Below are 57113 nucleotides of genomic sequence, written 5' to 3' on the forward strand. Positions count from 1 at the left end.
AGGTGCCCCCACCGCGTCGATTCCCTCCTCCGCCTTGCGATCGCACGCACCAGACCCCGCCGACCACCGCCCTTCCGGGCGGCCGACGCTACTTTTGACGACACTCCCTAGGGCCTGCCCCAGCCGAGGGTCCGGCCGCCGTCCCACATGACGGGCTGCCGGGCCCTCTCGGCGTGTGCGCTGGCTACTCTGGCCCTGACTTGCCGTTACTCGTCACCCGCATCCCTGGAGCGCCCCCGTGAGAACCGCCGTCGTGATCGGAACCGGACTGATCGGCACCTCCGCGGCGCTCGCCCTGACCGCCCGCGGGATCACCGTCCACCTCGCCGACCACGATCCGGCCCAGGCCCGTACGGCCGCCGCCCTCGGCGCCGGGACCGACGAGGCCCCCGAGGGCCAGGTCGACCTCGCGATCGTCGCCGTACCGCCGGCCCACGTGGCGGCGTCGCTGGCCGAGGCGATCGGCCGCGGCGTGGCCCGGGCGTACGTGGACGTGGCCAGCGTCAAGGGCGGCCCGCGCCGGGAGCTCGCGGCCCTCGGCGTGGACGTCACGGCGTACATCGGGACCCACCCGATGGCCGGCAAGGAGCGGTCGGGCCCGCTCGCCGCGACCGCAGACCTCTTCGAGGGCCGGCCCTGGGTGCTGACCCCGACCCGGGACACCGACCACGAGGTGCTCAACCTGGCGCTCGAACTGGTGGCCCTGTGCAAGGCCGTACCGGTGGTCATGGACGCCGACGCGCACGACCGGGCGGTGGCACTGGTCTCGCACACCCCGCAGCTGGTGTCCAGCATGGTCGCGGCGCGCCTGGAGGAGGCCGACGAGACGGCGGTGCGGCTGTGCGGCCAGGGGATCCGGGACGTGACGCGGATCGCCGCCTCCGATCCGCGGATGTGGGTGGAGATCCTCTCGGCGAACCCGGGCCCGGTGGCCGACGTCCTCGCCGGGATCGCCTCCGACCTGGAGGCCACGGTCGACGCGCTGCGCGGGCTCCAGTCGGCGGACGTCGAGAAGCGGCGCGGCGGCGCGGCCGGCATCGAGGACGTCCTGAAGCGGGGCAACGCGGGCCGGGTCCGGGTACCGGGCAAGCACGGCGCGGCGCCCATGGCGTACGAGACGGTCGCCGTGCTGATCAGCGACCAGCCGGGCGAGCTCGCGCGGATCTTCGCCGACGCCGGGCGGGCCGGGGTCAACATCGAGGACGTGCGGATCGAGCACGCCACGGGCCAGCAGGCCGGTCTGGTCCAGCTCATGGTCGACCCGAGGGCGGCCGCAGCCCTCACCGCGGAGCTGCGCGAACGCGGCTGGGCGCTGCGCCAGCAGTAGCCGGTCGGCCCTCCTCCCCGGTACTGGACGGCGCCCGTGCCGGGGGCCGGTAACCTTGGAGAGGGGCGCTTTGGCGCGCCCGGACACGTACGCGCAACCAGGAAGGTGCCCGCACCGTGGAAACCGCAGCTCCGTCCGCCGTGATCGTCGCCATCGACGGTCCCTCCGGCACGGGCAAGTCCAGCACCTCCAAGGCCGTGGCCGCCAAGCTCGGGCTGCGCTACCTGGACACGGGTGCCCAGTACCGGGCCATCACCTGGTGGATGGTCACCAACGGGATCGACACCGACGACCCCCACGCCGTCGCCGTGGCCGCCGGCAAGCCCGGCATCGTCTCCGGTACGGACCCGGCCGCGCCCACCATCACGGTCGACGGCCTGGACGCCTCCGGCCCGATCCGCACCCAGGAGGTCACCTCCAAGGTCAGCGCCGTCAGCGCCGTCCCCGAGGTGCGCACCCTGATCACCGAGCTCCAGCGCTCCATCGCCGCGTCGGCCGAGGGCGGGATCGTCGTCGAGGGGCGGGACATCGGCACCACCGTCCTGCCCGACGCCGACCTCAAGATCTTCCTGACCGCGTCCCCCGAGGCCCGCGCCGCGCGCCGCAGCGGTGAGCTGCGCGGCAAGGAGGCCACGGACCTCGCGGCCACCAGGGAAGCCCTGATCAAGCGCGACGCCGCCGACTCGGGCCGCAAGACCTCCCCGCTGGCCAAGGCCGACGACGCCGTCGAGGTCGACACCACCGAGCTCACGCTCGACCAGGTGATCGAGTGCGTCGTGACCCTGGTCGAAGAGCGGCGCAGCAAGTGAGCGGAACGCCCTCCCTCAAGGGTGCGGCGCTCGGCCGGCGGATCGGCATCGGCCTCATGTACGGGCTGTGGAAGCCGCGCGTGCTGGGCGCCTGGCGCGTGCCCGCCTCGGGGCCTGTCATCCTTGCCGTGAATCACGCGCACAACATCGACGGGCCGATGGTCATGGGCACCGCCCCGCGGCCGCTGCACTTCCTCATCAAGAAGGAGGCGTACGTCGGCCCGCTCGGCCCGTTCCTGGACGGGATCGGCCAGGTCAAGGTCGACCGTACGGGCGCGGACCGGGGCGCGATCGGCAAGGCGCTCGCGGTGCTCGACAACGGCGGGGCCCTGGGGATCTTCCCCGAGGGCACCCGCGGCGAGGGCGACTTCGCCTCGCTGCGCGCCGGGCTCGCGTACTTCGCGGTACGCAGCGGCGCGCCCGTCGTGCCGGTCGCCGTGCTCGGCAGCACCGAGAGCCAGGGGCGGCTGGTCCGCGGACTGCCGCCGTTCAAGAGCCGGGTCGACGTCGTCTTCGGCTCCGCCTTCGACGCGGGCGACGGCACCGGCCGCCGTACCCGTACGGCCCTGGACGAGGCCACCGTACGCATCCAGAGCAGGCTCACCGCCCACCTGGCCGACGCCAAGCGCCTGACCGGGCGCTGAGCGAGACTTGACCTAGTAGTGGAACCGCGCTGCGCGGACACCACCGACCACCACGAACGACGAGGAACGGACTTCATGAACGACCAGCACGACCACGGAGCGCTTGGCGATGCCGAGTACGCGGAGTTCATGGAGCTCGCCGCGGAGGAAGGCTTCGACGTAGACGACGTCGAGGGTGCGATCGCGGAGGCGGGCCACGGGCCGCTGCCCGTGCTCGCCGTCGTCGGCCGCCCGAACGTCGGCAAGTCGACCCTGGTGAACCGCATCATCGGCCGCCGCGAGGCGGTCGTCGAGGACAAGCCCGGCGTCACCCGCGACCGCGTCACGTACGAGGCCGAATGGGCCGGCCGCCGGTTCAAGGTCGTCGACACCGGCGGCTGGGAGCAGGACGTCCTCGGCCTCGACGCCGCCGTCGCCGCCCAGGCCGAGTACGCCATCGAGACCGCCGACGCGGTCGTCTTCGTCGTGGACGCCAAGGTCGGCGCCACCGACACCGACGAGGCCGTCGTCAAGCTGCTGCGCCGGGCCGGCAAGCCCGTCGTCCTGTGCGCGAACAAGGTCGACGGCCAGAGCGGCGAGTCCGACGCGGCCTCCCTGTGGTCCCTGGGCCTCGGCCAGCCGCACCCCGTCTCCTCGCTGCACGGCCGCGGTACGGGCGACATGCTCGACGCCGTCCTGGAGGCGCTGCCCGAGGCGCCCGAGCAGACCTTCGGCAGCGCCCCGGTGGGCGGGCCCCGGCGCATCGCGCTCATCGGGCGCCCGAACGTCGGCAAGTCCTCGCTGCTCAACAAGGTCGCGAAGGAGGACCGGGTCGTCGTCAACGAACTGGCCGGCACCACCCGCGACCCGGTCGACGAGCTGATCGAGCTCGGCGGCGTCACCTGGAAGTTCGTGGACACCGCGGGCATCCGCAAGAAGGTGCACCTCCAGCAGGGCTCGGACTACTACGCCTCCCTGCGCACGGCCGCCGCCGTCGAGAAGGCGGAGGTCGCGGTCATCCTGATCGACACGACCGAGACGATCAGCGTCCAGGACCAGCGCATCATCACCATGGCCGTCGACGCCGGGCGCGCGATCGTGATCGCGTACAACAAGTGGGACGAGCTCGACGAGGAGCGCCGCTACTACCTCGAGCGCGAGATCGAGACCGAGATGCAGCAGGTCGCCTGGGCGCCCCGCGTCAACGTCTCGGCGCTCACCGGCCGCCACATGGAGAAGCTGGTCCCCGCGATCGAGACGGCCCTCGCGGGCTGGGAGACGCGCATCCCGACCGGCCGGCTGAACGCCTTCCTCGGCGAGGTCGTCGCGGCCCACCCGCACCCGATCCGCGGCGGCAAGCAGCCCCGCATCCTGTTCGGCACCCAGGCGGGGAGCAAGCCGCCGCGGTTCGTCCTCTTCGCCTCCGGCTTCCTGGAGCACGGCTACCGGCGCTTCATCGAGCGCCGCCTGCGCGAGGAGTTCGGCTTCGAGGGGACCCCGATCCACATCTCCGTGCGGGTGCGCGAGAAGCGCGGCGCGCAGTACAAGAAGAAGTAGGGGCCGGGAGGAAGTACGCGGCGAGCGTCGGTCCGGGGTCAGTAGCCCCGGCGCGGAGCGGGCGGCAGGGCCGCCGGGATGTGGTGCATCCCGGTGTGGTGCTGCCGCCCGCCGGCGTATGCGGAGCCGACGGCGCCGTGCTCGCCGCCGCCGGTCGCGGACCCGGCGTACGCGTACGAGGGCTGCGGCGCGGGGGCGTAGGAGGCCGGCCACGGGTCCGTCTGCCATGCGGAACCGTTCCAGCCGCTCCCGTACGAGCCGCCTCCGTACCCGGAGCCGCTGCTGCCGCCGCCGTACGCCGAGCCGCCGCCCGCGTACGAGCCGCCGTACGAGAACGAAGCGAACCCGAGGTCCTCCTCGCCCGTACGGTCGCCCGGCAGGGCCCGGAAGGCGCGCAGGTACTCCGAGTACAGCGTGTCGTAGATCGGGGTGTGCGAGACGGCGGCCGGAGAGCTCTCCCGGTCCCTTGCGGGGCGCATCGGGGAGACGGTGCTCGCGTGGGCAGGGGCGCGGGAGGGGTCGTATGAATGCACGTATCAGCCAACGAACCCGGGGCCCTGCGGATGCGGGCCAGAAGCAGAAAAACGCAGATCGCCGGGGGTGCGCGGGATGGACCGCGTACCCCCGGCGCATACCGCGCCGCCCCCTGGCCGGGGGCGGCGCGGCGTTCCGGGATCCCTGCCGGTGCCGGGTTCAGACGCCGGAGGTGCCCGCCAGCGGCATCGAGGCCGCCACGAGCTTGCCGCCGGCGGCGGCCTTGTCCAGCGCGTCGCGGAGCAGGTCCTCGCGGGGCTGCTGGCCGATGGAGCCGACCGGGGCGGCGTAGATGAGCACGCGCTGGGTCTTGTTGACGGCGGCCCGCCAGCCGTCGGTGACCGACAGGGCCTGGTGCGCCTGCCACCAGGCGACCTGGCCGCCGCCCGTGGTGCCGGGCTGGAGCACGGCGTGCAGCTGGCCCGCGGCGAGCAGCACCGACCAGCCGGCGAGCGGCGAGGGCAGTTCGGCGGTGTCGGTGACCGGGATGAACCCCTGCTCGATGAGGAGCGGCAGGAAGTCGTCGCCGGGGCCGGCGGTGCCGGGGCGGGCGATCGGCGCGGTCGGCTCGACCACGAGCGCGGGGTGCAGCTCGCCGCCGATCAGGACCAGGCCGCTGGTGATGCCGAGGACGGCCTGGCCGCCGGGCACGTTCTGCGGGGACTCGCCGCCGGCGGGGCTGTCGCCGGTGATGCTGCGGACCGCGCCCTGGAGCTGCTCCTCGGAGACGGTCACCACCTGCGAGGGGATGCAGCCGGCGTGGGCGAAGGCGAGGACGGCCGTCTCCTCGCCGACGAACAGCACCGTGCTGGTGCGGTCGGTCTCGGGGTCCCCGGGGGTGCGACAGGAGGTGCAGTCGTAGCTGCGCGGTGCGTCGTCGCCGGTGAGCAGCCTCTCGGCTTCTTCGTCACCGATCTCGGCACGTACCTCATCACTGACGTCGAGCATGCGGGGCACGGGCTGGCTCCTCGGACTAGGCGAGCGGGGGCGGCCGGGCGGTTCCCGGCTCGCCGGGCTCAACGGCCGAGCGGCGGCCGGGGTCACGCCGTTGGAGGGAACGGAATCGAACCTGGCCCCCGGAGGGGTGAACGGTCGGACCGGTACTTTGTTTTCGTGCCAACTCTTTTCTGCATGTGCGCAGTTGGTGGTCGGAACTGGCCGTTTCCGGGGGAGGTGGCGGATCCGCCGACCGGGTGGGCTGCGGGACGTGCCGCGTGGCAAGGCCGGGCGGGTGCGGCGGCGCTGCGTAGCGTGACGCGATGCCCGACCTCCGGATCCGGCGGGCTGCCTCGGCGGCCGCTGCCGCCGCCGCTGCCGCGCTGGCCCTCGTCCTCGTTCTCGTACTCCCTTCGGGGGCCGGCGCGGCCCCGCCGCCCCCCGCGCCCGGACCCGCGGGGGCGGCCCACCCCGGCTCGCCGGGGATCATCGGGACCGGCCCGGGGGACTGCGGCCCCGGCGGGCAGTGGCCCTGGGACTGCGTGGCCGACTGCGAGAGCAGCGGGCGCTGGGCGGTCAACACCGGCAACGGCTTCTACGGGGGCCTGCAGTTCTGGCAGCCGACGTGGGAGGAGTACGGGGGGCTGGTCTTCGCGGCGCGGGCCGATCTGGCGAGCCGGGAGCAGCAGATCCGGGTGGCGGGGGACGTGGTGGGGTTCCAGGGGTGGAACGCGTGGCCGGTGTGCTCGAAGCGGTACGGGCTGGCGGGGCGCATGCACGTGGTCCGGACCGGGGACACGCTGGAGAAGATCGCCCGGCGGTACCGGGTGAAGGGCGGCTGGCAGGCGCTGTACGAGGCGAACCGGGCGGTGATCGGCCCGAAGCCGCAGGCGCTGGTGGTCGGCACGCTGCTGGCCCTGCCGCCATCGCCACCGGCTCCGGTTCCGGTCACGGCGCCGGTGGCGACCCCGACCCCGGCCCCGGCCCCGGCCCCGGCCCCGGCCCCGGCCCCGGCCCCGACCCCGACCCCGGTCCCGACGGCACCGGCGGCCCCGGTGGCCGTGCCCGCTTCCTGACGGGGTCTCGGCCCGCGGGGGCGATTCGGACGCGGGCCGGGGTACCGGCAGACTGCTCGGCATGCTGGAGACCTCCGCACGACTGCTCCGCCTGCTGTCCCTGTTGCAGGCCCACCGCGAATGGACCGGCGCCGATCTCGCGGAGCGCCTCGGCGTGACCCCGAGGACGGTGCGGCGCGATGTCGACCGGCTCCGGGAGCTCGGCTACCCGGTGAACGCCAGCCCCGGCACCGGCGGCGGCTACCAGCTGGGCGCCGGTGCCGAGCTGCCGCCGCTGCTGCTCGACGACGACGAGGCCGTCGCCGTCGCGGTGGGCCTGCGGACGGCCGCCGGGAACGGCGTCGAGGGGATCGGGGAGGCCTCCGTACGGGCGCTCGCCAAGCTGGAGCAGGTGCTGCCGGGGCGGCTGCGGCGGCGGGTGTCGGCGCTCAACGAGTTCACCGTGCCGATGCTGCGCGGGCCGGGTCCGGCCACCGTCGACCCCTCCGTGCTGACCGGGCTCGCCGCCGCGTGCCGGGACAGCGAGCGGCTGCGCTTCGGCTACCGGGACCACGCGGGCGCCGTCAGCCGCCGCGCGGTGGAGCCGCACCGGCTGGTGTGCACCGAGCGGCGCTGGTACCTGGTCGCCTGGGATCTGGACCGGGAGGACTGGCGGACCTTCCGCGCCGACCGGATCGAGCTCAGACCCCCGCACGGACCGCGGTTCACCCCGCGTCCGGCGCCCGCCGAGGACCTCGCCGCGTACGTGTCGCGCGGCGTGGCGCAGGCCGCGTACGCGGCCAAGGCGGTGCTGAGGCTGAAGGTTCCGGCGGAGGCGGCGGCCGGGATCGTCGGGCCGAGCGACGGGGCCCTGGAGCCGCTCGACGCCGAGAGCTGCCTGCTGCGCACGGGGGCCGTGAACCTCGACGTGCTCGTCATTCACGTCATGCTGCTCGGCTGTGAGTTCGAGGTGCTGGAGCCGCCGGAGCTGACGGACCGGATCAGAGCGGCCCGGGACCTTCTCGGGCGGGCCGTGGAGAAGATGTAAGGAAACCGAGGGGGTTCACCCCGCGGCGCAGGGTGGCCGCGGCAATCCCCGGGGAAATTCCGGGGGCCTCGGACGGAATGCGAAACAGGATGTACGGACGGCTTGTCGCGGGCCGGAAAAAGAATGGCGCGGGGACGCTTTCACGGTGCTTCGGATGGAGCCGGTCCCGTCAAAGAACTGTCGACATTCCGTGACCCAAGCGTGACCCGGTTCGGACGAACCTCTGGGCGCTGCGCTGACGTTCCGGTCAGGTGCGCTGCGGAAACCACCGAAATGGCCGAGGCGGGCCGGGTGGTGACCCGGCCCGCCTCGGCCATTTCGGTGGTGCGGGGTGAGGATGTGCGTACCGCCCCGTCAGCCGCCGGTGGCCGGTCGGGCGGCGGCCCGACCGGCGGGCCGCTCGGTGTGGGCCGGGCGGCGGCTGCCGGCCGGTGTGACCGGGGTCCGCTCGGACCGGATCAGGTGCGGCCGGCCGGAGACGTGCGCGGCGGGCCGGGGCACCGGGGCGTGCCCGGGGCCCGCGACGGCCGCCTGTGCGGCCGCCGGGACGGGCACGGCGGCCGGCTCCTGCGGACCGAGGGCACCGGCACCTGCTGTGGCGGCGTCACCGGCGAGCCGGAGCTGCCACTTGCCGCCCGCGGAGAGCAGCGGGGTGAGCGCGGTGGCGACCGGGACGGGCACGGTTCCGGTCTCTAGGCGGCGGCGCAGCCGCTCCCGCAGAGCGAAGACGCGGGCCTCGGCGCCGGCGATCAGCGGCTCGAACCAGGGCAGCGCCAGCATGATCAGCAGACCCGCGGACCAGCCGAGCAGTACGTCGCTGACCCAGTGCGTACCGAGGTACACGGTGGTGGCGCCGACGCTCAGCGAGACGGTGGCGGACACCACGGACAGCACCCGCCGGGTGACCGTGGTGGAAGCCAGGTAGGCCAGGATTCCCCAGGTCACGACGGCGTTGGCGGTGTGGCCGGAAGGAAATATATCGCCGCCGGCGAAGAGCTCGGCGGAGCCGATCTGCGTGGCGTAGTGCGGGCCGAGCCGGCCGAGGCCGAGCTTGACGGCGCCGACGGTGATGTTGAGCAGGAGCAGCGCCACGCCGAGGGTGATCAGCGGGCGGAGGGTGTGCTGGCGCCAGGAGCGCCAGCCGAGCCATGCGGCGACCATGACCGCGGTGGGTCCGCGCTGGCCCAGGACGACGAGGTAGTCGAGGAAGGCGTGCAGCTGCGGCCACTGCTCGTAGGGCCGGAAGAACATGACCTGCCAGTCCAGGCGGACGAGCCAGGACGTGGTCAGGACGGCCACCACGATCGCGAGGTAGAACGCGAGGGTCGATCCGAGGAGCACGATGCGGTGCCGGCTCATCTGCGGTGTTTGCAGATGAGCCGGTCGCTCTGGTTCCCGGTCCAGCCGGGCGAACACCCGCTCCAGACGGGTCAGGATTTGGTCGGTACGCACTCAATCGACGTTACCGCGCGCCGATGGGCGGCCCGGTCGAATCACGGGCTTTGTGATGACCATGTGATGTGGAGTTGGTCTCACGCGACGCTTAATTCCTGGCATTCAAGCATTAGTTGGAGGCGTCTTGATCCATTGCCCTGGCCATTCTTTCGCATGGTTAGCCGCGCTTTATCACCGCAGCTCAATTACTTTGCTGAAAGATGGATCGGAATGATCCATTCCGTTACGTGGTCCCGCCGCGGGCGCCCGTCGGGGAGACCGGCGGCTCCCTAAGGCGGCCCCGACCCGTTCAGCCAGAAGGCCCCGTACACCGCCGACGCCAGTGCCACCGCGCCCAGCACCGCGACCGCCCGCCCGGTCCGCCACCGGGCCAGGGCCACCGCCGCCGGCAGCAGCAGCGGGAACGCCGGGAGCAGCAGCCGCGGCTTGGAGCCGAAGTACCCCGACGCGCACAGCGCCAGCGCGACGACGATCCCGCAGTAGACGAGGAGCGCGGCCGGCTGGCGCTGCCGTACGCAGAGCCAGTACAGCCACAGCACCAGCGCGACCCCCGCGATCAGTCCGACCCCCGCGGGCGCGGCGGAGGAGGCCAGCTTCGCCCCGATGAACCGGGCGAACGCCCAGCCGCCGTCGAAGCCGTTGCCCCAGCCGCCCTGCACGTCCAGGTAGCCGAGCAGCCCGCCGCCGGTACGCGCCCCGACCCACAGCACGTACGCGGCCGCGCCCAGCGGGGCCAGTACGGCCCCCGCCGCCATCCGCCAGGTCCGCTCCCCGCGCCGCCAGGCCAGGGCGGCCGCCACCCAGACCGCCGCCACCACCGCGGCGCCGACCGGGCGGGTCAGCCCGGCCCCCGCCGCGAGCAGGCCGGCCGTCAGCCACCGGCCGCGCAGGGCCCCGTACAGCGCCCAGGCGGCCAGCGCCGTGAACAGCGACTCGCTGTACGCCATGGACTGCACGATCCCGACGGGCAGCGCGGCCCAGACCCCGGCGGCGAACACCCCGGCCCGGCGGCCGTGGAGGAGGTCCGCGACCGCGAAGATCCCCCAGGCCGCCGCGAGTCCGGCCACCACCGAGACCACCAGCCCGGCGCTGCCGTACGACAGCCCGGTCGGCGCTGCGACCAGCCGCTCCAGCCAGGGCAGCAGTGGGAAGAAGGCCAGGTTCGAGTGCACGTCCCCGTTCGGCAGGAGCACCTCGTACCCGTACCCCTCGGCGGCGATGCGGGCGTACCAGAGCGAGTCCCAGCGCGCCGACAGCAGCGTGTGCGGGCTGCTGCCGGCGGCCGCGCACCAGAGCGCGAGCACGGCCAGTCCGAGCAGCCGGACCGCCGCGAAGACGGCCAGGGCGGGCGCGGCCCGGCGAAATCCAAGATCTTTCACGGGCATGATTATCGGTGGCGCCCGTGCGTGTCATCGGCACAGAACCACGGGTCGTGACCGCGCGTGTACGCGGAGGAGGGGAGAGGGGGAGGGCGGGGTGAGGCGAGTGGCGCACACCACACCGCGGTCGCCGCCGCGGTGAGAGCTTGACCACGTGTCGGACAGACGAACTCGCGTACGCTGACGCTTCACTCGCGTGTCGATGCCGGACCCCGTAGGACGCCGCACGGTGCACCAACGCCGTGGCTCCGCAGACGCTGGTCCGCCGAGTGCGAGCGATCATCTGGGAGGTACATGCATGTCGGGGACGAACGCGGCCGCCTTCCGGCTGCGGCTGCGCGCCGCCTCCGGCGGGGCCAACCGCTGGCTCGTCCTCGCGGTCCTGTGCGTCAGCCTGGTCCTCGTCGCGCTCGACGCGACGATCCTGCACGTCGCCGTCCCCTCCGTCACCGAGGACCTGCGCCCCCGCTCGACCGAACTCCTGTGGATCGTCGACGCCTACCCCCTGGTCTGCGCCGCCCTGCTGATCCTCTTCGGAACCCTCGGCGACCGGGTCGGCCGCCGCCGGATACTCCTCCTCGGTTACGGGCTCTTCGGCGCGGCCTCGGCGCTGGCCGCCCTGGCCGACAACGCCCAGGTACTGATCGGCGCCCGCGCGCTGCTCGGCGTCGGCGGCGCGATGATCATGCCGGCCACCCTGTCGATCCTGCGGCAGGTCTTCCCCGACCGGCGCGAGCGGGCCCTCGCCATCGGCATCTGGACCGCCGTCGCCGCCATCGGCGCGGCCAGCGGACCGGTCCTCGGCGGGTTCCTCGTCCAGCACTACTGGTGGGGCTCGGTCTTCCTCATCAACATCCCGCTCATGGCGCTGATCCTGCCGCTCGGGCGCTGGCTGCTGCCGGAGTCGCGCGGCGCCGCCGACGGGCCGTGGGACGTGATCGGCGCGCTGATGGCCGCCGCCGGCGTGCTGGGCTTCGTCCTCGGGGTCAAGCGGATCGGCGCGGAGCGCCGGCTCCTCGATGCCGAGGCACTGGTGCCGCTGCTGCTGGGCGCGGCGCTGCTGATCTTCTTCGTACGGCGGCAGAAGCGGCGCACGCACCCGCTGATCGACATGCGGATGTTCTCGCGCGCCGCGTTCTCGACGTCCGTCGGGTGCATCGTGCTCGCCATGCTGGCGCTGGTCGGGCTGGAGCTGATCGCGGTCCAGTACCTGCAGCTGGTGCTGCACCTCAGCCCGCTGGAGACGGGGCTTCGGCTGCTGCCGCTGACCTTCGCGGCCATGGCGGCCGGTGCCACCGGGTCGTACACGCTGGCCCGGGTCGGGCCGCGGACGATGGTGTCGCTGGGCTTCGTGCTTACGGCGTTCGCCGTGCTGCTGCTGACGTTCATGGGGCAGCACGACCGGCCGGTGCTGCTCACGGTCGGGTTCATCCTGCTCGGTTTCGGGCTGCAGACCACGCTGTTCGCGGCGTACGAGTCGATGCTGAGCGAGGCGCCGGCGGCCACGGCCGGCGGGGCGGCCTCCATAGGCGAGACCTCGTACCAGCTGGGTGCGGGGATGGGCATCGCGCTGCTCGGCAGTGTCATGAACGCGGCCTACGCGCCGGGGCTGACGCACGTGCCGGGGGTGTCGGCGTCGGATGCGGCGGGGGCCGCGAACTCCCTGGGCGAGGCGTACCAGATCGCGGGGGCGCTCGGGGGCGCGGCGGGGCAGTCGCTGTACGCGGCGGCGCGGCATTCCTTCGTGCACGGGCTGCACGTGACGCTGGTGGTCAGCGCCGGGCTGTTGCTGGCCGGGGCCGTGATGGCGCTGAAGCTGCCGCGGGTGATGGAGTGTCCGGACCCCGAACCGGAGCCGGTCCGCCTCCCCGCCCAGGCGGGCCCCGATGCCGTGCGCACCCCGACTGCGACGAAGGCGCAGGCGCAGGCGCCGGCGCCGACGCAGGCGCCCGCATCGACGCCGGACCGCGACCCGGCGGCCCGCCCGGCCTGACCGCTGCGCGGGCAGGTGGGGGGTGGACCGCGGGCGGTCGCGAGGACAAACTTGCACCGCTAGGTTTCGAACCGCAGGTCCGCACCAGGAGGCGCCGTGCCCTTCGTACCCACCGATCCGCTCGGGATCGACGAGCTCCTCGCGCCCGAGGACCTCGCCATCCGCGACACCGTGCGCGACTGGGCCGCCGAGCGGGTGCTGCCGCACATCGCCGGGTGGTACGAGAGCGGCGAGCTGCCCGGGATCCGGGAGCTGGCGAGAGAGCTCGGGGCGCTCGGGGCCCTCGGGATGTCGCTGGAGGGGTACGGCTGCGCCGGGGCCTCCGCCGTGCAGTACGGGCTCGCCTGTCTTGAGCTGGAGGCCGCCGACTCCGGGATCCGGTCCCTCGTGTCGGTGCAGGGCTCGCTCGCCATGTACGCGATCTGGAAGTACGGCTCCGAGGAGCAGAAGCAGCGCTGGCTCCCCGGCATGGCCGCCGGCGAGCTGATCGGCTGCTTCGGGCTGACCGAGCCCGACGTCGGCTCCGACCCGGCCGCCATGCGCACGTACGCGAAGCGCGACGGCACCGACTGGGTGCTGAACGGCCGCAAGATGTGGATCACCAACGGCAGCGTCGCGGCCGTGGCCGTGGTGTGGGCGCAGACCGACGAGGGGATCCGTGGCTTCGCGGTGCCCACCGACTCGGCCGGGTTCTCCGCGCCCGAGATCAAGCACAAGTGGTCGCTCCGGGCCTCCGTGACCAGCGAGCTGGTCATGGACGACGTACGGCTGCCCGCGGACGCGGTGCTTCCCGGGGTCACCGGGCTCAAGGGGCCGCTGGGCTGCCTCAGCCACGCGCGGTACGGGATCATCTGGGGGGCCATGGGCGCGGCGCGCGCCAGCTTCGAGGCCGCGCTCGACTACGCGAAGACGCGGGAGCAGTTCGGCAAGCCCATCGGCGGCTTCCAGCTCACCCAGGCGAAGCTCGCCGACATGGCGCTGGAACTCCACAAGGGCATCCTGCTCGCCCACCACCTGGGCCGGCGGATGGACGCGGGCACCCTGCGGCCGGAGCAGATCAGTTTCGGCAAGCTCAACAACGTCCGCGAGGCCATCGACATCTGCCGCACCGCGCGGACCATCCTCGGTGCCAACGGGATCTCGCTCGAATACCCCGTCATGCGGCACGCCACGAACCTCGAGTCGGTGCTCACCTACGAGGGCACCGTCGAGATGCACCAGTTGGTGCTGGGCAAGGCGCTCACCGGGCTCGACGCCTTCCGGTGAGGGCCCTGCTCAGCTCTGGTTGAAGAAGTCGCGTGAGCGGCCGGCGGGCTCGCCGCTCACGATCTGGGTGTCGGCCGGGGTCAGCAGGAAGACCCTGGTCGCCACCCGCTCGATCGAGCCGCGCAGGCCGAAGGTCAGGCCGGCCGCGAAGTCGACCACGCGCTTGGCGTCGGCCGGGTCCATGGACGACAGGTTCACGATCACCGGGACGCCCTCGCGGAACAGCTCGCCGATGCCGCGCGCGTCACGGAAGCCGTCCGGGGTGACCGTCGCGATCCGCCGGCCCTGATCGACGGCCGACTCCGAGGCGACCTTGACCCGCGGGTCGGTGACCCACTGGTCGCCGGGGCCCGAGACGGAGCCCTGTGCGGCCTCCGCGTAGTCGTCGTCGTAGTATCGCTCGTCGTCGTTGTCCTCCACGAGACCCAACCAGGCACTCGCCTTGCGTACCGAACCCATGGACGCCTCCTTTCACCGCGGTCAGTTGTCTTCTCTCCGCTGCCCCTATGGTCGTCCATGATGCTGACAACGCGCCAAGTGGATAGCCGCCGCGCAGGGGTTTCGTGACGGTACTGGTGCAGAACATCCGTTGCACCGTCAAGCTTCCTGGCGGGTACCGCTGCTGACTGAGTGAAAATACGACCGCTGCCGCCGAGTGGGTGACCGACACGGACGTACGGGTGAACGATCCCGCTCGATACGATGCGCATCACGCACGCGTATGACACACGGGGGACCGGTTTGTTCGGCATCGTCAGACCTTGCACGCACCGGCTGGGGGAGCGCTTCAAGACCGAGTGGATGGCCCATCTCTGCGGGCTGTGCCTGGCACTTCGCGCGGACCACGGACAGTTCGCCCGGATCGTGACCAACTACGACGGGCTGCTCGTCTCCGTTCTGACGGAGGCTCAGTCCGGACCGGCGCCCGGCTCCCGGCGCACCGCGGGCCCCTGCCCGCTGCGCGGGATGCGGACCGCGGCGGTGGCCAGGGGGGAGGGCGCGCGGCTCGCGGCCGCCGTCTCGCTCGTCCTCGCCTCGGCGAAGGTACGGGACCACGTGGCGGACCGGGACGGGCTGTTGGCCCGCGCGCCGATCGCCGCCGCCGCGCGCAGGGTGGCCCGCGGCTGGGACCGGGCCGGCGCCCGCACCGGGGCCTCGCTCGGCTTCGACACGGCCGTCCTCGTGGACGCCGTGGACCGGCAGGAAGGCATCGAGACGCTCGCCGGGCCCGGCACGCCGGTGCTCGTGGTGACCGAGCCGACGGAGACCGCGACCGCCGCCGCCTTCGCGCATACCGCGCAGCTGGCCGGACGGCCAGGCAACGCTCCCGCGCTGGCCGAGGCGGGCCGTTACTTCGGGCGCCTCGCGCACCTGCTGGACGCCGTCGAGGACCGGGCCGCGGACGCCGCCGCGGGCGCCTGGAACCCGCTGACGGCCACCGGGACCCCGCTCGCCGAGGCCCGGAGGCTGGCCGACGACGCCCTGCACGGCATCAGGCTGGCGCTGCGCGAGGTCGAGTTCGCGGACGCCGGGCTGGCCCACCGGCTGCTCGTGCACGAGCTGAAGACCTCGGTGGACCGGGCCTTCGGGGTCACCGGCTGCGCGCACACGGGCGGGCACGTGGGCATGAACGCCGTGGGGCAGGGCGGCCACGGGGCGCCGTCGCAGGGCCACGGCCCGGGCCAGGCGGGCCCGTACGGCAGCGGCCCGTACGGCAGCGGCCCGTACGGCGGCCAGGGCGGGAATCCGTACGGCGGCGGCGCGGGCGGGCCCGGCGGCCCGTGGATACCCGGGCCGCCCATGGGCCCCGGCGGCGGTCCGCCCCCGCAGAAGCCGCGCCGCGGACTGTTCGCCGGCTGCGCGGTCGCGATCGGGCTGTTCTGCACCTGCCGGCTGTGCTGCACCGACCACGAGGGCCCGTGGTCCCGCAAGAAGCGGGACGCGTGGTGCGAGGCCTGCGACTGCGGAAACGGCTGCCCCGACTGCAGCGGATGCGGCGACTGCTGCAGCTGTGACGGGTGCTGCTGCGACGGCTGCGACTGCGGCTGCGACTGCTGAGGCCCGCTCAGATTCCGTGGGTCCGGACGGCGTACAGGGAGATTCCCGTCCGGGCCCGTGTGGAAGGGTTGAGCGGCATGAGCGATGACGCAGACGACGCAGACGATCCGAAGACCGCCTGGCGGAAATGGCACGAGCATCGGGTGGCTTCCGTATCCGCCCCCTACGGCCCCCTCTCCCTCATCGGCACCCACTGGCTCTCGGACTACCCGGAAGGTCGAATTCCGGCCGTTCCGGGGCGTTGGCGCGCTACCGAGGGCGGGGTGGCGCTGAGCGCCTCCGCCGAGGACGGCCTCAGCCTCGACGGCGAGCCCTTCACCGGTGACGCCGTCCTCGCCGCCGACCAGGCCCCGCCCGCGCGCTCCCGGGTCGCCGCCGCCCAGGAACTCCGGATCACCGTGATCCGGCGCGAGGGGGAGTGGGCGGTCCGGGTCTTCGACCCCGCCTCCGCGGCGCGCCGGGCCTTCGCCGGCATCGAGGCCACCCCGTACGACCCGGACTTCGTGGTGCCGGGGCGCTTCCGGCCGTACGGCGAGGACCGGACCGTCCAGGTGGCGAACGCCGACGGGCGGGCGCGCGGGCTCGGCCTCGGCGGCGAGCTGAGCTTCGCGTACCGGGGCGCCGGGCACACCCTCCAGGTCGCCGTCGACGAGGACGACGGCAGCCTCTGGGCCGTGATCGGCGATGCCACCGGGGGGAGCTCCAGCTACCGCTTCCGCTTCCTCAAACCGGGGGTTCCGGACCCGGTGGACGGCTCGATCACCGTCGACTTCAACCGGACCGTGCTGCCGCCCTGCGCCTTCGCGGATCACTTCATCTGCCCGTTCCCGCCACCGGGGAACACCCTGCCCTTCGAGGTCGCGGCGGGCGAGCGGAGGCTGAAAGATGCCCTTGCCGCCCGAATCTGACGCCGAGACACTCCCGACAGCGCCTTCCGGGGGCTTGTCAGGGGCACGACGAAATCCTGTGCGCCCGCCGTACCTCCGGCTGCGCCTCACGGGCTCCGGCGCCCCCCACCGTCCGCCGGGCCCCCGATCCCTCCCGGGAGGACGAGAAGTGAGGATCAAGAACATCACCCGTACCCGGCTGCTCGCCGTGGCCGCCGGCCTGGCGGCCGTCGCCGGGCTCGCCGCCCCCACCGCGGCGAGCGCGGACAGCGGCTTCAGCGCGGCGCGGCTCGCCGCGGCCGGAGCCTCCGTCCAGCGTGCCGACGTCGCCGGCACCGCCTGGTACACCGACCCCGCCAGCGGCACCCTCGTGGTCACCGCCGACTCCACCGTCTCCGCCGCGGACATCACCAAGATCCGTACCGAGGCCGGAGCCGACGCCGCGGCCCTGCGCATCGAGCGCACCCCCGGCAAGCTGCGCAAGCTGATCTCCGGCGGCGACGCCATCTACACCTCGGGCTGGCGCTGCTCGCTCGGCTTCAACGTGCGCAGCGGGAACACGTACTACGTGCTGACCGCGGGGCACTGCACCGACGGCGCCGGCACCTGGTGGACGAACTCCTCGCACACCACCACCGTCGGCTCGACCGTCGGATCGAGCTTCCCGACCAACGACTACGGCCTGATCAAGTACGCCAGCAGTTCGCCGGTCCCGCCCGGCACCGTCGGCAGCCAGGACATCACCAGCGCCGCCAACGCCACCGTCGGGATGTCCGTCACCCGGCGCGGCTCCACCACCGGCACCCACGGCGGCTCGGTGACCGGCCTCAACGCCACCGTCAACTACGGCGGCGGCGACATCGTCTACGGCATGATCCGCACCAACGTCTGCGCCGAGCCCGGCGACAGCGGCGGCCCGCTCTACTCCGGCAGCCGCGCCATCGGCCTGACCTCCGGGGGCAGCGGCGACTGCACCTCGGGCGGAACCACCTTCTTCCAGCCCGCCGTCGAGGCCCTCAACGCTTACGGCGTGAGCGTGTACTGACCCGACCTGCCTACGGCACAATGAGCCCCCGCCCAACTCCCGGGCGGGGGCTCGCCTTTCGGGGGAAACGGGGTAGCGCACATGGTCAGTGCACCTTTAGGGCGGGGCGGCTCCGCACCCGACGCCCAGCGGCGGATCCGGCGCAACCGCTGGCTGTTCACCGCACCCCTCGTGCTGCTCTGCCTCCTGGGCGCCGTACTCGTCTGGGAGATCGTGCGCGGGAACATGTCCGAGGCATCCCGCGGCCACTGGCCCTGGCGGCTCCAGCTGATGAGCTCCGAACCCCTCGCCAGCCTGCTGGCCGTCGCGGCCGGCGCCGTCCTGGCCCGCGCCCAGTACGCCCGTACGGTACGGCCCATGCTGGGGTGGCGCTCCGACTACGTGGCGGGGGAACTGCCGGGCGAGTCGAAGGCCTGGAGCACGGGCGTCTTCAACGGCGGCCAGCACAACGCCGGGGTGCACCGCGTGGACTACTTCGTGGTGCCGGAGGGTGAGGTGCTCGACGGGCCGGTTCCCGAGGACGCATGGATGAGTCTGCGTCAGGCCGGTGAGCGGCTGGGCGAGATCGGGCTGCGGCCGGCGGCCGACTTCCGCCTCACCTCCATGGGAGCGGGGTTCCCGCTGGTGGCGACCGGTACGTACGAAACCATAGTGGTGGGGGTGTTCTCGAAGCGGTTCATCGAGGAGGTGCGGGCGTTCCACCTGCGTATCCAAGTGGTGGACAGCGTCGGGGACACGCACGAGCGGGTCATCGACTGCCTCAAGGGGGCCCGGGAACCGGTGGCCGCGCCCGTGGAGCAACCCCGGTCGGCACGGCCCGTGCCCGTGCCCGTACCCCGAACCGCTCCGCCCGCCGATGAGCCGGAAGGCAGGCCCCTTGGCAGGTCTTAACCCCGGAGCCAGTCCAGCACCTCGGAGAGGGCGTACTGGGCCGCGAAATGGCCGGCTCCGGGCTTGAGCACCGCCGTGCTGTGCCCGATGTGCTCCGCCAGCCAGTGGAAATGGCCCACCGGCGAGAACACGTCCTCGGCGCCGTGCCAGAGCATGACCGGGCCCGTGATCGCCCGCGGGTCGTATCCCCCGGGCCGGCAGAACGCGAGGGAGTCGTCCAGCCAGCCGTCCGCGGAGGTCCGCAGTGCCTCGCGGAAGTTGTCCACGACGGAGCGGCGTACCCGGGTGTCGGCCAGGACCGCGAGATCCGCGGCAGGCAGGTCCGCGCGCAGGTCTTCGAGCAGCCGGCCCGGATCGCGGTGGATCTCCGCCGCCCTGGGGGCGAGTCGCCGTTCCAGGGCCGCGGGGTCGCGGTCCGCGAGGGTGTAGTGCTCCACGTTGTACGGGGTCATGCCGGCGTACCAGTCGAGCCCGGTGCCGTCGCGGGGCGCGAGGCCGACCAGGCAGGCCGCCGCCGTCACCCGGTCGGGGAGCAGGGCCGCGCAGGCGAGTGCGTGCGGACCGCCCCCGGAGCGGCCGACGACCGCGAAGCGGCCGACGCCCAGGGCGTCCGCGACGGCGTCGGCGTCGGCGGCGGCGTCGGCCACGCGCCGCCCCGGCGCGCGGTCGGATTCCCCGTAGCCGGGCCGGTCGTAGGAGAAGAAACGGATGTGCGGATGCCGCTCGGTGACGTCGCCGAGCGCGACGCCCAGGCGGCTGCCCGGCATGCCGTGGTGCAACAGGACCGGTGAGCCGTCGGGAGCCCCCCACTGTTGTGCGATCAGCCTTCGCCCGTCGGCCAGGCCCACCTCGATGCGCATTCCTGTGCCCTCCCGCTGTGACGCCGCCCTTCTGCGATGGAAGCACGGACCGCTCGCGCAGGACCAGAGGATGCGGAATGCGGGAATTCTTGTGAAGGATTTCACAAGCGCGCATGGGTCTTTGCTCCCTGCCTGGAACTGCAGCTCAGATGCCCTGTGATGGGGCGAGCGAACGGACGTGAACGGCCCTTCGGCCCGGCAGGAAAGGGCTTTGCCGGGGCGGCGGCCTTCGGTTTCCGGGTGTCGAATCGAGGTATCAGATCGGCGACGTCTACAACGCCTTCCTCCCGAGCGCATCTCCCTCCGCACCTGGGCGAGATGGACGGCATCAGCCGGGTCTCGATCGTCACCGACAAGACGATGGCGGCGCTGGGCTTCGCGCTGAGGGTGACCGACATCCTGCGGGCCCGGGAGGGCTCCGTCGCCGTCCAGGTCATCGACGACGTCGAGCCCAACCCGGAGCTCGCCGCCGTCCGGGCGGGCGCCGCGCTGATGCGCGAGCGATCGCCCCGAGGTGGAGTTCGCGGACGCCAAGGAGAAGTTCTTCGACGTCCTCAAGCGGGCCTACACGTTCCCCGCGCTGGGCGAGAAGGCCTGGATGGTGGCCATCCCGACCACCTCGGGCACCGGCTCCGAGGTCACCCCGTTCGCCGTCATCTCCGACCCGGCCGCTGCCCGGAAGTACCCGCTGGCCGACTGCGCGCTGACCCCGAACGTGGCCGTCGTCGACCCGGTGCTCCCGATGGGGCTGCCGGCCGCCTTGACCGCGGACTCCGGCTTCGACGCCCTGATGCACGCCACCGAGGCGTACGTGTCCGCGTACGCCAACGACTACACGGACGGCCTCTGCCTCCAGGCCGTCAAGCTCGTCTTTGAGAACCTGGAGGCGCTGCGTGGTGGACGGGCCGAACAATCCCGGGGCGGTGGCGGGCATGGCTTTCGCCAACGCCTTCCTGGGCCTGGTCCACGCCATGGCGCACACCCTGGGGCAACACCTTCCGCGTGGCCCACGGCCGGACCAACGCCCTGCTGCCGCACGTGATCCGGTACAACGGCACCGTCACGCGCAAGGCCGCCCCGTGGCCGAAGGCCGAGGCCTACCGGGCCCCGGAGCGTTCCAGGAGATCGCGAAGCTGCTCGGCCTGCCGGCCGCGACCCCGGCCGAGGGCGTCGGCTCGTACACACGCGCCGTTGAGGAGCTGAGCGCCAAGTGCGGGATCCCGGCCTCCTTCGCGGAGGAGGGCGTGGACGAGCAGGCCCTCCTGGAGGCCCTGCCGGCACCGGCCATGAACGCGTACGCCGACCAGCGCGCGCCCGCGAACCCGCGGATGCCGATGACCGACGGCATGCAGCGGCTCGTGCGGCAGGCGTACTACGGCGCCGCGGAGGCCACGCCGAGCGCCTGACGGTGGGACCTAGACGTGCGGGACGAGCAGGGCCGCCGCCGAGCGGGCCCGCGCCAGGGACGCGGCCCGGTCGGCGCCGCGCTGCCCGAGCACCACGCGGGTGCTCAGCCCGTCCAGCAGTGCGAGCAGCTCCGAGGCGCGGGCGGGCACGTCCAGGGCTCCGGCGAAGCGGCCCTGGTCCACGCCCTTCGCGAGCAGGGCCTCCAAGTCCCGCTGCCAGCCGTCGTCGATCTCCTGCTGGGCGGCGCGCAGGTCCTCGTTGGCGGGGGTGCGGGCCCACAGTTCGATCCACAGGGTCCAGCGCGGATCGCGCGGACCGCGCGGCAGGTACAGCTCCAGGAAGAGCGCGAGCTTGCGGTGCGCGGTGACCCGGCGGGCCAGCAACTGCGCGCGCTCCGCGGCGAGTCGGTCCTCGCTCCAGCGCAGGGCGGCCAGCAGGAGCCGGTCCTTGCTGCCGAAGTAGTAGAGGATGTGGCCGCCGCTGGTGCCGAGCCGCTCGGCGAGCGCGGACATGGTGAGCTCCGCGAGCCCGCCCTCGGCGATCGCCGCCATGGCCTCTTCCAGCATCCGCTCCTGGGCGATCCGCCCGTCGCGCCGCCGCGCCGCCCCCGCAGACCCGGCTGCTCCTGCCGCTCCCGCCGCTCCCGCCACCCCGTGCCGCCTTCCCGATCTTCGTGGCCCGACCTTATCCCGGACAGGGTCTTGACGCGGTCCCGATCGGCGGCGCATCTTGAATGCCATTCAAGAACTTAGAACGTCATTCAAGGTTCAGTGGGTCCACAGTCAGGGGTACGGCGCATGACGCAGCAGGAGACGACGGCCGACGTCGACGAGGTGTTCCGGGTCGAGACCCACGGCATCGACCCCATCCCCGACGCCGAGCGGCACGGCGGCGCCCAGGACCTCTTCTGGCTCTGGTTCGGCTCCAACCTCACCTTCACCTACGTGATCAACGGCGCCCTCGCCGTGGCCTTCGGCCTCTCCTTCTGGCAGGCCACCGCCGTCGTCGTGATCAGCGGACTGTCCTTCTTCGCGGTCAGCGCCGCCGGGCTCAGCGGCATCCGCACCGGCACCGCCACCCTCGTCATCTCCCGGGCCGCCTTCGGGGTCCGCGGGAACTTCCCGGCCGGCGTCCTGAACTGGGTGGTGAGCATCGGCTACACCATCGTCAACACCGTGGTCGGCACCCTCGCCCTGGAGGTGTTCTTCGCCGAGGTCGGCCTCGGCGAAGGCACGGCGGCACGGGCCCTCGCGCTCGGCATCACCCTCGCGCTCACCTTCGCCGTCGCGATGTGGGGCCACGCCACCGTGCAGTTCGCCGAGCGCTGGATGGCCTACGTCCTCGCCCTCGGCTTCGGCGCGCTGCTCGTCTTCCTCCTGCCCGGTGCCGAGACCGGCGCCCCGGCCGGCGCCGGCGCCCCGGGCCTGTCCGGCTGGAGCCTGGCCTTCGTCGTGATGCTGGCCGGACCCTTCTCGTACCTGCCGATGCCCGCCGACTACACCCGCTACCTGCCCCGGACCACCTCGCTGAAGTCGATCACCTGGATGGGGGCGCTCGGCGGATTCGTCTCCTCCGTCGCCCTCGGCGTCGCCGGGGTCGCCGCCGCCACGCGGACCGACATGACCGACGCCGTCGCGGGGGCCGAGAGCCTGCTCCCGGGCTGGTTCAAGCCGGTGTTCCTGGCCCTGGTCCTCGGCGGCTCCGTCACCAACTCGATCATCACCCTCTACTCGTCCAGCCTGAACCTCCAGGTCCTCGGCATCCCGTGGAGCCGCGCCCGCGCCATCGTGATCAGCGCCGCGGTCACCGCCGCCGGATCGCTCGCCGCGCTCTTCCTGACCGACTTCACCACCTCGCTGCTCTCCTTCCTCTCCCTGCTGATCATCGTGTTCGCGCCCTGGGGCGGGGTCTTCCTCGCCGACATGCTGATGCGCCGCTGCCGCTACGACTCCGACGCACTGCACGCCGGGAGCGCGGGCGCCTACTGGTACCGGGCCGGCTACCACCCCGCCGGTATGGCCGCACTGCTGGCCGGTATGGCCTTCGCCGCGCTGACCTGTGATTCCGAGCTGTGGACCGGCCCGCTGGTGGCCCCGCTCGGCGGCGCCGACCTGACCCTGCTCGGCTCGGTCGTCTCCGCGCTCACCTACTGGGTCCTCGCCCGCCGGGTGCCCTCGTACGTCCCCGCCGCCTGAGTTCGTCCTCCCCGTACCGCCACCGCTGCCCCTCTCTGCCCCCTCTGCACAGGAGCACCACCCATGCCGCACCCGTTCCCCGCCGACCTGCTGCTCACCGGAGCCCGGATCCACACCGTCGACCCGGACCTGCCCGAGGCCGAGGCCCTCGCCGTGTCCGACGGCCGGATCGTCTGGCTCGGCCGCGACGCGGAGGCCGCCGCCTGGGCCGGGCCGCACACCGAGCGGATCGACGCGGGCGGCCGGCTGGTGCTGCCCGGCTTCGTCGACGCCCACAACCACGTCCGGCTCGGCTCCGACGACGCCTGCGTGCAGCTCGCCGGGGTGCGCACCCTGGAGGCGATCCTCGACCGGATCGGTGCCTGGCGGGAGGCCCACCCGGACGCCGAGTGGATCGAGGCCGAGGCCTTCGACTACTCCGCGATCCCGGGCGGGCGGATGCCCACCGCCGCCGACCTCGACCCGGTCACCGGGGAGGTCCCGGCGATCGTGCTCTCGTACGACGTGCACACGGCCTGGCTGAACACGGCCGCGATGCGCCGGCTCGGGGTCGCGAAGGACCGTACCGACCTGCCGTTCGGCACCGCGGCCGTCGACCCGGAGACCGGCGAACCCACCGGCTTCGTCAAGGACTTCGCGATCAAGGGGCTCTCCCGGGACGGCCACCGGGCGCTGCGCGAGCTCGGCGTGCCGTGGGCCTCGCCGGACCGGCAGTACGGGCGCCTCGCCAAGAGCCTGGACGACGCGATCGGCTTCGGCATCACCACGGTCGTGGAACCGCAGAACTCCCTGGACGACCTGGAGCTGTACGAGCGGGCCCGCGCCGAGGGCCGGCTGCGCTCGCGGATCGTGGCGGCGCTGTTCCACCCGCGCGGCACGACCGGGGAGGAGCTCGACGCGTTCGCGGCGGCGGCCCGCAGGTACCCGGGGGACCGGCTGCGGGTCGGGCCGCTCAAGCTGTACATCGACGACGTGGTCGAGCCGCGCACGGCCGCGCTGCTGGAGCCGTACACCGGGTGCGGGGCGCACCGGGGCGAGACCTTCTACCCGGCGGAGGAGTTCGCGGAGCTGCTGGCGCGCCTCGACGCGCGCGGGTTCCAGTGCTTCGTGCACGCCACGGGCGACCGGGGGATCCGTACGGTCCTGGACGCCGTCGAGCACGCCCGTACGGTCAACGGGCCGCGGGACGCGCGCCACCAGGTGGTGCACGTGGAATGCCTGGACCCGGCGGACGTGCCGCGCTTCGCCGAACTCGGCGTGGTGGCCTGCATGCAGCCGAGGCACTGTGCGCCGGAGATCGCCGGGCCGGGCCAGGACTGGGCGGAGAACGTGGGCGAGGACCGCTGGCACAAGGCGTGGCCGATGCGGAGCCTGGCGGGGGCGGGGGCGGTGCTGGCGTTCTCCAGCGACTGGAACGTGGCCGAGATGGACCCGATGATCGGGATCTACACGGCGGTCACCCGCCGCCCGCTGGACGGCGGAGACCCGTGGCAGCCGGCCGAGACGGTGGACGTGGCGACGGCGGTGTACGGCTACACGATGGGCTCGGCGTACGCCAACTTCCTGGAGGCGGACCGGGGTTCGCTGACGGTGGGCAAGGCGGCGGACTTCGTGGTGCTGTCCCGGGACATCCTGGCCGTGGCCCCGGAGCGGATCCCGGGCACGGTGGCCGAGACGGTGGTGGTCGCGGGCGAGGTGGTCCACACCGCGCCCTAGGGAGTGTCGTCAAAGTGGCGTCGGGCCGTCCGAAGCGACCCGGTGAACCCACTGGAGCAGGCAGGCCTTGGACATCCGGGACAGGCCGAAGCCGCCGAAGACGGTGGCGTGCCGGGTGTCGCCGCGCTGGGCCGGAAGAGCCCGACCAGCAGCTGGGCGAGGCCGCCGATGAAGAAGCCGACCAGCGGCAGCACCGAGTGGCCGAGCTTTCGGGGAAGACGCCCGCGTCGATCCCGGTGGCGATGACGGTGGCGATGACGCTAACGGTGACGGTGACGGTGGCCACGATGAAGCCGGTGAGGCCGAGCGCGCCCAGCTGGGCCTGGGCGCTGGGCTCCATCCGCTTGACGGAGACGGCCTGTGCGGCGGGGCCCTGGCGGTTGCGGAACCCGAGGAGGCCGTTGCCCGCTCGCTGCCGCTCCTGCCGCCACCGCTGCCCGGGGTGCTCATCGGGCCGCCGCCCCCTCACCGGAGGGCGTGTCCTGCGGGAGCCCGCTGCCCACGGCGGGGCCCGGGCGGCCCTTGCGGAAGACCGCGCAGGCCACGGTGACGGCCGAGCCGAGCACCGCCCAGGCGGCCAGCACCAGCATCGGCCCGGCCGCGGCGTTGCCCTTGAAGTACGTGATCGAGCGCGCGGCGTACGTGCCCGCGCCCGGTGGCAGCGCCGGGCCGATGGCCCTCCAGAACGGCGGCAGCAGCGGGTACGGGTAGGCGCCGCCCGCGCTCGGATTGCCGAACACCACCACCAGCAGGATCGCCAGGCCGATGCCGACGACGCCCGCCACCCCCTGGAAGGCCAGGGTGATCGCCCCGACCGCGAAGACGACCAGGGTGCCGAGCCCCCACAGGGCCGTGATGCCGCCGGGCAGCGCACCCAGGATCGGGCCCGCGATGACCGTGCCGAGCAGACCGGCGGCGATCGCGTACAGCAGCAGCGCGCCGAGCCGGATGAAGGCGCGGTGGGAGTTGGCGGGCCGCGCTCCGGCGCTGATCGCGAGGATCGCGGCGCACAGGTAGCCGCCGACGCACCAGCCGATGACGAGGTAGAAGGCGCTCAGCCCGCGTGCGTCGCCCGCGGCGGCCGGGGCCACGTCGACGACCCGGACGGCCCGGCCCCGGGCCTGCTCGACGCGGCCGACGACCTGTTCGAGGGCCTGGGAGAGCGAGGCGCCCGCGCCGCTCGCGACCAGCAGCCGGTCGGTCGGGCCGGCCGGGTCGATGACCAGCGCCCCGTCCGCGTCCCGGTTCTCCACCTCCGCCATCGCGGCCGCCTCGTCCTTCACCGCGTGCGGGTCGAGCGGTTTCCCGGGCAGATCGGCGAGCTGCTGCGCGGACTGCTCGGCGACCGGCCGGGCGGGGGCGGCCACGGCGATCGGGATCTCGCTGGGCACGGGCCGGTGGAAGGCGCCGATGTACGAGGTGATGAAGGCGAGCTGGAGCGCCAGCACCCCCACGAGCAGCAGGGCGGCCCGGACGGTCACGGCGTCCTTGACCTCGGCGAGGAACCCGGCGGGCGGAGGCGGGGAGGTGGGCTGGGTCATGTCTCACACGCTCGGCGTACGGGGGGTGGGGCGCAGCAGGGGCGGGCCGAACGGATGACGGGCGGGAGGCGGCCGGACCAGCAGGGTCATCGAACGAATGTTTCGCACGAATATTCGAATTGCTCTATGGTGGAGACGGGGGTGGTGTTCACGTTCGAGCGAAGCAGGGAGGCCGCGGGTGCCTGGTTTTACGCATCTGCACACCGTTTCGGGGTTCTCCATGCGCTACGGAGGCTCCCACCCCGAACGGCTGGCGGAACGCGCCGCCGACCGGGGCATGGACGCCCTCGCCCTGACCGACCGCGACACCCTCGCGGGCGCCGTCCGGTTCGCGAAGGCCTGCGCCAAGGCCGGGATCCGGCCGCTGTTCGGGGTCGACCTGGCCGTGTCGCCCGCAGCGGGCTCCGCGGGGCCGGGGGGCTCCGCGGGGCCGGGCGGACCGGCCGGCTCGGGCGGCTCCGGCGAGGCGTCCTACCGGCGGCGGACCCCCGTCGTCGGCGGCGCCTTCGTCGACGAGTCCGCACCCCGGGCCACCTTCCTGGCCCGCGACGGCGCCGCCGGCTGGGCCGAGCTGTGCCGTATGGTCACCGCCGCCCACGCCCACGCCCACGCCCACGCCGGCGACGGCCTGCCGGTGCTGCCCTGGGTGGAACTGCGCGGCGAAGGGGTCTGCGTACTGCTCGGGCCCGGGTCCGAAGTGGGGCGGGCGCTGGCGGCCGGCCGGCCGGACCGGGCCGCCCGGCTGCTCGCGCCCTGGCGGGAGATCTACGGGGACTCCCTCCGCCTGGAGGCCGTCGACCACGGCCGCGCCGGCACCGGCTCCGGCTCGCTGCGCCTGGCCGCCCGTACGGTCGGCTTCGCCGCCGAGCAGGGCGTCCCGGCCGTGCTGACCAACGCCGTCCGGTACGCCGACCCCGGCCAGGGCCCCGTCGCCGACGTCCTCGACGCGGCCCGCCGGCTCGTCCCCATCGACCCCCGCGCCCTCGACGGCGGCGAGCGCTGGCTCAAGGACCCCGCCGCCATGGCCGCGGCGGCCGACCGGATCTGCCGGGCGGCCGGCCTGCGCCCCGCCGACGCGCGCGGGCTGCTCGCGCAGACCCGGCGTACCGCCGAGGCCTGCGCGGTGGACCCCGAGGACGACCTCGGCATGGGCTCCGTGCACTTCCCCGAGGCCCACCTCGTCGGCGCGGCCCACCGCACCGCCCAGCGGGTCCTCGCCTCCAGGGCCTCCGCAGGCATGGTGCTGCGCGGTTACGCCGACGACCGCGCGTACTGGGAGCGGATGCACCACGAGCTGGACATCATCGCCTACCACGGGTACGCCTCGTACTTCCTGACGGTCACCCAAGTCGTGGAAGACGTACGGGAGATGGGCATCCGGGTGGCCGCCCGCGGCTCCGGTGCCGGCTCCCTCGTCAACCACCTCCTCGGCATCGCCCACGCCGACCCCGTCGAGCAGGGCCTGCTGATGGAGCGGTTCCTGTCCAAGCGCCGCCACGTCCTGCCCGACATCGACATCGACGTGGAGTCCGCCCGCCGGCTGGAGGTCTACCGGCGGATCATCGACCGCTTCGGCACCGAACGCGTCGCCACCGTCTCCATGCCCGAGACCTACCGGGTCCGGCACGCGATCCGCGACGTCGGGGCCGCCCTGTCCATGGACCCGGCCACCGTCGACCGGCTCGCCAAGGCCTTCCCGCACATCCGGGCCCGCGACGCCCGCACGGCCCTGGCCGAGCTCCCCGAACTGCGCGACGTACGCGGCGAGGAGCACGGGCGGCTGTGGGAGCTCGTCGAGGCGCTGGACGCGCTGCCGCGCGGGATCGCCATGCACCCGTGCGGGGTGCTGCTCTCCGACGCCTCGCTGCTCGCCCGCACCCCCGTGGTGCCCACCAGCGGCGAGGGTTTCCCGATGTCCCAGTTCGACAAGGACGACGTGGAGGAGCTCGGGCTGCTCAAGCTCGACGTGCTGGGCGTACGGATGCAGTCCGCGATGGCGCACGCCGTCGCGGAGATCCGGCGCGGTTCGGGGGAGGAACTCGACCTGGACGACCCGGCGCAGGTGCCGCCGGGCGACGGGGCGACGTACGAACTGATCCGCTCGGCCGAGACGCTGGGCTGCTTCCAGATCGAATCGCCGGGCCAGCGCGATCTGGTGGGGCGGCTCCAGCCGGCCACCTTCCACGATCTGGTCGTCGACATCTCGCTGTTCCGGCCCGGGCCGGTCGCCGCCGACATGGTGCGGCCGTTCATCGAGGCCCGGCACGGGCGGGCCCCGGTCCGCTTCCCGCACGAGGACCTGGCGGACGCGCTGCGCGAGACGTACGGGGTGGTGGTCTTCCACGAGCAGATCATCGAGATCGTGCACGTCATGACCGGCTGCGGGCGCGACGAGGCGGACCGGGTGCGGCGCGGGCTCTCCGACCCCGAGTCGCAGGCGCGGATCAAGGTGTGGTTCGCGGCGAAGGCGGGCGAACGGGGTTACTCGGCCGAGGTGATCGGCCGGACCTGGGAGATCGTCGAGGCGTTCGGCAGTTACGGCTTCTGCAAGGCGCACGCGGTGGCCTTCGCCGTGCCGACGTACCAGTCGGCGTGGCTGAAGGTGCATCACCCGGCGGCCTTCTATGCCGGGTTGCTGACCCACGACCCCGGGATGTACCCGAAGCGGCTGCTGCTGGCGGACGCGCGGCGGCGGGGCGTGCCGGTGCTGCCGCTGGACGTGAACCGGTCGGCGGTGGCCCACCGCATCGAACTGGTGTCCGAGGCCGGGGCTCCGCCGGTGTGGGGGCTCCGGCTGGCCCTGGCCGACGTCCACGGCATCGGCGAGGCGGAGGCGCGGCGGATCGAGGACGGGCAGCCGTACGGATCGCTGCGCGACTTCTGGGACCGGGCGCACCCCAGCCGGCCGGTCGCGGGGCGGCTCGCGCAGGTCGGAGCGCTGGACGCCTTCGGCGCCAACCGGCGCGACCTGCTGCTGCACGTGGCCGAACTGCACGGCGCGCAGCGGTCGGCGGGGGCCCGGGCGGGCGGTGTCCAACTTCCGCTGGACGGCGGGCGGTCCACGGCCCCGGTCGGCCTGCCCGACCTGAACGAGGCGGAGCGGCTCAGCGCGGAGCTGGGCGTGCTCGGCATGGACGCCTCACGGCACCTGATGGGGGACCACCACGCCTTCCTCGCGGAGCTGGGGGCGGTCCCGGCCCACAGGCTGCGCGAGGTCGAGCACGGCCGGACGGTGCTGGTCGCGGGGGCCAAGGCGGCCACCCAGACCCCGCCGATCCGCTCCGGGAGGCGGGTCATCTTCACCACGCTGGACGACGGGACGGGCCTGGTCGACCTGGCCTTCTTCGACGACAGCCACGAGGCGTGCGCGCACACCGTCTTCCACTCGTTCCTGCTGCTCGTACGCGGGGTCGTCCAGCGGCGCGGGCCGCAGAGCCTGAGCGTGGTCGGCGCGGCGGCCTGGGACCTGGCCGAGCTGGTGGAACTGCGGGCGGCGGGCGGGCTGGACGCGGTCGCGGCCCGTCTGGCGGAGCCGCTGCCGGGTGACGGGGGTGACGGGGGTGACGGGGGTGCCGGGGGTGACGGGGGTGCCGGGCATGCGGCCGGCCCCGCTGATTCCGGGCGCCGCATCCACCTGTCCACCGGGTACGAGATGAACCCGTGGGCCGACCTCCAGCCGCCCGGCGACCGCGCCGCCACCGGCCGCAAGCTGTGGCACTCCAGCCCGGGGAGCGCGGGATGACCCCGGCCAACGGAGTCCTGCACGTACGGTGCGCTCCGGCGCTGACCGAGGAGGGGTACCGCGAGGTCCTCGAACTCCTGCGGGAGTTCTCCCCGACGGTGCAGGCCCTGCCGCCCCGGGCGGCGCTGGTGCACGTACGCGGGGCCCGGCGGTACTTCGGCGCGGACGCCGGCCGGATCGCCGAGCTGGTGCGGCTGCGCGCGCTGGCCCGGCTCGGCACCGACGTACGGATCGGGGTCGCCGGGACCTGGGCGGTGGCGGCGACGGCCTCCGCCCGGGTGCCCGGGCCCGGCGGGGTCCTGGCCGTGCCCGAGGACGGGGTGGACGCCTTCCTGGGCCCGCTGCCGGTGGAGGCGCTGTACGGCACCGGCCCCAAGCAGGCGGAGGCGCTTCGCGGGTACGGACTGCACACGATCGGTGCGGTCGCGGCCGTCTCCCCGGGCACCGTCGAGCGGATCCTGGGGCAGCGGGCGGGCCGGCTGGCCGCGGAGCGCGCCTGCGGGATCGACCCGCGCCCCGTCACCCCGAAGGACCTGCCCCCGTCGGCCGCCGTCCGCAGCGGCTTCACCCGGCACGAGCTCGACGGCCCGCACGCCCGGGCCGTGCTCCTCGCCCTGGTGGTCCGGCTGGGCGCGGTGCTGCGCGGCCGCCGCCAGGCCGCCCGGGCCCTGTCGCTGACGCTGCAGTTCGCCGGCGGCACCCGCTGGGAGCGGACCCGGCGGCTCCCCGAGGCGTCCGGGCACGACGAGGACCTGCGGGCGGCGGCGTACCGCCTGCTGGACGCGGCCGGGCTGCAACGGGCCCGGCTGACCGGCATGGTGCTGCGCGCCGAGGACCTCACGGACGCCGAGCGGGCGTCCCGGCAGATCTCGCTGGACCCGGTCCGCGAGGCCCGCCTGACGGTGGAGGCGGCCGTCGACCGCGCGAACGCCCGCTTCGGCCCGGGCACGGTCCGCCCGGCGGCCACCTTCCACCGCGCGGCCTAGGGGCGCGAGCCCGGCCTGACCCGTAAGACACCCCCTGGCGCCGGTCCCGTGTGGTGGCGCCAACGCGTCCGCCTCGGGCGCGACTTGACGGACGATCGTCCCGGCCTCGCGCCCGGGGCCCGACACGCATTTTTTACTGACGCGTAACTTTCAAGTTTTGCTACTCGCCCGTAATTTGGCCGAAGCAGCACCCACTTGTGATCCGGATCACGGGACGAACCCCCACGTATTTCCCTGACCCGCAAGGAGATCACCCGATGCTGCCCTGGCGACGCCTGCTCCGCCCGCTGGCCGTCCTCACCCTCGCCGCCGCCGCCCTCGTCGCCCCCACCGGCGCCGCGCAGGCCGCGTCCGCACCCAGCAGCGGCTGGAACGACTGGTCCTGCAAACCCTCCGCCGCCCATCCGCGCCCCGTCGTCCTCGTACACGGCACGTTCGGCAACTCCGTGGACAACTGGCTCGGATTCGCGCCGTACCTCGTACACCGCGGGTACTGCGTCTACTCGCTCGACTACGGGCAACTGCCCGGCGTGCCCTTCTTCAACGGGCTCGGCCCCATCGACAAGTCGGCCGGCCAGCTCCAGGTGTTCGTCGACAAGGTGCTGGCCTCCACCGGGGCCGCGAAGACCGACATCGTCGGCCACTCGCAGGGCGGCATGATGCCGAACTACTACCTGAAGTTCCTCGGCGGCGCCCCCAAGGTGGGCGCCCTGATCGGGCTCGCCCCCGACAACCACGGAACCACCCTCGACGGGCTCGCCCAGCTGCTCCCGTACTTCCCCGGCGCCGAGGACCTGATCAGCTCGGCGACCCCGGGGCTGGCCGACCAGATCGCCGGATCCCCCTTCGTCACCAAGCTGAACGCGGGCGGGGACACCGTCCCCGGGGTCCAGTACACGGTCATCGCGACGAAGTACGACGAGGTCGTCACGCCGTACCGGAGCGCCTTCCTCCAGGGGACCGGCTCCAACGTACGGAACGTCGTGCTCCAGGACCTGTGCCCGCTGGACCTCTCCGAGCACGTCGCCATCGGGCTCACCGACCGGATCGCCTGGCACGAGGCGGTCAACTCCCTCGACCCGGCGCACGCGACCCGGACCACCTGCGCGTCGGTCTTCGAGTGACGCGCAGGTGACGGGCCCGGCATGATCCGAAAGACACGGCCTAGCGGCCGTGGCGGCCCGGCGTCGTCGCACGGCGTCGGGCCACGCCGAACAGCACGGCCGCTCCGACGGCCAGCACGCCTGCCCCGGCGATCGCGATCGCCGGGGTGGCGGCGCTTCCGCCCGTCTCGGCGAGGTCGGTGCCCGCGGGAGAGTCCGACGGGACCGGGGTGAGGGCGGCGGCGCCGTTCGTCCTCGGGTCGTTGTCGCCGTGGCCGTTGTGCTCCACGGTGGACTTGCTCTCGCCGTCCGCGATCTGCTGGTCCGTCGGGGCCTTGGGTGCGTCCGAGGGGCGCCCGTCCCCGGTGGAGGGCTTGGTGCTGGGCTTCGTACTCGGCTTCGTGCTCGGGGTGGTGCCGGTGCCGGTGCCGGTACCACCGCCGTTGCCGCCGCTCCCGCCGTTGTCCTTGCCGAACACCACGTCGGAGCAGGTGTAGAAGGCCTCCGGGCTGTCCGAGCGCTGCCAGATGCTGTAGATCAGGTGCCGCCCGGACTTGTTCGGCACGCTGCCGGAGAACACGTAGTCCCCGTTCTGCATGCCAGGGTCGGTGACCTTCGCGAACGGCGCCGGCTCCAGGTCCGACCACTTCAGCGGCTTCGACGGGTCGTAGCCGTCCTTCGTGACGTACAGCTCGAAGGAGCCCTTGTGCGGGGCGGTCCCCTTGTACCGGAAGGTGTGCGCGCCCGAGGTCATCGGGCTGGCCGGCCAGTCGGCGCGGGCCAGGTCCAGGCCCCGGTACTTGTCGTTGCCGGCGGAGCAGAGCTGCCCGTTCGGGATCAACGACCGGTGGTTGCCCGCCGCGTTGGCGATGTTCACCGCGTTCCAGTCGTAGAACGCCTGGGCGCCGCTCGCCGCCACCGCCGCCTTGCAGGCGGCCGACTTCGGCGACTCCGGCCCCTCCGCGTAGCAGGCCGCCACCCGGCTGACGGGGTCCGTCATCGAGCCGTGCGCGGCCGCGGGCCCGGCGGCGTACGCGGCCACCGCGAGCGGGGCGAGGCCGACTGCGGCGATACGGGTCACGGTGCGGCGGCTGCGTGCGGGCATGGGTGGATCTCCTTCGGAGCGGCGATGCGGGCACCACGGTCGTGGGTGTGCCGGGAGCCGGCGGGGCGGCGCCGCCCCCCGCAGGATCCGACGCCGCCCCATGCCCTCCTCGGCCCCGCCAAGCTAGCCTCCCGCACCCCCGCCGCCACCCCTTTCAGGGCCCTCCCGAAGATCCTTAGGGTCCGCTTAAGGAACCACTAAGCGGGCCGACAGGAAGAGGGGGTCGCGGGAGCCGGATCAGGTGAGGAGGGCGGTCAGGCCCTCCGGTGCGTGTGCCTGGGCGGCCAGGGCGTCGAGGGCGCGCACGGCTTCGGCCGCCGCCCGCGGGTCGCTCTCCCCGAGGCCGCTCGCCGCGAACTCGTCCTCGTCCAGCCGCAGGACGCTCGCTCCGTCCGCCGAGACCCACAGGTCCAGGTCCAGGTCCTCGACGAGGATCCCGCCGTCCCGCACCACCGCCGGGCGCGTGATGTCGCAGTACCAGCCCTTGAGGACGCCCTCGCCCGTCCGGACCTCCTTGACCGCGTACCAGCGGGTCCGCCAGAAGTGCTCGGTGAACACGTCGCCCGGCTCGAAGCGCACGAAGCCGAAGTCCCGTACGCCCTCCGCCGCCCAGGGGGCCCGTACGGAGATCCGGTCGCCCGTGTCGGCGACCAGGGCGGCGGGGTAGCGGATCTTGGTGCGGCCCGCCTTGGTGAGGGTGACGGTGAGGTGGTCGGTCATGGCCTGTTGTCCGGCTTCTTGGCGAAGCGCGTCTCGGTCGCGCAGATCTCGTACCCGAACCACTGGTTGACGGCGAGCATCGGCTCGTTCCCCGTGTCGTTGCCCGTGAAGGCCTCGGTGTAGCCGGCGGCGCGGGCGCGTCGGAGCGAGTCCGTCTTGGCGAGCTTGGCCAGCCCGCGGCCGCGGAACGCGCGCAGGGTGCCGGTCATCGCCGAGCCGTAGCGGGCGGCGCCGTCGGTCCGGGCCGCGCAGAACGCGGCCACGACCCCGTCGACCAGCACGACCCGGGTCAGCTCCCGGTCGAGCGTCGGCTCGTTCCAGACGCTGCTCAGCCAGTCCTCGTAGTCGGCCGGCACCTCCGGCACGTCGCCCGGCTCGTCGGCCGACACCGCCGCGTCGGCCTCGAACAGCGGGCGCGGGTCGGCGGCGAAGGCCGAGGCCGGCCGCAGCTCGACCCCGGCGGGCAGGACGGCCGGGAGCTCCGGCAGCGGGCCGGCGGCCAGGTCCAGGCGCAGGAAGTGCGCGGAGCGGGAGGGGCGGTAGCCGCGCCGCTCGGCGAAGGAGCGGTGGGCCGGCTCGTCGAGGACCCAGGCGTACGTCTCCACCGCGCCCTCGGCGGCCAGGTACTCCTCGGCCGCGTGCAGCAGGGCGGTCCCGGCGCCGCGGCCGCGGTGTGCGGGGTCGACGTAGGCGTTGACGAAGGACTGGCCGGGCTCGGGGCTCCGGTACACGAGCCCGAGCTCGGCGGTGCCCACGACGAGGCCGTCCTCGGTCTCGGCGGTGAGGACGCGGTAGCGCTTGTCGGGGTGCGCGGTGGCCAGCGCGTGGGCCAGACCGGCAGGTGTGGTGATCATGAAGGGCAGCGCGGCGCGGCGCACCTGTACGACGGACTCCACGTCCGGAGGATCGCCCGGACGGAGGTCGCGGATCTTTACGGTCATGGCGTCGACCGTAGGCGCGGGGGCGGGGCGAATGCCTCCGAATTTCCCGGCGGATGGGGGAGAATCGCCGGGTGACCTCGACGAACCTGAAGATCCGGATCGACGGCGCGGCCGGCGCGGCCGCCCCGTACGAGCAGCTGCGCGCGCAGATCGCGCGGGCGGCGCGCTCGGGGGAGCTGCCGGTCGGGTACAAGCTGCCGACGGTGCGCGGGCTCGCCGAGGAGCTGGGGCTGGCGGCGAACACGGTCGCGAAGGCCTACCGGGCCCTGGAGGGCGACGGGGTGATCGAGACCCGCGGCCGGAACGGGACCTTCGTCGCGGCGGCCGGCGACGGGGCCGCCCGCGAGGCGGCCACCGCCGCGCAGGCCTACGCGGAGCGCGCGAAGCGGCTGGGCCTGAGCTTCGACGAGGCGACGGCGGCCGCCCTCGACGCCCTGCGCGCCCGCTACGGCAACTGATCTAGCTCTCGCGTCGCAGTAGCTGCGCCCGGAGGTGGTGCTGGAGGGGCCGGCCCATCGCCGCCATGTCCTGCTCGATCGTCAGCTCCCCGTCGCCGAAGGCGTACCGGCGCCGCATGGCGGTGACCTCCTTGGCCTTGGGGGTGCGGGCCACGGTGTCGGTCGCGATCTCGATCTCCGTCCCGGACACCCGGCCGACGTACGTCTCCACGATGCCGGTCGGGTGCGCGAGGACGACCTCCAGCGAGGCGTCGGGCAGGGCCCGCCACCACCCGGACTCCCGTCCCGAGGGGCGCAGGACCGTGCCGGACTCGTCGATCAGCCAGGCCCGCGACTCGTAGCGCAGGAACGGCCGGCCGTCGTGGCTGAAGGTGATCTCCTGCTCGTACCGGAACCCCTGCTCCAGGGTCGGGTATTCGCCGCGGCCCCGGCCGTGCCAGCGCCCGAGGAGGGACAGCACCGGCCGCAGCTGCGGGTGCGGCTCGGGGCCCTCGCCGAGGACGTGGCTGTCGGGGTACGGATTCTCCTGCGCCGGCTCGGGCACGTGCACTCTCCTGCTCGGTGGTGTCCCCGGGTGCTTCGGCCGGGTCTTGGGCGGGCGGTCCGGGACCCATTGTCTTCGGCGCGCGGGTGCGGCCCGTGCGCGCCCCGCCCGCGGCGTCGCTCCTTACAGGTGGAGGCCCTTACAGGTAGAGGCCCGGCTCCGCGCCGTGCTGGCCCTGCGGCGGCAGCAGCGACGCGGGGCCCGCGCCCCGCCGCAGCGCGAACAGTTCGGCCAGTGTGGCGCCCTCGCGCGGCACCCCCTCGTCCGTGCCCAGCCAGTCCACCGCCTCGCCGTGCGTCAGCCGGCCGACCTCGATGCGGGCCAGGCAGCGGCCCGGCCGGACCACCGCCGGGTGGAGCCGTTCCAGGTCCTCGTTCGTGGTCACGCCGACCAGTACGTTGCGGCCCTGGCCCAGCAGCCCGTCCGTCAGGTTCAGCAGCCGCGACAGCGCCTGGCCCGCCGTGTGCCGGGCCTCGCCGCGGATCAGCTCGTCGCAGTCCTCCAGCAGCAGCAGCCGCCAGCGCCCCTTCGCCGTGCCCTCGTCCTCGCCGATCGCGATGTCCATCAGGTAGCCCACGTCGTTGAACAGCCGCTCCGGGTCCAGGACGCAGTCCACCTGGCACCAGTCCCGCCACGACCGGGCCAGCGTCCGCAGCGCGGAGGTCTTGCCCGTGCCCGGCGGGCCGTGCAGCAGGAGCAGCCGGCCCGCGATGTCGTCCGGTGTCACCTTCATCAGCCGGTCCATCGCCCCGGCCACCGGCGCCGTGTAGTTGGGCCGCACCTCTGTCCAGGTCCCGGCCGCGATCTGGCGGGTCGTCCGGTACGGGCCGCGGCGCGGGGAGACGTACCAGAAGCCCATCGTGACGTTCTCCGGCTGCGGTTCGGGCTCGTCCTGCACCCCCTCCGTGGCCTCGCCGAGCACGCTGGAGGCGAGTTCGTCGCTGACCGCCGTCACCGTCACGTCGGCGCCGCGGCTCCAGCGGGAGACGAGCATCGTCCAGCCCTCGCCCTCGGCGAGCGTGGCGCTGCGGTCGGAGTCGCGCGCGGAGCGCAGCACGGTGGCCTCGGGCGGCAGCAGGGTGGCCTCCGCCTTCACCCGCTCGATCGTGACGCTGTGCGAGTACGGCTGCTCGCCGGACGCGAACCGGCCGAGGAACAGCGCGTCCACGACGTCAGACGGTGAATCGCTGTCGTCGACGTTGAGCCGGATCGGCAGCGCGTCATGCGGGTTGGCTGGCATGGCGCCCATGATCCGGCACGAAGTGGCCTCGTGCACCCGTGTTTCGCTGGATCGGGTGCCCAAGTTCCCTCTTCAAACGCACCGGTGGTGAAGGTTCGGGGCGCAACTCCGCGCCGAAAATTCTTGGCATGAACACTTCCGGCCATGCCCGGCTCCCAGTACCACGGACTCAGGAGTAACTCCCGAGTAACCCCCGTGTACCTCCCCCCACAAGGAGCCGCACACATGAGCATGAAGATGTCGCGCTTCGCCGCCCTGACCTCCTCCCTGTTACTCGCCGCGGGCGCCGCCCTGTTCGGCGCGGGACAGGCGGCCGCCGCCACGGCCGACTTCGGCTACGTCGCCCTCGGCGACTCGTACTCCTCCGGCGTCGGCGCCGGCAACTACGACAGCGGGAGCGGCGACTGCAAGCGCACCACCCGCGCCTACCCGGCCCTGTGGGCCGCCGCCCACGCCCCGCAGACCTTCTCCTTCGCCGCCTGCTCGGGCGCCCGTACGGGTGACGTCCTCTCCGGCCAGCTCTCCCCGCTGAACTCCGGAACCGATCTGGTCAGCATCACCATCGGCGGCAACGACGCCGGATTCTCCGACGTCATGACGACCTGTGTGCTCCAGTCCGAGTCCACCTGCGTCAACCGCGTCAACCAGGCCAAGGCGTACGTCGACTCCACCCTCCCCGGCCAGCTCGACCAGGTCTACGACGCCATCCACGGCCGGGCGCCCGGGGCCCACGTCGTCGTCATCGGCTATCCCCGCTTCTACAAGCTCAACGGCAGCTGCGCCACCGGCCTCACGGAGGGCGAGCGCTCCGCCATCAACGGCGCGGCCGACTACCTGAACGCCGCCATCGCCAAACGCGCCGCCAACCACGGGTTCACCTTCGCCTCGGTGGCCGGCGCCTTCACCGGCCACGAGATCTGCTCCGGCGACGCGTGGCTGCACAGTGTCAACTGGCTCAACATCGGCGAGTCCTACCACCCCACCGCCGCCGGACAGTCCGGCGGCTACCTGCCCGTGTTCACCAACGCGGCCTGACCGGGGCCGCCGCGGCGGCTGCGAAGCGGCGGCTGCGAAGCGGCGGCTACGAAGCGGCGGCCTCCGGGCCGGCCGCTTCCGGGGCCGCTTCCGGGGCCGGATCCTGAGTTTCCGGCGTCTGCGGTCCGGCGGACACCGGACCCGGGGACGCCGGCCCCGCCGGGACCGGGGCCGGTGTACCGCTCGCACCGGGGGAGGGGGAGGTCCCGCCCGACGGGGTCTCCCCCTCCCCTTCCGCCTCGCAGGTCACGGAGAACTCCACCCACTCCGAGGCCGTCGGGGCGTCCCCCCGCACCTCCAGCCGGATCGCGTCCGTGAAGGTCGCGCTCGGGTAGTACGTGAGCTCGGTGTGGTCCAGCTGCCGGCTCCTGGGGCCGTCCGCCTCGTACGTGACGGACTGCCAGGCGGGACCGGAGGTGACCCCGCTGCGCGTCGCCCAGCGGTACTCCAGCACCGCGGGCGTACGGTCCGCATCGACCGTCGCCGTGAAGGCCGGTGCCTGGTCGGCGGGCGGCGGACACGTCCCGCGGTAGTCATCCCGTACGGCGCGCACCGCCACGGCGAACCGCGGGGCGGGCGCGGCCGACGGCGAAGCGGACGGCGAGGCCGAAGGGGACGGGGACGGGGCCGCGGACGGCGACCGCGATCCGGCCGCGCTCCCGGACGCGGCCGACGAGGTGGCCGGGGCCGTCGTGCCGGTGCCCCCGCTTCCGCCCGACTCCTTGCGGTCCTTGAGCAGCAGCCACCCCAGGGCGACGATCGCCAGCAGCAGCACCACGATCCCGGCGGTCAGCACCGCCCCGGCCCGCCCCTCGCGCGGCGGCGCCCCGCCACCGGGCCCGGGTCCCGCCGCACCGGGCACCGGCGAAGGCGCCGGCCCAGGCCCCGGCATCGGCATCGGCATCGGCGGGGTCGGCCCGCCCTGCCGGTCGTGCCGGTGCTGCGCCGTGGCCGTCGGGGAGTCCGGGCCCGACACCGCCCCGCCGGATCCCCGTACGGTCCCGCCCGCCCCGATGATCCGCAGCATGCGGGCCACCTCCGCCGCGGGCAGCCGCTCCTGCGGATCCTTGCGCAGCAGCCCCTCCAGTACGGGCGTCAGCGGACCGGCCCGGCGCGGCGGCGGCATCTCGTCGTCCACCACCGCCCGCAGCGTGGACAGCGGGGTGTCGTGCCGGAAGGGCGTGACCCCCTCGACCGCGGCGTACAGCATCACCCCGAGCGACCACAGGTCCGACTCGGGCCCCGGGTCGCGCCCCAGTGCCCGCTCCGGCGCGAGGTACTCGGGGGAGCCCACCACCTCGCCCGTCATCGTGATCGAGGACGAGCCCTCCAGGCTGGCGATCCCGAAATCGCTCAGTACCACCCGGCCGTCGTTGGCGATCAGTACGTTGGCGGGCTTGACGTCCCGGTGCAGCACCCCGGCCTCGTGCGCGGAGCGCAGCGCGGCCAGCACCTGCTCCCCGAAGTGCGCGGCCCGCTGCGGGCTGAGCGGCCCGTCGGCCTCCAGTACGTCGGCCAGGGAGAGTCCGCGCACGAGCTCCATCACGATCCAGGGCCGGCCGTCGTCGGTGGCCACGTCGTAGACCGTGACGACCCCGCGGTGCGAGACCCGGGCCGCCGCCCAGGCCTCCCGTTCGAGCCGCCGGTACATCCGCCCGACCTCGGCGCCGTCCAGTCCGGCCGGGGGCCGTACCTCCTTGACGGCCACCTCGCGGCCCAGCACCTCGTCGCGGGCCCGCCACACGATGCCCATGCCGCCCCGGCCCAGCTGGTCGAGCAGCAGGTACCGGCCCGAGATGACACGGCCTGCGGCGGATTCCCCGCCCGGTTCACCCATGTTGTCACTCACGCGAGCCCCCAGGCGTGTCCGTGTGTCGGCGGGCGGTCACTCCAAGTTAGCGCAGTGGACGCGATGTGGGCCCGGTCCCGGGCGGGACGCGCGCGCGGAGCTGCCGAAGAGCCCGCCGGGGGCTCACGGAGCGTCCCCGAAGCGCCGCCCTCCCTGCGGAGAGTAACGGTCGACTCCGCTGAGTAACCGTCAACTCCCCGTCGCCATAGGGGTAATTCACACCACCGGGATACCCGAGCACGACGTGGGGGCGATAGGGTTACCCTGCCCGGGCCGGGTGCCCTCGTACGGGTGGGGAGAGATCATGGAACAGATAGCAATGCGCAGCAGGCCGCCTCGCGTGCCTGCCATCACCTGCGGCAGCGGTGCGACCAGCTCGCGCCTCGACCGCCACCTCGCCGTGCTGGGCGGACCCGCCGTCCCCCACCGCGAGGTCGCCGAGGCGACGCTGCTGATGCGCGAACTGACGTCCCGCGACCACACGCACCGCCTGCGGAGCCGGAGCGCGCGCGTCTCGCTCTTCGCGCCGCTGCGCCGTCTGCGTCGCACGCTCTTCGGCAGCCGCCGCTCGTAACAACGTTCCCGGCCGTCATTGGTTTCGCCCCGGCCCTACGCAACCACACCATCCCGGCGCAGTGTCGTGATCTGCGCGCCCGTCATCCCCAGGGCGCGCAGCAGGGCCTCGGTGTGTTCGCCGAGCGCGGGCACCGCACCCATGTGCGGTGCCGCGCCTCCCGGCAGTCCGATCGGCGGCAGCAGCGCCCGCAGCGGACCGACCGGTGATTCCACCTCGCGCCAGCGGTCCCGCGCCGCCAGCTGGGGGTGCTGCGCCAGCTGGGCCACCGAGTTCAGCCGCGCGCAGGCGATGCCCGCCGCCTCCAACCGCCCGATCGCCTCGTCCGCGCCCAGCCCGGCCAGCGCCTCGGCGACCACCGCGTCGGTCTTCTCCCGGCCCCGGGTGCGTGCCGCGTTCGTCGCGTACGCCGGATCCTCGGCCAACTCCGGCCGCTCCAGCACCTGTTCGGCGAGCCGCCGCCACTCGCGGTCGTTCTGCACCGACAGCAGCACCCGGTCCCCGTCCGCCGTCGGGTAGGCGTCGTACGGGGCGATGACGGCGTGCGCCAGGCCCGTGCGTACGGGCTGCTGCCCGCCGTGCATGGTGTGGTGCAGCGGATGGCCCATCCACTCGGCCAGCGCGTCGAGCATCGAGACCTCGACCCGGCCCCCGCGCCCGGTGGCCCCGCGGCGCAGCACGGCCGCGAGGACCCCGGAGAAGGCGTACATGGCCGCCGCGATGTCGGCGGCCGGGATGCCCGCCTTGACGGGCTGCCCGGGGGTGCCGGTCACCGAGACCAGCCCCGCCTCGCACTGCACGAGCATGTCGTAGGCGCGCTTGTGGGCGTACGGGCCCTCGGCCCCGTACCCGGAGATGTCGACGGCGACCAGCCGCGGGTACCGCGCGCACAGTGCGGCCGAGTCGAGCCCGAGCCGGGCGGCGGCCCCCTGGGCGAGGTTCTGGACGAACACGTCGGCCCCGTCGAGCAGCCCGTGCAGGACTTCCAGGCCGCGCGGGTCCTTCAGGTCGAGCGCGATCGACTCCTTGCCGCGGTTGGCCCAGACGAAATGCGAGGCCAGTCCGTGCGCGGCGGTGTCGTAGGCGCGCGCGAAGTCGCCGCCGTCGGGCCGCTCGACCTTGATCACCCGGGCTCCGAGGTCGGCGAGCTGGCGGGTGGCGAAGGGGGCCGAGACGGCCTGTTCGACGGCGACGACGGTCACGCCGTCGAGGGGCTGCGGTTCGACGGGGCGTGCGGGTGCGGGCGAGTCGGCTGTCATGACAGCCTGCCTACCTGCTCGGACCCCGGCCTGTCACCAGGCAGAACGTCGACATCGCCGGCCGTGCGCGGTTCGTCCGCGTATGGCGCCGGTCCAGGCCGTCTCCGGGTCCCGCCGCGCGGGAGCGGTCCCGTGTTCCGTCAGAGCAGGGCGAACTGGCCGCCCGGACCTTCCTCCTGGTGGTCGAGCACGGAGGCCGGGCGCCGGGACCAGCGCGGTGGCGGCAGTACCCCGGCCGCCGCCAGCTCGGCGGCGGGCAGCGGCGGCCCGGCGGTGAACGCCGTCCGCTCCGGGGCCAGATCGGCCAGCAGCGCCAGGGTGGTCACCAGCGCCAGCAGCTCCGATGTCCAGGCCTGCGGCCACTCGGCGGGCCCGAGGGCCTCCAGTCCGTCGGTCTCGGGATCCCGGTGGGCGGTGCGGGCGGCGAACCAGGTCTCCAGCACCCGGGTGCCGCCCTGCACCTCGTACTCCCAGGCACCCTGCGGCACCGGGGAGACCGTCCCGGTCCCGAGGCCCAGGGTCTCGGTCTGCGGGTCGTACGCGAGCCCTTCCGGCCAGGCCTGGACCGCCGAGCGGACGTACGGGCGCCGCCCGCCCGGCAGCCGGGGCGGTTCGGCGCCGGGCCCGCCGCGCAGCTGGACGGTGAGCAGCCGGTGCCCCAGCTCCACCCCGGCCCGCCAGCGGCCGGGGTCGCCGGTCAGCGGGACCTCGTACCCCTGGGGGCCGGGGCGGCCCGCGGCGAGGATCCAGCACAGCACGTCCTGCGGGGTGACCCAGCCGCCGTAGCGCTCGCCCAGCAGTGGCAGCAGACCCGGCGCGAGATTGGGCTCGGCGCCGCCGGGGCGCCGGTGCAGCGGGCGGATCCGGCCCAGCCGGCCGGCCGGGAGGTGCGCGGTGACCAGCAGCTCCGGGGTCTCGACGGCGAAGAGCTGGTGCTCGTCCAGGACCCGCCACAGCTCCGGCCGGGCCATGTCGATGAGCCGCTGGTCGGGCAGTAGCCACTGCTCGTCGAAGGGGTCGCGCAGCACCCGTACGGGCTCCGGGCAGGGGCCCGGCGCATCGGCGAAGCGGGCGGTCGACGGGGAGCGCTGGCCGGGCAGGGCCGCCGCGCCGGCGGTGGGCGTGCGGCTGCGCGTCGGGCGGAAAAGTCGCTCCCGCTCGGTGCCTTCGGCGCCGGTCAGGGCCGCCCAGCGGGCGCGCAGGGCCGCCGGGTCGGGGGCCGCCACCCAGGCCCGGCCCAGGCGCAGGCCGCCCACGGCCCAGGGCATCAGATCGTCCAGCAGCGGTACGTCTTCGCTCACCCGGCAGATGGTAGCGACGGGAGGCGGTGGCCGGGGGCGTCGGCGGGGGTGCGGCCGGGGTGTGGCCGGGGGTGTGGCCGGGCTGGGTCGGGGCCGAAGAGCTAGGCTCCCTATGTACGGGTATGTACCTATATACCTACGTACCTGTGTATCGATGCCGAGGAGACGGACATGAGTCAGTACGACGAATACTCGACTCCGTCGCAGGCCGAGGGTGAACGGCTCGACGAGGACATGGACGAGAAGGAGAAGAAGCAGCGGCACCCGCAGACGATGCGGACCACGCCGTCGCAGGCGGAGGGCGAGCGCAGCACGGACGACGAAGGGAAGTAGCCCCCGCGGGGCGTGGCGGCGGCAGCCGTCAGGTGGCGTCGACCGTCACCGTGAACGAGAACCGGTCACCCCGGTATCGGATCCGCGCCACGTCCACGACCCGCCCGTCCTCGTCGTACGTCACGCCCGTGTAGTGCAGGATCGGGCTGAGCAGCGGTACCTGGAGCAGCTCGGCCGTCTCCGGGTCGGCGAGCCGCGCCTCGACCGTGTCCGTGATCCGGCTGATCTTCACGCCCACCACGTCACGCAGCACCTTGGTCATCGGCCAGCGCGCCAGATCGGCCAGGTCCACGGCCTCGGCGACCTCCGGCCGGACTGCGTTCTCCGCCCAGTTCGTCGGCTCGCCGCTCTCCCCGTCGTGGCGGAGCCGGCGGTAGGTGACCACCTCGGCCGTGTCCGGGAAGTGCTCCAGCAGCTCCCCTGACACGGCCGTCCGTGCGTGGCCGAGAATCGTCGTACGGTCGCCCGACTGCTGCGCCACGATCGCGTCGACCGATCCCAGCAGCCGTACCGGCGCCCCGCGCCGCGCACCCGGCTCGATGAACGTGCCGCGCCGCCGGTGCCGGCTGATCAGCCCCTCGCCCTCCAGCTCCTTGAGCGCCTGGCGCATGGTCAGCACGCTCACCCCGTAGTGCTCGGCGAGCTGCTCCTCGGTGGGCAGGCGCAGCGAGGCGTCCGGGGTGCGCCCCAGTATCGAGGCGCGCAGCGACTGTGACACCTGGTACCAGAGCGGTAGCTTCCGGTTGAGCACCAGAGAGTCGGGGGCGAAGGCGGTCACGGGTGGTTCTCCGTACGGACGGGGCGTGGCGCACGTGGTGCGTGGCACGTGACGCGCAGCGCGTGGCGCGCGCCTAGCGATATTAGGCGCGGAAGTGACGCTGGAGCCCCTGCCAGACGTCGTCGTATCCGCGCTGGAGGTGATCGGCGCCGGCCGCCTGGGTGGTGGCGGTGATCGGCCAGCGGGTCTCGAACATGAAGGCCAGGCCGTCGTCGATCTTCTGCGGCTTCAGCTCGGCGGCGCTCGCCTTGTCGAAGGTCTCCCGGTCCGGTCCGTGCGCGGACATCATGTTGTGCAGCGAGCCGCCGCCGGGGACGAAGCCTTCCGCCTTGGCGTCGTAGGCGCCCTCGATCAGGCCCATGTACTCGCTCATGACGTTGCGGTGGAAGTACGGCGGGCGGAAGGTGTCCTCGCCGACCAGCCAGCGCGGGGCGAAGACCACGAAGTCCACGCCCGCGAGGCCCGGGGTGTCGGAGGGCGAGGTCAGCACGGTGAAGATCGACGGGTCCGGGTGGTCGTAGCTGATGGAGCCCAGGACGTTGAAACGGCGCAGGTCGTAGACGTACGGGGTGTGCGTGCCGTACCAGGCGACCACGTCGAGCGGGGAGTGGTCGTAGGTGGCGGACCAGAGGTTGCCGCAGAACTTGTTGACCACCTCGGTCGGGCGCTCGCCGTCCTCGTACGCGGCCACCGGGGCCCGGAAGTCGCGCGCGGCGGCGAGGCCGTTGGCGCCGATCGGGCCGAGGTCCGGGAGCTCGAAGGGGCGGCCGTAGTTCTCGCAGACGTACCCGCGGGCGTCCTCGTCCAGGAGCTCCACGCGGAAGCGCACGCCGCGCGGGATCAGGGCCATCTCGCCGGGACCGGCGCTGAGCAGGCCGAGCTCGGTGCGCAGCAGCAGGCCGCCGCGCTCGGGGACGATCAGCAGCTCGCCGTCGGAGTCGCTGAAGACCCGGTCGGTCATGGAGGCGTTGGCGGAGTAGAGGTGGATGGCCATGCCGGTGCGCTGGGTGGCGTCGCCGTTGCCGCCGAGGGTCCACAGGCCGGCCAGGAAGTCGGTGCCGGGGGCCGCGTCGGGCAGCGGGTTCCAGCGGAGCCGGTTGGGGTCCGCCGGGGCCTCGGTGAAGGGCGCGGAGCGCAGGGCGCCGTTGTCGACCCGGGTGAAGGGCGGGTGGGCCGCCGAGGGGCGGATCCGGTAGAGCCAGGAGCGGCGGTTGTGCCCCCGGGGCTCGGTGAAGGCGCTGCCGCTGAGCTGCTCCGCGTACAGGCCGAGGGGGGAGCGCTGGGGCGAGTTGCGGCCGGCCGGCAGGGCGCCGGGGACGGCCTCCGAGCTGTGCTCGTTGCCGAAGCCGGTGAGGTACTCCAGTGCCTCGGCCGTCTTCCGGGCCTGCTCGGCCTGCTCGCTCATGGGTGCTCCCGCTCTGTGACAGTCGAAGGAATCCTATGGTCGACAGTAGGATTCCGTGGCCCGCGCGTCAATGGCGCCCTCGATTTCGCGGTGCCGTAGTTCGCGGTGCCGTAGGGGATCCAAAAAGATGAACATTGCTCTACTCTCACGCGCATGTCGTGGACCCGCAGGTTCCCTGCCGTGCCGGCGGCGCTCCTCGCCGCCCTCCTCGCGCTCCTGTCCCTCCTCGTGGCCGCGCCCGCCGCCCGCGCGCACGAGGAGCGCCCCGTGACCCTGCCGGACGGCTCCGGGTCCGTGCCGCAGTACCGGAAGGCCGAGCCCGACCTGCTGGTCTGCAAGACCGACCGCCCCGCCTTCGAACGCCGGACAGCCGCCTTCCCGCAGGAGCTCAGGCAGCGCAACCTCGCCCTGTACGAGCGGTGCGAGAAGAGCGGCTACCGGCACCTCCAGGAAGCCGTCGACGCCGTGGACCGGCCCGGCATGAACATCGCGATCCTCCCCGGCCTGTACGAGGAGGAGCCCTCGCTGCCGAAGCCGACGGGGGAGTGCGCCGCGCTCAAGGCCCCCAACTCCTCGCTCGGCTACCAGATCCTCACGTACGAGCAGCAGGTGCAGTGCCGGCACAACCAGAACCTCGTCGCGATCCTCGGCAAGACGGACCTGCAGATCGAGGGCACGGGCGCGAACCGGCAGGACGTCGTCATCGACGCCAAGTACCAGAAGCTGAACGCCATACGCGCCGACAAGTCGAACGGCATCTACTTCCGCAACTTCACCGCGCAGCGGACCACCTTCAACTCGCTGTACGTGCTCGCGGGCGACGGGTTCGTCATCGACGACGTCCTGACCCGGTGGAACGACGAGTACGGCTTCCTGACCTTCGCCAGCGATCACGGGCTGTACAAGAACTGCGAGTCGTACGGGAACGGCGACTCCGGCATCTACCCGGGCAGCGCCTCGAACATCAACGACGGGCGCGGCTACGAGGTCCCGCGCTACTCCATCGAGATCACCGGCTGCCACAGCCACCACAACATGGTCGGCTACTCCGGCACCGCGGGGGACTCGGTCTGGGTCCACGACAACGAGTTCGACCGGAACATGGGCGGCGCCTCGATGGACAGCGCCTTCCCCGGGCACCCCGGGCTCCCGCAGAACCACGCCAAGTTCGAGCGGAACCTGATCCACGACAACAACGCCGACTACTACGGGTACGTCGCCGACGGCACCTGCGCCAAGCCGCCGATCGAGCGCGGCTACGAGCAGGGGGTGGTCTGCCCGCAGATCTCCATGCCGCCGGGTACCGGGATCATCACCGCGGGCGGCAACTGGAACGTGTACGAGAACAACTGGGTGTACGGGCACCGGCGCGCCGGCTTCTTCCTCTCGGCGGTCCCGGCGTTCATCCGGGGCGAGGAGGCGTGGTCGAAACAGGCGGACACCTCCCACCACAACCGGTACGCCGCCAACATCCTCGGCAAGGACAAGTCTGGGGCGTCGCGCCCCAACGGCATGGACGTGTGGTGGGACGGCCAGGGCCGCGGGAACTGCTGGCAGAGCGGACCCGACGGCTCCACCCCGGGCACGCTCCCGCACTGCGGAGACCGCCGCGGTGAGGTGTCGGGCGCCTCCTCCCGGCTGGTAGGCGAACCGGTGAAACTCGCCCAACTCCTCGTCTGCGCCGACTACAGCGTGCAGGCGCGCAAGCTGCCGGCCGGCTGCGACTGGTACGGCGCGCGCGGCATGGAGCGGGTGGAGACCCAGATCGCGCTGGCGGTGGCGGCGGTCCTGCTCCTGGTCGGCGGGGTGCTGTGGTGGCGCCGCCTGCGCGGGTCCCGCCTGGGCACGGCGGCCTCGCTGCTGGGCCTGGCCGGGCTGGCCCTGGACGTGGCCGGCTCCACGATGCCGCTCGTGGACACCGCCGTGCCGGCCCTGGCGCTGCTCCTGCTGGGCCTGTGGTGGACGGGCGCGGGCCTCGCCCTGTGGCCCGCCCGCCCCTGGCTGGCGCGGCTGACCCTGCTCCTGGCGGCCCTCACCCTCCTCGACGCCTTCGACAAGGCCGTCCTGATGATCCCCTGGATCCCGATCGGCCCCTCCTGGCTCCGGGCCCTGGTCCTGATCCCCTGGACCCTCTGGGCCACCATCGCCGCCTCCCGACCGGGCGACCGCACCCCGGCCCCGGCCCGCCCGGTCGAAGGAGGAGCACAGTGAGCGACGAACGGGCCGCAGGCCCCATCAGCTGCGATGGCTGCGGGACACCGCCCGTCGGGGCGCGGCCTCGACGCGGCGCCCGAAGCGCGGCCCTGCTCGCACTCGTACTCCTCCTCGTCGGCGGCGCGGCGATGGGCTGCGGCGGGCGGGCCACCACCCACCACAAGCCCGGCACCAGCCACGAGCAGGCCACCGGCAGCGTCGGCACCCTGCTCGATGCCCAGGACCCCACCGGCCACCGGCTCCGCGAGGTCACGGCCGAGGGCGCGCCGCAGGTGCAGCTCGCCGCCCGCCCCGACTCCGAGGACGGCTGGAACCTCCAGCTGACGGTGAAGAACTTCCGCTTCACCCCCGACAGCGCCGGCGGCGCCGCCCTCCCGGGCGCCGGACACGCCCACTTGGAGCTCGACGGCCGCAAACTGGCCAGGCTGTACGGCCCCTGGTTCCATCTGCCGGCGGCTCAGGTGCCCGAGGGCACGCACACCCTGACCGTCCGCCTCTACGCCGACGACCACACCGCCTGGGCCGTCGCCGGCAAGGCCATCGAGGGCACGCTTCAGCTCACCGCCACCGCCGCCACCCCCGGCCAAGCCGGCCACAGCCACACCCCGCCGTCAACGCCTGCGTCGCCGTCGCCATCACCTTCGCCGTCGCAGGCGCCTGCCGACCGCACCGTCACCATCACCGTCCGGGACGGCAAGGTCACCCCCGCCCCCGGCCGCACCGAGCTGCGGCGCGGGGAACGCGTCGCCCTGCGCGTGACCAGCGACCGCGCGGACACCCTGCATGTCCACGGCTACGACAAGGAACTCGCCCTGCCGGCAGGCCAGGAGGCCACCCTGGTCCTGACGGCCGACCGTACGGGCCTCTTCGAGGTCGAGACCCACGAGTCCCGCCTCGTCCTGACCCAGCTCCTCGTCCGATGACCCGGCCCGGGAACCGCCTCGCCCCGTTCCCCTCCGGGCGGACCGCGATGACCCGAACCCACCCGGCCGCGTTCCCCTTCCGCGGAGGGGAACAACGCCGTGCGGGCGGACCAAGGTGACCCCGGTCGGGCTCGGGCTCGGGCCCGACGCGGGCGGTGGCGGCGGAGGCCGGGGCGTGGTCCCTGGTCCGGCCGGTCCGCTCACCACGCTCGCGCACGGGATCGGGTCCCAGCACGATCTGCCGATCTCTCCCTTCTACGCATTCGCCGGTGCCTTCGCCGCACTGTTCGTCTCCTTCCTCGCGCTCGGCCTGCTCTGGCCCTCCTCCCGATTCCGCGGCGACCGGTCAGGCCTCGCCCTGCCCGCCGCCCTGGAGCGGATCGCCGACGCGCCGGCCACCCGTACCGCCCTGCGCGGACTCGGCCTCGCCGCCGCCCTCGCCGTCCTCCTCTCCCTCCTCCTCGGTCCCGACGACCCCGCGCGCAACCCCGCCCCCGGCGCCGTCTACGTCCTCCTCTGGGTCGGTCTCGTCCCCGCCTCCCTCCTCCTCGGCCCCGTCTGGCGCCTGCTCAACCCGCTCCGCACCCTCTACCGCCTGTACCGCCGGCTGCCCCGCGCCCGGCCGCGGCACGCACACGCCCCCCTTCCCGCCGGGCTCGGCCAATGGCCCGCCGCCGCCGGGCTGTTCTGCTTCACCTGGCTCGAACTCGCCGCTCCGGACCCCGCATCCACCACCACCCTCCTGACCGCCCTCACCGTCTACACCGCCGTCCACCTCGCGCTCGCCGCCCGCTTCGGAGAGCGCTGGTTCGCCGACGCGGACGCCTTCGAGGCGTATTCCGCCCTCCTGGCCCGGCTCTCCCCCCTCGGCCGCCGCAGCGACGGCCGCCTGGTACTCCGCAACCCGTTCCACGGACTCGACGCGACACCCGAGCGGCCCGGACTCGTCGCCACCGTCTGCGTCCTGCTCGGCTCCACCGCCTACGACGGCTACTCCGACAACCCTTCGTGGATCAACACCCTCCAGACCTCCCCCCTCGGCCGCACCCCCACGGCCACGCTCGGACTGTTCGCTTCCATCGCCCTCGTCGCCACCCTGTACTGCCTCTGCGCAGCGGCCACCCGCCTCGTCTGCGGCCCCCACCCGGGCCCGCTGACCGCCTTCGCGCACTCACTCGTACCGATCTCACTCGGCTATCTCGTCGCCCACTATTTCTCCCTCCTGGTCACCGAAGGACCACGCACAGTAATCATGGCACTCGGCACTGACAACGCCCCAGAACCCTTGCCACCACTGGGCCCCGGGGGTCTCGCCGCCCTCCAGGTCATCGCCGTCGTCACCGGCCACGTACTCGGTGTGATCGCGGCCCACGACCGCTCCGTACGCCTCTTCCCGCCCGCCAGGGCCGTCACCGGCCAGCTGCCGCTGCTCGCGCTCATGATCACCTTCACGATCGGGGGCGTCGGCCTCCTGCTGAACTGAGACCGCTGCTGAACCCGGGAACCAGGAGCGGCATGATGGACCCCGTGCCCCCCGCCCACCCCATGCGCCGGACGCCGATCCAGCAGCGCAGCGCCGACCGGCTCGCCCGGATCCTCGACGCCTGCGCCGAACTCCTGGACGAGACCGGGTACGAGAACCTCAGCACCCGGGCCGTCGCCCTGCGCGCCGGCGTGCCCATCGGCTCGGTCTACCGCTTCTTCGGCAACAAGCGGGCCATGTCCATCGCCCTCGCCCACCGCAACCTGGACCGGTACACCGACGCCATCGCGGACCGCCTCGCCGCGCTCCCGTCCGGCGACTGGCGGCCCGTCGTGGACGCCGTGCTCGACGAGTACCTGGCCATGAAGCGGACCGTCCCCGGTTTCGCGCTCGTCGACTTCGGGGTGCCCGCCCCGCCGGCCGACGGCCCGGCCGCCGACCCCAACGGGCTGGTCGCCGTACGCCTGACCGAACTGCTCGGCGCCCACCTCGGCCTGACCCCGGACGCCACCCTGGAACGGGCGGTCCTGGTCGCCGTCGAGGCCACGGACGCGCTGACGAAGCTGGCCTTCCGCGCCGACCCGGCCGGCGACCCCGGCATCGTGGCCGAAACCCGGGCCATGATGCACGCGTACCTGTCCCGCGTACTGGACTGACACCGCCCTGGGCGGCCCCGCACGCGGACCGACCCCTCCCCACCGTGCCAACCGGTCGGTATGCTCGGCTCGCCCGCGTGTCCGTGTCGCGCCTGCCGCCCCTGGAGGGCCCATGCCCCGCACCGCCCTGCGCATCTGCCCCCTCTGCGAAGCCACCTGCGGCCTCACCCTCACCATCGAAGACGCCGCCGTCACGGGCGCCCGCGGGGACCGCGAGGACGTCTTCAGCCGCGGCTTCATCTGTCCCAAGGGGGCGGCCTTCGGCGCGCTCGACGCCGACCCCGACCGCCTGCGCGCCCCCCTGGTCCGCCGCGACGGCCGGCTCCAGGAGGCCACCTGGGCGGAGGCGTACGAGGCCATCGCCGCCGCCGTCCCGGCCCTCGTGCGGGAGTACGGGGCCCAGTCCGTCGGCGTGGTCCTGGGCAACCCGAACGTGCACACCATGGCGGGCAACCTGTACCCGTCGCTCCTGCTCAAGGCCCTCGGCACCCGCAACTTCTTCACCGCCAGCACCCTCGACCAGATGCCCAAGCACGTCTCCAGCGGGCTCCTCTTCGGCGACCCCTTCGCCATCCCGGTCCCCGACCTCGACCGCACCGACTTCCTGCTGCTCCTCGGCGCCAACCCGGTCGAATCCAACGGCTCCCTGTGCACCGCCCCCGACTTCCCGGGCCGGCTCAAGGCGCTGCGCGCCCGCGGCGGCACCCTGGTCGTCGTCGACCCCCGCCGCACCCGCACCGCCAAGCTCGCCGACCTCCACCTCGCACCGCGCCCCGGCAGCGACGCCCTGCTGCTGGCCGCCCTCGCGCACACCCTCCTCGCGGAGAAGCTCGCCGCCCCCGGCGCACTGGAGGAACGGACCGAGGGACTCGGGGAACTCGCCGAAGCCCTCGCGCGTTTCACTCCTGAGGCCGTCGCCCCCGCCTGCGACCTCACGGCCGCCGAGATCCGCGACCTCGCCCGCGCCCTGGCGGCCGCGCCCACCGCCGCCGTCTACGGGCGGATCGGCAGCTGCACCGTCGAGTACGGCACGCTCGCCAGCTGGCTGGTCGACGTGCTGAACATCCTCACCGGCAACCTCGACCGGCCCGGGGGAGTCCTCTTCCCGCTCCCGGCCGCCGGCCCGCGGCCGCGCCCCGCCGGGCCAGGCAAGGGCTTCACCCTGGGCCGCTGGCGCAGCCGGGTCAGCGGGCACCCCGAGGCCAAGTCCGAACTGCCCATCGCCGCCCTGGCCGAGGAGATCGAGACGCCGGGGGAGGGGCGGATCCGGGCCCTGGTCGTCATCGCCGCCAACCCGGTGCTGTCCGCCCCTGACGGGCGGCGCCTCGACGAGGCCCTGGCCGGGCTCGACTTCATGGTCAGCATCGACCCGTACCTCAACGAGACCTCCCGCCACGCCCACGTCGTGCTGCCTCCGCCGCCGCCCTCGCAGAGCGCCCACCACGACTTCGCCTTCAACGGGTTCGCCATCCGCAACCAGGCGCGCTACAGCCGTCCTGCCGTCCCGCTCGAAGCGGGCCGGCTCGACGAGTGCGAGATCCACGCCCGCCTCGTCCTGGCCGTCTCCGGCATGCACGGATCCGCCGCCCCGTCCTCCGTCGACGAGATGGTCATCCGGGGCACCCTGGCCAAGGAGACCGCCGACCCGAGCTCCCCGCTGCACGGGCAGGACCCGGCGCGCCTGGCCGGCCTCCTCACCGGGGAGAGCGGCCCCGAGCGGCGGCTCGACCTGATGCTCCGACTCGGGCCGTACGGAGACCGGTTCGGCGCCGGCTCCGCCCCCGAGGCGGGACCGGGCGCCGACGAGGGCGCGGGTGAGGACGCGGGTGAGGATGCGGGCGGGGGCGGCGGCGAGGGACTCAGCCTGGAGCGGCTGCTCGCGCACCCGCACGGCATCGACCTGGGCCCGCTGCGGCCCCGGCTCCCGGGCGTGCTGAGGACGCGCAGCGGCAGGATCGAGCTGCTCCCGGACCCGATCACGGCCGAGCTCCCCAGGCTGCGCGCGGCGCTCACCGACCGCCCCGCCACCCTGGTGCTCGTGGGCCGCCGCCATCTGCGGTCCAACAACAGCTGGTTGCACAACGTCCCGGCCCTCACCGGAGGTTCCAACCGCTGCACCCTCCAGGTGAATCCGCAGGACGCCGGGCGGCTCGGCCTCACCGAGGGAGGCCTGGCCCGGATCACCGGCGACGGCGGCAGTCTGGAGGTGCCCGTCGAGGTCACCGACACCGTCCGCACCGGCGTCGTGAGCCTCCCGCACGGCTGGGGCCACGACCGCGACGGGGCCCGGCTCTCCGTCGCCTCCGCCGTGCCCGGCGTCAACGTCAACCAGCTCCTCGACGGCTCCCGGCTCGACCCGCTGTCCGGTACCGCGGTGCTCAACGGCTTCCCCGTCGAACTGACACCCCTGCCCTGAGCTGGGGTTTTGCTCGTATTGCTCACGCGCTGACGTCTTGTTGACGCACGGAGGGGGCGCCTACGTTCCGTGCATGCTGACCTTCCTCGGCTTCGCCATGATCGCCGCCTTCCTGGTCCTGATCATGATGAAGAAAATGTCGCCCATCGCGGCGCTCGTCCTCATCCCCGCGCTGTTCTGCGTGTTCGCAGGAAAGGGCGCCCACCTCGGCGACTACGTCATCGACGGCGTCGGCAAGCTCGCGCCGACCGCCGCCATGCTGATGTTCGCCATCGTCTACTTCGGCGTGATGATCGACGTCGGCCTGTTCGACCCGATCGTGCGCGGCATCCTGCGCTTCTGCAAGGCGGACCCGGTGCGGGTCGTGGTCGGCACCGCGGTGCTCGCCGCGATCGTCTCGCTCGACGGGGACGGCTCGACCACCTTCATGATCACCGTCTCGGCCATGTACCCGCTCTACAAGCGTCTCGGCCTCAGCCTGGTGGTCATGACGGGCGTCGCCGCCACCGCCAACGGCGTCATGAACACCCTTCCCTGGGGCGGCCCCACGGCCCGCGCCGCCACCGCCCTCAAGCTCGACGCCTCCGACATCTTCGTCCCGATGATCCCCGCCCTCGCGGTCGGCCTGCTGTTCGTGTTCGGCCTCGCGTACGTGCTCGGCCTCAAGGAGCGCCGCCGGGTCGGGACGCTGGTCATGCCCGGGGAGACCGCCGAGCCTGCCGAGGAGCGTCTGCTGGTCGCCACCGCCACCGCCACCGCCACCGCCACCGGGTCCACCGCCACCGGGTCCACCGCCACCGGGTCCGCGGCTCCGGCCAAGCCGTCCGTCCCCACCTCTCGCACGGGGGGAGGCTCCGACTCCGGCACGGATCCCGACTCCGACTCCGACTCCGCCGCGCACGAGGACGGCTTCCAGGGCCTCGACCCCCGCCGTCCGACCCTCCGCCCGCGCCTCTACTGGTTCAACGCCGGCCTCACCGTCGCCCTCCTCACCGCGATGATCACCGAGCTGTTGCCCATCCCGGTGCTCTTCGTCCTCGCCGCCGCCCTCGCCCTCACCGTCAACTTCCCCCACATGCCCGATCAGAAGGCCCGGATCGCCGCCCACGCCGACAACGTGCTGAACGTCGCCGGCATGGTCTTCGCCGCCGCCGTCTTCACCGGCGTCCTCAGCGGCACCGGCATGGTCAAGCACATGGCCGACTGGCTCGTCGCCGTCGTCCCCGAGGGCATGGGCCCGCACATGGCCCTGGTCACCGGCCTGCTCAGCCTGCCGCTCACCTACTTCATGTCCAACGACGGCTTCTACTTCGGCGTCCTGCCCGTCCTGGCCGAAGCCGGCGCCGCCCACGGGGTCTCCCCCCTGGAGATCGCCCGCGCCTCGCTGGTCGGCCAGGCCCTGCACATGTCCAGCCCGCTGGTTCCCGCCGTCTACGTCCTCGTCGGCATGGCCAAGGTCGAGTTCGGCGACCACACCCGCTTCACAGTGAAATGGGCGGCCCTCACTTCCCTCGTCGTCCTCGGCGCAGGGATGCTTTTCGGCATCATCTGACCCCGGGAGCAGTGGCGGACCGAAAAACTACCGGCGGTAGTTTGTAGGGTGGTCGAACGAGGTCAGGTCTACGCGTCCGCGCGTTCGTGCGCGCTCGGGAGGAAAGCCATGAAGGCCCACGACGGGATGTACATCGACGGCGCATGGCGGCCCGCCGCCGGAACCGAGCGGATCGAGGTGGTCAACCCGGCCGACGAGCAGGTCATCGACGGGGTCCCGGCCGGAAACGCCGACGACGTCGACGCGGCCGTACGCGCGGCACGCGCCGCGTTCCCCGGCTGGGCGGCCACGGCTCCGGCCGAGCGGGCCGCCCTGATCGGCGCGCTCCGCGATGTGCTGGTCGCGCGGAAGGACGAGTTCGCCGAGATCATCACCGCCGAACTCGGCTCTCCGCGGAGCTTCTCGGAGATGGTCCAAGTGGGGGCGCCGATCGCGGTGTCCTCCTCGTACGCCGAGCTGGGGGCCTCGTACGCCTTCGAGGAGCGGATCGGCAACTCCACCGTGCTGCTGGAGCCGGTCGGTGTCGTCGGGGCCATCACGCCCTGGAACTACCCGCTGCACCAGATCGTTGCCAAGGTGGCACCCGCTCTCGCCGCCGGCTGCACCCTCGTCCTCAAGCCGGCCGAGGACACCCCGCTGACCGCACAGCTCTTCGCCGAAGCCGTGCACGAGGCGGGCATCCCGGCTGGCGTGTTCAACCTGGTGACCGGGACCGGCCCGGTCGCCGGGCAGGCGCTGGCCGCACACGAGGGAGTCGACCTCGTCTCCTTCACCGGCTCCACCGCGGTCGGCAAGCAGATCGGCGCCACGGCCGGCGCCGCCGTCAAGCGCGTCGCCCTCGAGCTCGGCGGCAAATCGGCCAATGTCATCCTGCCCGGGGCCGATCTGGCCAAGGCCGTCGCGGCGGGCGTGGGCCACGTCATGAACAACTCCGGCCAGAGCTGCAACGCGCTCACGCGGATGCTCGTCCACCGCGACCAGTACGAGGAGGCCGTCTCGCTCGCGGCCGCCGCCGTCGCCAAGTACCCCTCGGGCGACCCCCGCGACCCGGGCACCCGCCTCGGCCCGGTCGTCAACGCCAAGCAGCGCGACCGCGTCCGCGGATACATCACGAAGGGCGTCGAGGAGGGCGCGCGGCTCGTCGCCGGCGGCCCCGAGGCACCGTACGAGCACGGGTACTTCATCGCCCCGACCGTGTTCGCCGACGTCACGCCCGAGATGACCATCGCGCAGGAGGAGATCTTCGGCCCGGTGCTCTCGATCCTCCCGTACGAGGACCAGGACGAGGCCCTGCGCATCGCGAACGGGACCGTGTACGGACTGGGCGGCGCGGTCTGGGCGGCGGACGAGGAGACCGCGGTCGCCTTCGCGCGCCGCATGGACACCGGCCAGGTGGACATCAACGGCGGCCGCTTCAACCCGCTCGCGCCCTTCGGCGGCTACAAGCAGTCGGGCGTCGGCCGCGAGCTCGGCCCGCACGGCCTGGCCGAGTACCTCCAGACCAAGTCGCTGCAGTTCTGAGCCGCCCGCACCGGCTCCACGTCACCGCCTTGCCCTCCTGAGCCCGAGAGACGGAATCGACCATGGTCCGCGCCGCCATCCTGCCCGCCGTCGGAGCCCCGCTGGAGATACGGGAGATAGTCCTGCCCGATCCCGGCCCCGGCCAGGTCCGGGTGCGGCTCGCCGCAGCCGGTGTCTGCCACTCCGACCTCTCCCTCACCGACGGCACCATGACGGTCCCCGTCCCCGCCGTCCTCGGCCACGAGGGGTCGGGGACGGTCCTGGCCGTCGGCGAGGGCGTCACACACGTCGCCCCCGGCGACGGAGTGGTGCTCAACTGGTCCCCGTCCTGCGGGGAGTGCCACCACTGCTCGATCGGCGAGGTCTGGCTCTGCGCCAAGGCGCTCAGCGGGG

The 57113-nt window shown here is 73.5% G+C and carries 49 protein-coding genes and 1 pseudogene (1 of these 50 running past the window's edge); 32 read left to right on the top strand and 18 right to left on the bottom strand.

The genetic code is table 11. From position 1 onward, the window contains the following. The first annotated feature begins 238 nt into the window (after positions 1-238). From ACIQU4_RS29885 to der, 4 genes are all read left to right on the top strand, one after another. Positions 239-1327, top strand: a complete 1089-nt coding sequence (locus ACIQU4_RS29885; protein WP_385590063.1) for a prephenate dehydrogenase — start codon at positions 239-241, stop codon at positions 1325-1327. 116 nt (positions 1328-1443) lie between these two features. Beyond that, positions 1444-2136, top strand: a complete 693-nt coding sequence (gene cmk, locus ACIQU4_RS29890) for a (d)CMP kinase (protein WP_403737141.1) — start codon at positions 1444-1446, stop codon at positions 2134-2136. 56 nt (positions 2137-2192) lie between these two features. Next, positions 2193-2780 (top strand): lysophospholipid acyltransferase family protein, encoded by a 588-nt coding sequence (locus ACIQU4_RS29895; protein ID WP_403737648.1) that lies wholly within the window; start codon positions 2193-2195, stop codon positions 2778-2780. Positions 2781-2855: 75 nt separating this feature from the next. Next, a complete protein-coding gene (der, locus tag ACIQU4_RS29900; RefSeq protein ID WP_403737144.1) occupies positions 2856-4316 on the top strand; it encodes a ribosome biogenesis GTPase Der in 1461 nt (486 codons plus the stop codon). 38 nt (positions 4317-4354) lie between these two features. Here der and ACIQU4_RS29905 read toward each other — a convergent pair whose 3' ends face one another. After that, a complete protein-coding gene (locus ACIQU4_RS29905; RefSeq protein WP_403737147.1) occupies positions 4355-4795 on the bottom strand; it encodes a hypothetical protein in 441 nt (146 codons plus the stop codon). A gap of 214 nt (positions 4796-5009) precedes the next feature. Further along, entirely contained in the window at positions 5010-5807 is a 798-nt protein-coding gene (locus ACIQU4_RS29910; RefSeq protein WP_403737149.1) for a hypothetical protein, read from the bottom strand. Positions 5808-6109: 302 nt separating this feature from the next. Here ACIQU4_RS29910 and ACIQU4_RS29915 point away from each other — a divergent pair, with 302 nt between their 5' ends. Further along, positions 6110-6862 carry a transglycosylase family protein gene (locus ACIQU4_RS29915; protein ID WP_403737151.1) on the top strand — a complete coding sequence of 251 codons (753 nt, stop codon included), beginning with the start codon at positions 6110-6112 and terminating at the stop codon, positions 6860-6862. Between the two features lie 61 nt (positions 6863-6923). Then, complete coding sequence (locus ACIQU4_RS29920; RefSeq protein ID WP_403737154.1) at positions 6924-7889, top strand: helix-turn-helix transcriptional regulator; 966 nt, start codon at positions 6924-6926, stop codon at positions 7887-7889. A gap of 354 nt (positions 7890-8243) precedes the next feature. On the opposite strand, the gene ACIQU4_RS29925 is transcribed toward ACIQU4_RS29920, so the two are convergent. Both ACIQU4_RS29925 and ACIQU4_RS29930 read right to left on the bottom strand, forming a co-directional pair. Then, complete coding sequence (locus ACIQU4_RS29925; RefSeq protein WP_403737156.1) at positions 8244-9341, bottom strand: phosphatase PAP2 family protein; 1098 nt, start codon at positions 9339-9341, stop codon at positions 8244-8246. A gap of 272 nt (positions 9342-9613) precedes the next feature. Then, positions 9614-10729, bottom strand: a complete 1116-nt coding sequence (locus ACIQU4_RS29930; protein ID WP_403737159.1) for a hypothetical protein — start codon at positions 10727-10729, stop codon at positions 9614-9616. A 292-nt stretch (positions 10730-11021) separates the two neighbouring features. Here ACIQU4_RS29930 and ACIQU4_RS29935 point away from each other — a divergent pair, with 292 nt between their 5' ends. Then, complete coding sequence (locus ACIQU4_RS29935) at positions 11022-12716, top strand: MFS transporter (protein ID WP_403737162.1); 1695 nt, start codon at positions 11022-11024, stop codon at positions 12714-12716. Between the two features lie 96 nt (positions 12717-12812). Then, positions 12813-13982: an acyl-CoA dehydrogenase family protein gene (locus tag ACIQU4_RS29940; protein WP_403737165.1), complete on the top strand. Its 1170-nt coding sequence runs from the start codon at positions 12813-12815 to the stop codon at positions 13980-13982. A 9-nt stretch (positions 13983-13991) separates the two neighbouring features. Here ACIQU4_RS29940 and ACIQU4_RS29945 read toward each other — a convergent pair whose 3' ends face one another. After that, positions 13992-14441: a cell division protein SepF gene (locus ACIQU4_RS29945; RefSeq protein ID WP_403737168.1), complete on the bottom strand. Its 450-nt coding sequence runs from the start codon at positions 14439-14441 to the stop codon at positions 13992-13994. 282 nt (positions 14442-14723) lie between these two features. Between ACIQU4_RS29945 and ACIQU4_RS29950 the strand changes: the two genes are divergently transcribed. The 4 genes from ACIQU4_RS29950 (at position 14724) to ACIQU4_RS29965 (ending at position 18863) form a co-directional block, all read left to right on the top strand. After that, a complete protein-coding gene (locus ACIQU4_RS29950; protein WP_403737171.1) occupies positions 14724-16040 on the top strand; it encodes a DUF5685 family protein in 1317 nt (438 codons plus the stop codon). A 77-nt stretch (positions 16041-16117) separates the two neighbouring features. Beyond that, positions 16118-16948: a DUF1684 domain-containing protein gene (locus ACIQU4_RS29955; protein ID WP_403737174.1), complete on the top strand. Its 831-nt coding sequence runs from the start codon at positions 16118-16120 to the stop codon at positions 16946-16948. Between the two features lie 148 nt (positions 16949-17096). Next, a complete protein-coding gene (locus tag ACIQU4_RS29960; RefSeq protein ID WP_403737177.1) occupies positions 17097-17972 on the top strand; it encodes a S1 family peptidase in 876 nt (291 codons plus the stop codon). 81 nt (positions 17973-18053) lie between these two features. Next, on the top strand, positions 18054-18863 hold the full coding sequence (locus ACIQU4_RS29965; RefSeq protein ID WP_403737180.1) for a hypothetical protein: 810 nt from the start codon (positions 18054-18056) through the stop codon (positions 18861-18863). Here ACIQU4_RS29965 and ACIQU4_RS29970 read toward each other — a convergent pair. After that, positions 18860-19723 (bottom strand): alpha/beta fold hydrolase, encoded by an 864-nt coding sequence (locus tag ACIQU4_RS29970; RefSeq protein ID WP_403737183.1) that lies wholly within the window; start codon positions 19721-19723, stop codon positions 18860-18862. The genes ACIQU4_RS29965 and ACIQU4_RS29970 overlap by 4 nt on opposite strands. 318 nt (positions 19724-20041) lie before the next feature. On the opposite strand from ACIQU4_RS29970, the pseudogene ACIQU4_RS29975 reads away from it, so the two are divergent. From ACIQU4_RS29975 to ACIQU4_RS29985, 3 genes and pseudogenes are all read left to right on the top strand, one after another. Then, positions 20042-20173: pseudogene (locus tag ACIQU4_RS29975) on the top strand (hypothetical protein); the annotation flags it as partial. A 64-nt stretch (positions 20174-20237) separates the two neighbouring features. Further along, complete coding sequence (locus ACIQU4_RS29980; protein ID WP_403737186.1) at positions 20238-20765, top strand: iron-containing alcohol dehydrogenase; 528 nt, start codon at positions 20238-20240, stop codon at positions 20763-20765. Beyond that, on the top strand, positions 20695-21129 hold the full coding sequence (locus tag ACIQU4_RS29985) for a hypothetical protein (protein ID WP_403737189.1): 435 nt from the start codon (positions 20695-20697) through the stop codon (positions 21127-21129). Before ACIQU4_RS29980 ends, ACIQU4_RS29985 begins: the two co-directional genes overlap by 71 nt. A 9-nt stretch (positions 21130-21138) precedes the next feature. Here the strand turns inward: ACIQU4_RS29985 and ACIQU4_RS29990 are convergent, their stop codons facing one another. Then, positions 21139-21696 carry a TetR/AcrR family transcriptional regulator gene (locus ACIQU4_RS29990; RefSeq protein ID WP_403737651.1) on the bottom strand — a complete coding sequence of 186 codons (558 nt, stop codon included), beginning with the start codon at positions 21694-21696 and terminating at the stop codon, positions 21139-21141. A 231-nt stretch (positions 21697-21927) separates the two neighbouring features. Between ACIQU4_RS29990 and ACIQU4_RS29995 the strand changes: the two genes are divergently transcribed. Together ACIQU4_RS29995 and ACIQU4_RS30000 are read left to right on the top strand one after the other, a co-directional pair. Continuing rightward, the gene (locus ACIQU4_RS29995) at positions 21928-23325 is read left to right on the top strand and encodes a purine-cytosine permease family protein (RefSeq protein ID WP_403737192.1); all 1398 of its coding nucleotides are present in this window, start codon (positions 21928-21930) and stop codon (positions 23323-23325) included. 63 nt (positions 23326-23388) lie between these two features. Then, entirely contained in the window at positions 23389-25041 is a 1653-nt protein-coding gene (locus ACIQU4_RS30000) for an amidohydrolase (protein ID WP_403737195.1), read from the top strand. A gap of 446 nt (positions 25042-25487) precedes the next feature. Here ACIQU4_RS30000 and ACIQU4_RS30005 read toward each other — a convergent pair whose 3' ends face one another. Beyond that, positions 25488-26582: a DUF3533 domain-containing protein gene (locus tag ACIQU4_RS30005; protein WP_403737198.1), complete on the bottom strand. Its 1095-nt coding sequence runs from the start codon at positions 26580-26582 to the stop codon at positions 25488-25490. Between the two features lie 178 nt (positions 26583-26760). On the opposite strand from ACIQU4_RS30005, the gene ACIQU4_RS30010 reads away from it, so the two are divergent. From ACIQU4_RS30010 to ACIQU4_RS30020, 3 genes are all read left to right on the top strand, one after another. Continuing rightward, positions 26761-30324, top strand: coding sequence for a DNA polymerase III subunit alpha (locus tag ACIQU4_RS30010; protein ID WP_403737200.1), 3564 nt, complete (start codon positions 26761-26763; stop codon positions 30322-30324). Further along, positions 30321-31310, top strand: coding sequence for a hypothetical protein (locus tag ACIQU4_RS30015; RefSeq protein WP_403737203.1), 990 nt, complete (start codon positions 30321-30323; stop codon positions 31308-31310). Before ACIQU4_RS30010 ends, ACIQU4_RS30015 begins: the two co-directional genes overlap by 4 nt. Before the next feature lie 257 nt (positions 31311-31567). Further along, the gene (locus ACIQU4_RS30020) at positions 31568-32434 is read left to right on the top strand and encodes an esterase/lipase family protein (protein WP_403737206.1); all 867 of its coding nucleotides are present in this window, start codon (positions 31568-31570) and stop codon (positions 32432-32434) included. Between the two features lie 40 nt (positions 32435-32474). Here ACIQU4_RS30020 and ACIQU4_RS30025 read toward each other — a convergent pair whose 3' ends face one another. The 3 genes from ACIQU4_RS30025 to ACIQU4_RS30035 all read right to left on the bottom strand — a co-directional run bounded on the left by ACIQU4_RS30025 (position 32475) and on the right by ACIQU4_RS30035 (position 35179). Beyond that, the gene (locus ACIQU4_RS30025; protein ID WP_403737208.1) at positions 32475-33518 is read right to left on the bottom strand and encodes a lytic polysaccharide monooxygenase; all 1044 of its coding nucleotides are present in this window, start codon (positions 33516-33518) and stop codon (positions 32475-32477) included. A 237-nt stretch (positions 33519-33755) separates the two neighbouring features. Next, the gene (locus tag ACIQU4_RS30030) at positions 33756-34238 is read right to left on the bottom strand and encodes a DUF402 domain-containing protein (protein ID WP_403737210.1); all 483 of its coding nucleotides are present in this window, start codon (positions 34236-34238) and stop codon (positions 33756-33758) included. Continuing rightward, positions 34235-35179: a GNAT family N-acetyltransferase gene (locus ACIQU4_RS30035; RefSeq protein WP_403737213.1), complete on the bottom strand. Its 945-nt coding sequence runs from the start codon at positions 35177-35179 to the stop codon at positions 34235-34237. Before ACIQU4_RS30035 ends, ACIQU4_RS30030 begins: the two co-directional genes overlap by 4 nt. A gap of 53 nt (positions 35180-35232) precedes the next feature. Here ACIQU4_RS30035 and ACIQU4_RS30040 point away from each other — a divergent pair, with 53 nt between their 5' ends. After that, complete coding sequence (locus ACIQU4_RS30040; protein WP_403737217.1) at positions 35233-35637, top strand: GntR family transcriptional regulator; 405 nt, start codon at positions 35233-35235, stop codon at positions 35635-35637. Between the two features lies 1 nt (position 35638). Here the strand turns inward: ACIQU4_RS30040 and ACIQU4_RS30045 are convergent, their stop codons facing one another. After that, positions 35639-36181, bottom strand: coding sequence for an FABP family protein (locus ACIQU4_RS30045; RefSeq protein WP_403737220.1), 543 nt, complete (start codon positions 36179-36181; stop codon positions 35639-35641). Between the two features lie 139 nt (positions 36182-36320). Further along, positions 36321-37421 (bottom strand): DUF5925 domain-containing protein, encoded by a 1101-nt coding sequence (locus ACIQU4_RS30050; protein ID WP_403737223.1) that lies wholly within the window; start codon positions 37419-37421, stop codon positions 36321-36323. A gap of 231 nt (positions 37422-37652) precedes the next feature. Here ACIQU4_RS30050 and ACIQU4_RS30055 point away from each other — a divergent pair, with 231 nt between their 5' ends. Beyond that, positions 37653-38456 (top strand): SGNH/GDSL hydrolase family protein, encoded by an 804-nt coding sequence (locus ACIQU4_RS30055; protein ID WP_403737655.1) that lies wholly within the window; start codon positions 37653-37655, stop codon positions 38454-38456. A gap of 46 nt (positions 38457-38502) precedes the next feature. Here ACIQU4_RS30055 and ACIQU4_RS30060 read toward each other — a convergent pair whose 3' ends face one another. Next, positions 38503-40293 (bottom strand): serine/threonine-protein kinase, encoded by a 1791-nt coding sequence (locus ACIQU4_RS30060; protein WP_403737658.1) that lies wholly within the window; start codon positions 40291-40293, stop codon positions 38503-38505. A 316-nt stretch (positions 40294-40609) separates the two neighbouring features. On the opposite strand from ACIQU4_RS30060, the gene ACIQU4_RS30065 reads away from it, so the two are divergent. Then, positions 40610-40879: a hypothetical protein gene (locus tag ACIQU4_RS30065; protein ID WP_403737226.1), complete on the top strand. Its 270-nt coding sequence runs from the start codon at positions 40610-40612 to the stop codon at positions 40877-40879. Positions 40880-40914: 35 nt separating this feature from the next. On the opposite strand, the gene ACIQU4_RS30070 is transcribed toward ACIQU4_RS30065, so the two are convergent. Both ACIQU4_RS30070 and ACIQU4_RS30075 read right to left on the bottom strand, forming a co-directional pair. Continuing rightward, positions 40915-42138 carry a CaiB/BaiF CoA transferase family protein gene (locus tag ACIQU4_RS30070; RefSeq protein ID WP_403737229.1) on the bottom strand — a complete coding sequence of 408 codons (1224 nt, stop codon included), beginning with the start codon at positions 42136-42138 and terminating at the stop codon, positions 40915-40917. 140 nt (positions 42139-42278) lie between these two features. After that, on the bottom strand, positions 42279-43406 hold the full coding sequence (locus ACIQU4_RS30075; RefSeq protein WP_403737661.1) for a type ISP restriction/modification enzyme: 1128 nt from the start codon (positions 43404-43406) through the stop codon (positions 42279-42281). Between the two features lie 204 nt (positions 43407-43610). Here ACIQU4_RS30075 and ACIQU4_RS30080 point away from each other — a divergent pair, with 204 nt between their 5' ends. Further along, positions 43611-43772 (top strand): hypothetical protein, encoded by a 162-nt coding sequence (locus tag ACIQU4_RS30080; protein WP_403737232.1) that lies wholly within the window; start codon positions 43611-43613, stop codon positions 43770-43772. A 28-nt stretch (positions 43773-43800) separates the two neighbouring features. Here the strand turns inward: ACIQU4_RS30080 and ACIQU4_RS30085 are convergent, their stop codons facing one another. After that, complete coding sequence (locus ACIQU4_RS30085) at positions 43801-44550, bottom strand: GntR family transcriptional regulator (RefSeq protein ID WP_385589070.1); 750 nt, start codon at positions 44548-44550, stop codon at positions 43801-43803. An 82-nt stretch (positions 44551-44632) separates the two neighbouring features. Then, positions 44633-45955, bottom strand: coding sequence for a homogentisate 1,2-dioxygenase (hmgA, locus tag ACIQU4_RS30090; RefSeq protein ID WP_403737235.1), 1323 nt, complete (start codon positions 45953-45955; stop codon positions 44633-44635). A gap of 153 nt (positions 45956-46108) precedes the next feature. Between hmgA and ACIQU4_RS30095 the strand changes: the two genes are divergently transcribed. From ACIQU4_RS30095 to ACIQU4_RS30130, 8 genes are all read left to right on the top strand, one after another. Continuing rightward, positions 46109-48166, top strand: a complete 2058-nt coding sequence (locus ACIQU4_RS30095) for a right-handed parallel beta-helix repeat-containing protein (RefSeq protein ID WP_403737238.1) — start codon at positions 46109-46111, stop codon at positions 48164-48166. Positions 48167-48297: 131 nt separating this feature from the next. Next, the gene (locus tag ACIQU4_RS30100) at positions 48298-49092 is read left to right on the top strand and encodes a hypothetical protein (protein WP_403737664.1); all 795 of its coding nucleotides are present in this window, start codon (positions 48298-48300) and stop codon (positions 49090-49092) included. A 175-nt stretch (positions 49093-49267) separates the two neighbouring features. Then, the gene (locus ACIQU4_RS30105; RefSeq protein WP_403737241.1) at positions 49268-50575 is read left to right on the top strand and encodes a hypothetical protein; all 1308 of its coding nucleotides are present in this window, start codon (positions 49268-49270) and stop codon (positions 50573-50575) included. Between the two features lie 35 nt (positions 50576-50610). Next, positions 50611-51231, top strand: a complete 621-nt coding sequence (locus tag ACIQU4_RS30110; protein WP_403737667.1) for a TetR family transcriptional regulator — start codon at positions 50611-50613, stop codon at positions 51229-51231. Between the two features lie 112 nt (positions 51232-51343). Beyond that, positions 51344-53647, top strand: coding sequence for a molybdopterin oxidoreductase family protein (locus tag ACIQU4_RS30115; protein WP_403737244.1), 2304 nt, complete (start codon positions 51344-51346; stop codon positions 53645-53647). A gap of 73 nt (positions 53648-53720) precedes the next feature. Next, positions 53721-55199, top strand: a complete 1479-nt coding sequence (locus ACIQU4_RS30120; protein WP_403737247.1) for a CitMHS family transporter — start codon at positions 53721-53723, stop codon at positions 55197-55199. A gap of 108 nt (positions 55200-55307) precedes the next feature. After that, the gene (locus tag ACIQU4_RS30125) at positions 55308-56720 is read left to right on the top strand and encodes an aldehyde dehydrogenase family protein (protein ID WP_403737249.1); all 1413 of its coding nucleotides are present in this window, start codon (positions 55308-55310) and stop codon (positions 56718-56720) included. A gap of 62 nt (positions 56721-56782) precedes the next feature. Continuing rightward, positions 56783-57113 carry the start of a Zn-dependent alcohol dehydrogenase gene (locus ACIQU4_RS30130; RefSeq protein WP_403737251.1) on the top strand. The gene runs 749 nt beyond the window's last position, so 331 of the gene's 1080 nt are visible here — the first part of the coding sequence; the start codon lies at positions 56783-56785; the stop codon falls past the right edge of the window.

The sequence above is a fragment of the Streptomyces sp. NPDC090741 genome, assembly GCF_044769045.1.
Classification (GTDB): Bacteria; Actinomycetota; Actinomycetes; order Streptomycetales; family Streptomycetaceae; genus Streptomyces.

Bases quoted from the DNA above. Each gene is read 5' to 3' on its own strand.
- ACIQU4_RS29895 (WP_403737648.1), top strand. From the start codon at position 2,193: ATGTACGGGCTGTGGAAGCCGCGCGTGCTGGGCGCCTGGCGCGTGCCC.
- der (WP_403737144.1), top strand. From the start codon at position 2,856: ATGAACGACCAGCACGACCACGGAGCGCTTGGCGATGCCGAGTACGCG.
- ACIQU4_RS29905 (WP_403737147.1), bottom strand. From the start codon at position 4,795: ATGCGCCCCGCAAGGGACCGGGAGAGCTCTCCGGCCGCCGTCTCGCAC.
- ACIQU4_RS29915 (WP_403737151.1), top strand. From the start codon at position 6,110: ATGCCCGACCTCCGGATCCGGCGGGCTGCCTCGGCGGCCGCTGCCGCC.
- ACIQU4_RS29920 (WP_403737154.1), top strand. From the start codon at position 6,924: ATGCTGGAGACCTCCGCACGACTGCTCCGCCTGCTGTCCCTGTTGCAG.
- ACIQU4_RS29930 (WP_403737159.1), bottom strand. From the start codon at position 10,729: ATGCCCGTGAAAGATCTTGGATTTCGCCGGGCCGCGCCCGCCCTGGCC.
- ACIQU4_RS29935 (WP_403737162.1), top strand. From the start codon at position 11,022: ATGTCGGGGACGAACGCGGCCGCCTTCCGGCTGCGGCTGCGCGCCGCC.
- ACIQU4_RS29945 (WP_403737168.1), bottom strand. From the start codon at position 14,441: ATGGGTTCGGTACGCAAGGCGAGTGCCTGGTTGGGTCTCGTGGAGGAC.
- ACIQU4_RS29955 (WP_403737174.1), top strand. From the start codon at position 16,118: ATGAGCGATGACGCAGACGACGCAGACGATCCGAAGACCGCCTGGCGG.
- ACIQU4_RS29965 (WP_403737180.1), top strand. From the start codon at position 18,054: ATGGTCAGTGCACCTTTAGGGCGGGGCGGCTCCGCACCCGACGCCCAG.
- ACIQU4_RS29970 (WP_403737183.1), bottom strand. From the start codon at position 19,723: ATGCGCATCGAGGTGGGCCTGGCCGACGGGCGAAGGCTGATCGCACAA.
- ACIQU4_RS29985 (WP_403737189.1), top strand. From the start codon at position 20,695: ATGGCGCACACCCTGGGGCAACACCTTCCGCGTGGCCCACGGCCGGAC.
- ACIQU4_RS29990 (WP_403737651.1), bottom strand. From the start codon at position 21,696: ATGCTGGAAGAGGCCATGGCGGCGATCGCCGAGGGCGGGCTCGCGGAG.
- ACIQU4_RS29995 (WP_403737192.1), top strand. From the start codon at position 21,928: ATGACGCAGCAGGAGACGACGGCCGACGTCGACGAGGTGTTCCGGGTC.
- ACIQU4_RS30000 (WP_403737195.1), top strand. From the start codon at position 23,389: ATGCCGCACCCGTTCCCCGCCGACCTGCTGCTCACCGGAGCCCGGATC.
- ACIQU4_RS30005 (WP_403737198.1), bottom strand. From the start codon at position 26,582: ATGACCCAGCCCACCTCCCCGCCTCCGCCCGCCGGGTTCCTCGCCGAG.
- ACIQU4_RS30015 (WP_403737203.1), top strand. From the start codon at position 30,321: ATGACCCCGGCCAACGGAGTCCTGCACGTACGGTGCGCTCCGGCGCTG.
- ACIQU4_RS30020 (WP_403737206.1), top strand. From the start codon at position 31,568: ATGCTGCCCTGGCGACGCCTGCTCCGCCCGCTGGCCGTCCTCACCCTC.
- ACIQU4_RS30025 (WP_403737208.1), bottom strand. From the start codon at position 33,518: ATGCCCGCACGCAGCCGCCGCACCGTGACCCGTATCGCCGCAGTCGGC.
- ACIQU4_RS30030 (WP_403737210.1), bottom strand. From the start codon at position 34,238: ATGACCGACCACCTCACCGTCACCCTCACCAAGGCGGGCCGCACCAAG.
- ACIQU4_RS30035 (WP_403737213.1), bottom strand. From the start codon at position 35,179: ATGACCGTAAAGATCCGCGACCTCCGTCCGGGCGATCCTCCGGACGTG.
- ACIQU4_RS30040 (WP_403737217.1), top strand. From the start codon at position 35,233: ATGGGGGAGAATCGCCGGGTGACCTCGACGAACCTGAAGATCCGGATC.
- ACIQU4_RS30050 (WP_403737223.1), bottom strand. From the start codon at position 37,421: ATGCCAGCCAACCCGCATGACGCGCTGCCGATCCGGCTCAACGTCGAC.
- ACIQU4_RS30055 (WP_403737655.1), top strand. From the start codon at position 37,653: ATGAAGATGTCGCGCTTCGCCGCCCTGACCTCCTCCCTGTTACTCGCC.
- ACIQU4_RS30060 (WP_403737658.1), bottom strand. From the start codon at position 40,293: ATGGGTGAACCGGGCGGGGAATCCGCCGCAGGCCGTGTCATCTCGGGC.
- ACIQU4_RS30065 (WP_403737226.1), top strand. From the start codon at position 40,610: ATGGAACAGATAGCAATGCGCAGCAGGCCGCCTCGCGTGCCTGCCATC.
- ACIQU4_RS30070 (WP_403737229.1), bottom strand. From the start codon at position 42,138: ATGACAGCCGACTCGCCCGCACCCGCACGCCCCGTCGAACCGCAGCCC.
- ACIQU4_RS30075 (WP_403737661.1), bottom strand. From the start codon at position 43,406: ATGCCCTGGGCCGTGGGCGGCCTGCGCCTGGGCCGGGCCTGGGTGGCG.
- ACIQU4_RS30080 (WP_403737232.1), top strand. From the start codon at position 43,611: ATGAGTCAGTACGACGAATACTCGACTCCGTCGCAGGCCGAGGGTGAA.
- hmgA (WP_403737235.1), bottom strand. From the start codon at position 45,955: ATGAGCGAGCAGGCCGAGCAGGCCCGGAAGACGGCCGAGGCACTGGAG.
- ACIQU4_RS30095 (WP_403737238.1), top strand. From the start codon at position 46,109: ATGTCGTGGACCCGCAGGTTCCCTGCCGTGCCGGCGGCGCTCCTCGCC.
- ACIQU4_RS30100 (WP_403737664.1), top strand. From the start codon at position 48,298: ATGGGCTGCGGCGGGCGGGCCACCACCCACCACAAGCCCGGCACCAGC.
- ACIQU4_RS30110 (WP_403737667.1), top strand. From the start codon at position 50,611: ATGGACCCCGTGCCCCCCGCCCACCCCATGCGCCGGACGCCGATCCAG.
- ACIQU4_RS30115 (WP_403737244.1), top strand. From the start codon at position 51,344: ATGCCCCGCACCGCCCTGCGCATCTGCCCCCTCTGCGAAGCCACCTGC.
- ACIQU4_RS30120 (WP_403737247.1), top strand. From the start codon at position 53,721: ATGCTGACCTTCCTCGGCTTCGCCATGATCGCCGCCTTCCTGGTCCTG.
- ACIQU4_RS30125 (WP_403737249.1), top strand. From the start codon at position 55,308: ATGAAGGCCCACGACGGGATGTACATCGACGGCGCATGGCGGCCCGCC.